We start from the raw sequence: 49,985 nt of genomic DNA, 5'->3' as shown, positions 1-49,985 counted from the left end.
TGAGGCCTGCGGGCCCGGCCCCGGGGCCGGGCCCGCCGACGGCCCGGCCGCGGCCCGGGTGGATGATGTCGTGGTACCGACTTGAAGGAGCCGACCATGACCGAGACCCTGCCCGCGGACGTCCAGCGCGAGATCGCACTGGCCCTCGGGGTGGTGCCCGTCACCGACCCCGCGAAGGAGGCCGAGCGCCGGGTGGCCTTCCTCGCCGACCAGCTGCGGGCCTCCGGCGCGCGCACCCTGGTGCTGGGCATCAGCGGCGGGGTGGACTCCACCACCACCGGGCGGCTCTGCCAGCTCGCCGTCGAGCGGCTGCGCGCCGAGGGATACGGGGCGGCCTTCACGGCGATGCGGCTGCCGTACGGCGTCCAGGCGGACGAGGCGGACGCCCAGCGCGCGCTCGACTTCATCCGCGCCGACGAGGTGCTCACCGTCGACATCAAGCCCGCCACCGACGCCGCCTTCGACGCCCTGCTGACGGCCGGCGTCACCTTCCGCGACCACGCCCACGAGGACTTCGTGCGCGGCAACGTCAAGGCCCGCCAGCGGATGGTCGTCCAGTACGCGGCGGCGGGCGCCGCCGGGGGCCTGGTCGTCGGCACCGACCACGCCGCCGAGGCGGCCGTCGGCTTCTTCACCAAGTTCGGCGACGGCGCGGCCGACGTGATGCCGCTCTCCGGTCTGACGAAGCGTCAGGTCCGTGCGGTGGCCGCGCACCTGGGGGCTCCCGAGGAGCTGGTCGGCAAGGTCCCCACCGCGGACCTGGAGAACCTCGCCCCCGGCAAGCCGGACGAGGACGCGCTCGGCGTCGAGTACGACGCCCTCGACGACTTCCTGGAGGGCCGCGAGGTCGGCGAGCAGGTCTTCGACACCGTCGTCGGTCACTACCGCCGCACCGAGCACAAGCGCGGCCTGCCCATCACCCCGGGCCAGGCGTGACGGACCCGGCCGCCCAGACCGGCCGGGCCGGCCGCGCGGCCGGTGCCGTGCTCGGGGCCGCCGTGGGCGACGCCCTCGGTGCCCCCTACGAGTTCGGCCCGGCCGGCGGCCTCTCGGCCCGCTTCCCCGCGGGGAACGTCGAGTTGGTCGCCGGTGGCGGCTGGGAGATCGGTGAGGCCACCGACGACACCCAGATGGCCGTCCTGGTCGCCGAATCCCTCATCGAGCGGGGGAGCTGGACCTCCCGGACATCTTCGGCCGGTTCCGCCGCTGGGCCGCCGCCGACCCCAAGGACATCGGGATCCAGACCGAGTCCGTCCTCACCAGCGGCCACCCCTGGGATCTCGCCGCGGCCATCCACTTCAACGGCACCCTGCACGCCGCCGGAAACGGCTCGCTGATGCGCGCCGCGACCTCCGCCGTCGCCTTCGCCCACGCTGGACGGCGGGCGACCATGGACGCCGCCCGCCGGATCGCCGCGCTCACCCACGGCGACCGGGCCGCCTGGGAGGGCACGGCGATCTTCCACGAACTCGTCCGCCTCGCGCTCGACGGCGCCGACCCGCTCGCCGAACTCCCTGCTGTCCTGGCCGCCGTACACCCCGACCACCGCGAGCGCTACGCCGTCGTCCTCGCCCCCGACTGGCACCCCGGCCGTGCCACCGAGGCCAACGGTGCCGTCTGGCCCTGCCTCGGCTCGGCCGTCTGGGCCCTGCGCACCACCGACGGCTTCGAGCAGGCCCTGTGCGCCGCCGTCGATCTCGGCGGAGACACCGACACCGTCGCCGCCGTCACCGGCGGCCTGGCCGGCGCCCGGTACGGACTGGCGGCCGTCCCGCGGCGCTGGACGGAGCCGCTGCACGTGCCCCTGCCGGGGTTCGGCGGCCGGGTCCTGCGGGCGGCCGAACTGGGGTGGATCGCTGAGCAGTTGGCGGCCTGAGCGGCGCCACCGCGGGCAGCCTCAGCGGCTCGCAAGCACGAGGAGCAGTCCCAGCGGCAGCAGCAGGTGTGAGCCCAGCGCGCTGAGCATCGCGCAGCGCCAGCGCCGGTGCGGCGTGGACCACTGGCCGGCGATCGCGACGCCGAGCAGGGCGGCGAAGAGGACGGCTCCGATCAGGATGCCGGTCTGCTTCGCCGCCGCCCGGTGCTCGGAGGCGGTCTGCTCGCCCGCCCAGCGCCAGATCCGGGTCAACAGGAGGACGTCTAGCGCGACCGTCAGGACACCGAACACCGCGGCGCCGACCGTGTCGCCGTGCTCCGTGCCCAGGCCCTGGATCTCCCTGTCCGTCACCGCCCCGCCGCCCCCCTTGATCGTCCGCGCGTTCGGATCGCTACCGTACCGAGTGAACGGTTCGACGTCGAAGGGGGAAACGGCATGGGCGAAGTGACGGTGCGTCCGGTGGCCCGGGTGGTCGGGGGGCGCGAGGAGGTGCGCGACGACGGCTGGGGGAGCGTCGCGGCGGTCATCCGGGTGGACGGCACCCGGTTCACCGAGGAGGCGCTGTACGGGCTGGCGGAGTTCTCGCACCTGGAGGTGGTGTACCACTTCGACCGCGTCCCGGAGGGGAAGGTCGAGAGCGGCGCCCGGCATCCGCGCGGCAACACCGACTGGCCGCTGGTGGGCATCTTCGCCCAGCGCGGCAAGAACCGCCCCAACCGGATCGGCGTCTCGCGCTGCGCGCTGGTGCGGGTGGACGGGCTGGACCTGCACGTCACCGGGCTGGACGCGGTGGCGGGCACGCCGGTGCTCGACATCAAGCCGTACCTGGCCGAGTTCGGGCCGCGCGGTGAGGTCCGCCAGCCCGCGTGGTCGACCGAGCTGATGCGCACCTACTACGAGGGCGGGGCCGAGCGGTGACGAGGGAGCGGCTCGCGGTGGTGTCCGGCGGGGGTACCGGGATCGGGCGGGCGATCGCCGCGCGGCTGGCCGGGGACGGGTACCGGGTGGCGGTCCTCGGGCGTCGGGCGGCGGTGTTGGAGGAGGCCCGGGCACGGATCGAGCGGGATGCCGGACCGGGCGCAGTCGTGCCGGTGGCCGGGGACCTGACCGATCCGGCGGTGGTCGAGCAGGTGGCCGCCCGGGTCGGTGAACTCGGGCCGGTGGACGTGCTGGTGAACAATGCGGGTGCCATCATCACCCCGCCCGAGGACGCCGGCCTGGCCGCGCTGGCCGCCTCCTGGCGGCGGGACCTGGACACCAACCTGCTCACCGCCGTGCTGCTGACCACCGCGCTCCAGGGCGCGCTGCGCCGCCCCGGCGGCCGGCTGGTGGTGATCAGCTCGGCGGCCGCCCAACGCGGTGGTGCCGGGCCGCACTCGGCGGGTTCGTACGCGGCCGCGAAGGCGGCCCTGCACGGCTGGGCGTTCGGCCTGGCGCGGCAGTTGGGGCCGGACGGGATCACGGTGAACGTGCTGGCGCCCGGCTACGTGGTGGACACCGAGATCTTCGGGGCCGACTGGAACGAGGAGTTCCATGCCCGGAAGGTCGCCGACACCCTGGTCGGCCGGGCCGGCACCCCCGCTGACGTGGCCGAGGCGGTGGCCTACGTCGCCTCCCCGGCGGCCGGCTACCTCACCGGGCAGGTGATCGGTCTGAACGGCGGTGCGGTACTGGGCAGATGAGCTGTTCATCGGTCGTCCACCGCTTCTGCCTACGGTGAGTTCCAGCAACGAGCAGAACGCACCGGGCCCGAACACAGGAGGTTCCGCTGTCCAGGATCATCACCACCGCCCTGCCCGCGCACGGGCACGCCAGCCCGCTGCTGGCGATCTCCGCCGACCTCGCCGCGCGCGGCCACGAGGTGGTCTTCCTCGGCGGTTCGCGCTTCGCGGCCGCCGCCGAGCGGGCGGGGGTGCGCTTCGCCGCACTGCCCGCCGAGGCGGACTGGGACGACCGCGACCTCGACGCGTCCTTCCCGGGTCGGGCGGACCTGCCGCCCGGTCCGTCGCGGATCGCCTTCGACGTGCAGCACGTCTTCCTCGACCCGATCCCGTACCAGCACCGGGCCCTGCTTGGGCTGTTGGAGGAGTTCGGGGCCGACGTGGTGATTGCCGACGCCTTCGTCCAGGGCGCGCTGCCGCTGGCCCTGAGCCGGCCGCGGGCGGAGCGCCCGGCACTGATCGGGGTCGGGATCAGCCCGTCGATGCTGCCGAGCGTGGACACCGCGCCGTTCGGGCCGGGCGTGCCGCCACTGCCCGGCGAGGAGGGCCGGGCCCGGATGCGGGAGCTGCGCGAGGAGGCGGACCGGCGCGGCGAGCCGTTGCAGCGGTACGCGGAGAAGGTGTTCTCGGAGCTGGGTGTCCGGCTGCCGGAGGGGCCGCGCGGGCGGGTCCAGGTGGCGGTGCCGGACGTGTTCCTGCAGCTGACCGTGCCGGGCTTCGAGTACCCGCGCAGCGACGCGCCCGCCTCGTACCGGCTGATCGGCGCGCTGCCGGGGAACGTCGGCGAGGACCGGCCGCTGCCCGACTGGTGGGACGAGGTCACGGACGGCGGACGGCCGGTCGTGGTGGTGACCCAGGGGACGCTGGCCAATGACGACCTCGGCGAGCTGGTGGCGCCGACGGTCAGCGCCCTGGCCGACCGGGACGTGCTGGTGGTGGCCACCACCGCCCGTCCGGACGGGCCGCGGGCGCTGGCCGAGTTGCTCGGCGGCAGCCTGCCGGGCAACGTCCGCGCCGCCGGGTACGTGCCGTTCGACCGGCTGCTGCCGTACGCCGACGTGCTGGTGAGCAACGGCGGTTACGGCGGGGTGCAGACCGCGCTGCGGTACGGGGTGCCGCTGGTGGTGGCCGGGGCGAGCGAGGACAAGCCGGAGGTGGCGGCCCGGGTGCAGTGGGCCGGCGTGGGGCTGGACCTGCGCACCGGCCGCCCGGCGCCGGAGGCGGTCGGCCGGGCGGTCGAGCAGGTGCTGGCCGAGGGCCGGTTCCGCGAGCGGGCCCGCGCGCTGGGCGCGGAGTTCGCGGAGTACCGGCCGTTCGACACCATTGCCGAGCTGGTCGAAACGCTGGGGCGCAGCGTCGGCTGACCGGACGCGGCCACGGCTGACCGCGCGCAGCGGGGCCTGACCGGGAGCGGCACGAGCTGAAACGATTCGCCGGAGGCCGGCGGGGAGTGTCAGTCCCCGTCGGCGTCCGCCTCCGCGGTGGGCGCGGCGGTGGCGCCCTTGCTGATGCCGAGCTTCACCTCGGCAGTCGTCCAGTCGGTGGCGATCGCCTGCTGGACGGCGGTCAGGGTGACCTGCCCCTTGCAGATCGCGGTGTGCAGGTGGGTCTCCACCGAGTCCTTGGGGTTGTTCGGCCCCTTGCCCGGCACGTGGCCGGGGGAGGGCGGCTGGATCCACAGGTTGCGCGGGTCGTTGGGGTCGCCGCCGAGCTGCAGACTGATCAGGTGGTCGTACTCGGCGTCGCCCATCGGACCCGTGTAGCCGTAGGACTTGGCGTTCTCGGCCTTCTCCTTGCCGGTGATGTTCGCCGGCGGGCGGATGGTCGAGGTGTAGCCGCCCGGCTTGCAGATGGTGTCGTTGATGTTGCCCTGGTTGACGGCCGGGCTGATCGCGCCCGGGGTGCAGTTGGGGTCGGGCAGCGGCTGCTTGTCCGCCGTGTAGTGGTAGTGGCAGCTGCCCGCCGCGGGCTGCGGCTGGGCGTCGTAGGAGCTCTTCGGGCCGGGCCCGGTCACGATCTTGGCCGGTGCGGGCTGGGCGGCGTCGCCGGCGGCCGCCGGAGCGGAGCCGTGGGCGCCGTCCTTGGAGTGCGAGCCGTCCTTGGCGGTGTGGCCGCCGCCGGACGAGCAGCCTGCGGCTGCGGCGAGCAGGACGGCCGCGGCTATGGCGATGGCGCCTCGGGCGGGAGCCGGCACGGAGTTCCTCCAGGTCGTTGCGGTGGTACGGGCGGGCCGCCGGCGAGGGTGCCGGAGGCCGCGTCAGCGGACACTACCGTGTCGACAGGGCCGAACGGGTGACGCGACGTCCGGCGCGGGAGGTCTGTCGCGGGCGCGCGGAATCGTTTCCGCACTGTTGACACCCCGGCTGACGCTCAGGTTGACGCCCCGGCAGGTCCGCCACCGCCCCGCCCGGCGGCGTTCGCCGGCCGGTTCCCGATCTGCCCGAACCGTGAAGGGGTCGTGTTCGGACAGGGTTCGAACAATTCGCCCCCGGCGCTCGCGACCGTGCCGTAGCGTGACCTCGTCGCGGCGAAGTCGCGGTACGAACCCGGGGAGACCGTCACCGACTTCGGTCTGCCGTCCGTCACCGACGCCTTCCTCGGCCAGGACGGGCACACCCTGTACCTGACCTCGGGCATGGGCGTCGACTCGGTGCTGAAGACCGTCCGGTTCTGAGCCCGCCGGTGCCGGTGGGGCCCGGCCCCACCGGCACCGCCGCCCGCCGCCGGGTCTACCGCGCCGCGATCCAGTCCGTGATCAGGTCGTCCAGCACGTCCAGCGGCAGGCTGCCGTGCCCGATCACCTCGTGGTGGAACTCCCGGACGTCGAAGCGCCCGCCGAGCGCGGCCTGCGCCCGCTCGCGGTGCCGGACGATCTCCCGACGGCCGATCAGGTAGGCGGTGGCCTGGCCCGGCCAGGCGATGTAGCGGTCGATCTCGTTGCGGACGTTGGACTCCTGGGTCGCGGTGTTCTCCCGCATGTAGGCCATCGCCCGCTCCCGGGACCATCCGTAGTGGTGCATCCCGGTGTCCACCACCAGGCGCACCGCCCGCAGCGCGTCCATCGAGAGCATGCCGAAGCGGGACAGCTCCGAGCCGTACAGGCCCATCTCGTCCGCCAGCCGCTCGGTGTACAGGCCCCAGCCCTCGACGTGCGCGGTCAGTGCGGCGGTCGCCCGCTGCCGGAACCGCGGCAGGTGGTGCAGGGTCTGGGCGACCGCGAGCTGGAAGTGGTGACCCGGCACGCTCTCGTGGAAGGCGATCGCCTCGTACTCGTAGGTGAACCGGCTCTCCGGGTTCAGCGTGTTGATCCAGTGGGTGCCGGGCAGTCCGCCCGGGCCCGGAGGCTGGTAGTAGGCCAGCGGCGCGGTCTCCGCCTCCAGCGGATCGATCTCCCTGGTCACGCAGTCGGCGATCGGGTACGGGCGGAACCAGTCGGCCGAGGCGCTCCGCGCGCGGTCCAGGGCGCCGTCCACCAGCGCGACGATCTCGGCCGCGCTGCCGAAGCGCAGCGACCGGTCCTCGCGCAGCGCGGTCAGTACGGCGTCGGTGCCGCTGATGCCGAGCACCTTGGCGCCCAGCTCGGCGAAGTCCTCGCGCAGCGCCGCCACCGTCTCCAGGCCGATCCGGTGCACCTCCTCCGGGGCGAGCCCGGGCCGGGTGAAGCGGCCGACGGCGTCCGCGTAGCCCTCGGCGCCGCCCGGCACGTGGCAGACCCCGGCCTCGGCGTCCGGCCGGGCGGTCGGCGCCAGCCGCTGGGCCAGCCCGGCGCGGTAGCGGGCCACCGCCGGCCGGACGCCCTCGCGCACGATCGCCCGGGCCCGCTCGTACTCCGGGCGGCCCCGGAGCGGGCGCAGCAGCTGGTCGGCGGTCGGGTCGGCGGCCAGGTAGCCGTCCAGCTGGGTGACGGCGGCGTCCACTCCGCTGCGCAGCGGCAGCCGGCCCTCGGCGGCGGCGTCCAGGCTGCGCTGCAGGACGGCGTCGAAGTAGCCGGGCAGGCCGGCCAGCCGCTCCAGGTACGCGCCGGCGCCCTCCTGGTCGACGGCGGTCATGGCGAAGGTGGCGAAGACCGTGTTGTGCGGGGCGACGATGGACGCGGAGACGCTGAAGTCATCCAGTCCGTGGGTGATCCAGCCGCTGTTGTTCTCGATCAGCCGGGCGAGCACCCGGTGGGTGAGGCGGTCCTCGCCGGCCAGTCCGTCCAGTGGGATCGCCGCCAGGCGCGCACGGAAGGCCCGGAGCACCTCGCGGTGGCGCAGCGCGGCCGCGCGGGACGGGTCGGGTACCTCGTGGGCGTAGCCCTCGATGCCGCCGAGGGTCGCCCCGAAGGGGTCGTGGGCGTTCTCGGCCGCGAAGAACTCCTCGGCGAGGGCGGCGAGTTCGTCCTGAGCGGTGGGCGCGGTCGGGCTGTCGCCCGGCTGGTCGGTCATTGGGCGATTATTCGGAGTCGGCGGCGGTGCGGTCAATACGCTACGGGGGAGGGAAGTTCCCTCCGCCCGATGTGAACGCACCGCCGCCGAACCGGAATTCGGGATCCCGGGCGCCGAACCGGCTCGGAACAGGCGCCGTACAGGCTCGAAAAAGGCCCGCCCCTTCCTCCGAACGCCGTGGGAGGCTCAGTGGCCCCGGGACTCCTTCGCGGCCTTCTCGGCGGCCTCCTTCTCGTGCTTCGCCTTGATCCGGGCCTCCTCCTTGCGGACGTCGACCTGGTTGGCGCGCTCGTGCTGGAGCCACAGCGGGTTCTCGGCCTTGATCGCGTCGATCTCGGCGGTGGTGAGCGCCTCGGTCACGCCGCCGCGGGCCAGGCCCGAGATGGAGATGCCGAGCTTGGCGGCGACCACCGGGCGCGGGTGCGGGCCGTTCTTGCGCAGCTCCTGGAGCCACTGCGGCGGCTCGGCCTGCAGCGCGTTGAGCTCCTCGCGGGAGACCACGCCCTCCTGGAAGTCGGTCGGCGCAGCGGCGAGGTAGATCCCCAGCTTCTTGGCCGCCGTGGCCGGCTTCATGGTCTGGCTGGTCTTCTGCTTGAGCGATGTCATGGTGACAAGGGTAAGGGAGTGCGCGAGCGCTTCCCGTCACGGTCGGTAGCCTTGCCCTGTGACAGACATGCAGGTGAACCCGTCCTTCCGGCTCGCGTACGTCCCGGGCGTGACCCCCGGCAAATGGGCCCGGGTCTGGATCGAGCGGCTCCCGGACGTCCCGCTCGACCTGGTCGCGGTGCCCTCCACCGAGGGCGAGCGGACGGTTCGCGAGGGCGAGGTGGACGCCGGACTGGTCAGGCTGCCGGTCGACAAGGACGTGCTCAGCGCGATCCCGCTGTACACCGAGACCACCGTGGTGGTCTTCCCCAAGGACCACTGGCTCGCCGCCGCCGAGGAGGTCGCCCTCGGCGACCTCGCCGAGGAGGTGGTCTTCCACCCGCTGGACGACACCCTCGGCTTCACCGCGGAGACCCTCCCCGGGCGCCCGGCGATCGCCCGCCCGGACACCACGGCGGACGCGGTCGAGCTGGTGGCGGCCAACGTCGGCGTGCTGCTGGTCCCGCAGTCGCTGGCCCGGCTGCACCACCGGCGGGACCTCACCTACCGGCCGGTCGCGGAGGGGCCGCAGTCGCAGGTGGCGCTGTCCTGGCCGCAGGAGCGGACCACGGACCTGGTGGAGGAGTTCATCGGGATCGTCCGGGGGCGCACGGTGAACAGCTCGCGCGGCCGCGGGGCCGGGCAGGCGGCCGAGGCTCCGTCGAAGGAGCAGCCCGGGAAGGCGGCGGCGCCGCGCAAGCCCCAGCAGCAGAAGGCCGGCGGGCAGAAGGCGGCCGGGCAGAAGACCGGCGGGCAGAAGGCGGGTGGCCAGAAGCCCGGTCCGCAGAAGGGCCGAGGTGGCGGCCCGGCCGCGGCGGCCCGGCGGGGCAAGCCGAAGCGGCGCTCGTAGCGGCACCGGAGAGTAGCGTCGGCCCCGTTCCGGAAGTCGTGGTGGGAGGAGCGGGGCCGTGTGGCATGACCTGCTGGTCGTCCAGATTCCGATCGTGGAGAAGATCCTCCGGACGGTTGCCGTCTACGCACTGATCCTGGTGCTGTTCCGGCTCGCCGGGAAGCGGGGGCTGGCGGGGCTGAACACCTTCGACATGGTGGTCGTGTTCCTGCTCTCCAACGTGGTGCAGAACGCGATCATCGGCAACGACAACAGCCTGGTCGGAGGCGCGATCGGCGCGGTCACCCTGGTGGTGGTGAACTCCCTCGTGACCCGCTGGCTGGCCCGCGACCCGCGCGCCGCCCGCGTCCTGGAGGGCGAACCCACCACGGTCGTCCGCGACGGCAAGCTGGTGCCCGGCGCGCTGCGCGAGCTGGCGCTGCGCCCGTCCGAGCTGGAGCACGCCGTCCGGCTGCAGAACGGCGACAACCTGAGCGACGTCGCCCGGGCCCGGCTGGAGCCGGACGGCCAGCTCCTGGTCACCCTCAAGGCGGCCGGGCAGAGCGCCACCAAGGGCGACGTCGACGAGCTGCGGGAGCGTCTGGCGGCGATCGAGCACCTGCTGACCACCCTCGCCGCCGACCGCCGCCCGCCGCACTGACGGGCGGCCCCGGCGGCTCTCACCCGCCGCTGCTCGCGGTGGCAAGGGCGGTGGTGCGGCGGTGGTGGGCGGCGGTGGTGGCGGCGAGGGTGAAGCCGAGGGCGGCGGCGAGGAGGTGGCCGACGGTGGTGAACTCGGGGATGGGGCCGGGCCATTCGTGGTCGCCGGCGAGTGGCCAGGCGAGGACGAAGGCGGCCCAGGGCAGGCGGACCCAGCGGGGGAGGGCGAGGACCGCGAAGGCGAGGGAGGCCTGGGCGCCGTAGCTGATGCCGTAGTCGGAGGCCTCCCGCACGTCGGCCGGGTACCAGCCCTGGTGCAGGGCGAGGAGGATCACCAGGGCGGTGATCAGGGTGGCGCCGACGTGCCCGGCGAGGAACACCGCGGCGGCGCGCGGTGTGCCGTAGCGGCGCTCCGCCCAGGCGAGGCCGACGACGATGCCGAGGCCGAGGGTGATCAGGGTGCCGCCGAAGCCGGTGGAGGCGATGTCGGTGAGGGTGCCGTCGTACAGCAGGGCGCTGCCGATCAGGGCGCGGACCGGGTGGTCGTGCAGGTTGTCCAGGTTGGTGCTGATGTAGCCGCGCAGGTCGTCGGCCTGCTGACCGGAGAGTCCGTACTCGACCCAGGCGTGTCCGAGCAGCAGCAGGACGACGTAGACGAGCGTCAGCGGTGAGCGCCGCGGGTACGTGCGGAGGGCGCGCGGCAGCCCGGTGAGGAGCCCCGACGGGCGTCGAACGTTCATGTGCTGATGGTGTCCCGGTCGAGCGGAGGGTCGGGTCGGCCCGGATGCGACCGCCCGTCCCGGGACAGTACCGAACCCCGGCGGACACCGGAGCGGTGCGTCCGTCAGCGGATGCGGCGGTTGAGCGTCGCCGTGAAGGAGCGGGGGGACAGCGAGGAGCTGCGGTGCGGGCGGATGGGGCGGCCGCGGGTGGGGGTGACAGTCCAGCGGGCCGCGATGGTGGCGAGGGCGAGGGCGGCCTCGGTGGTGCCGAAGGCCTCACCGATACAGCGGCGGGCGCCGAGGCCGAAGGGGGTGTAGGTGCCGGGGGCGGGGCGGGCGGTGGTGAGCCAGCGGTCGGGGTCGAAGCGGTCGGGGCAGGGGAAGAGGTCGGCGCGGCGGTGCAGCAGGTAGGGGCTGTAGAGGACGGTGGCGCCGGCCGGGAGGCGGTGGCCGCCGAGTTCGGTGTCGGCGGTGACGGTGCGGCTGAGGATCCAGGCGGGCGGGTAGAGCCGGAGGGTCTCGTTGACGATCCTGGCGGTGAGCGGCAGGGCGGGCAGGTCCTCGTGGCGGGCGGGGCGGCCGTCGAGGACGGTGTCGAGTTCGGTGTGCAGGCGCTCGCGGACGGCGGGGTTGGCGGCGAGCAGGGTCCAGGCCCAGGAGAGGGTGGCGGCGCTGGTCTCCATGCCGGCCAGCAGGAAGGTGACCACCTGGTCGTGGATCTCGCCGTCGGACAGGCCCCGCCCGTGCTCGTCGCGGGCGCTGAGCAGTACGGAGAGCAGGTCCTGGTGGTCGGTGCCGGCCGCGCGGTAGTCGGCGATCAGGAGCCGGGTGATCTCCCGCAGGTTCTGCCGGGCGCGTTCGAAGCGGCGGTTGCCGGGGGTGGGGATCCGGTCGGCGCCGGGCAGCGGCAGCATCATCCGGCGGGCGACGCCGCGGGTGACCACGTCCATGGAGTCGTGGACGGGCAGGGTGCCGGCCCGCTCGTGCGCGGCGAACAGGCAGCGGGCGGTGACGGCGGTGCTGAGGCGGTACATCGCGGCGGGCACGTCGACCACGTCGCCGTCGCGCCAGCGGGCGGTGGCGCCGGCGATCTCCTCGGCCATCATGGCGGCGTAGCCGGGCAGCCGGTCGCGGTGGAACGCGGGCTGGAGCATCCGGCGCTGGCGCCGGTGGGCACGTGCGGGGCAGGTGGCGAGGCCGTTGCCGAAGGCCTCGCGGGCCTTCTCGATGATGATGCCGCCCTTGTCGTAGGTGCGGTCCTCGGTGAGCAGCCGGCGCACCAGGTCGGGGTGGCAGGCGACGTAGGCGTCGAGCGGGCCGAGCCGCAGCCGGACCAGGTCGCCGTGGGCGGCGAGGCCGGCCACGAAGTCCAGCGGGCTGCGGATGAAGGCGGGGGCGTGACCGAGGAGGGGGAGCGCGCCGGGCGCGGTGACCGAGGTGTACTGGGCGGTCGGGTGGTACTGGGTGGTCACGGGCGTCACCTCTGGGAGGGCCGGTTCATCGGGCGATCGTGATCTTTCCCGGCGCCCGGCGGCGAAACGGTCCGTGCCCGGCGGGTGGGGTGAACGCGGGGGCGCGTGCCGAACGCCCGTGCGCCGTCCTCGGTCTGACGGCTCGCCCGGGGCCGCCCGGCGCAGGGGTTTCCGGGGGCGGTGCCGCGCGCCTACACTGCGAAGCTCCGTGCGATTACCGGCCGGTATACCTGCCGGTACGGCTACTTGGTGCTACCGGTTGGGAGTTGGGATGGCCGACGAGCGGGTCCACGCGTTCACCGACGACGCCCTCGGCGCGCACGACGCGGTGGCGCTGGCCGCCCTGGTCCGCTCCGGCGAGGTCAGCCCCCGGGAGCTGGTCGCGGCCGCCGTCGCCCGCGCCGGGCGGATCGACGGAGCGCTGCTGCCCGTCGCCCACGCCTCCTACGACCGGCCCCGGATCAGCCGCGAGGGCATCGGCGGACCGCTCTGGGGCGTGCCGACCTACCTCAAGGACAACGTCGACCTGCGCGGCCTGCCCACCGGCATGGGCAGCGAGGCTTTCCGCGCCCGCCCGGCCCGCCGCAACGCCCGCTTCACCGACCAACTGCTGTCCACCGGCCTGGCGGTGCTCGGCAAGACCCGGCTGCCCGAGTTCGGACTGAACGCCTCCACCGAGTTCGCCACCGCCCAGCCGGTGCGCAACCCCTGGAAGACCTCGCACTCGCCCGGCGCCTCCTCGGGCGGCGCGGCCGCCCTGGTGGCGGCCGGCGTGGTGCCGATCGCCCACGCCAACGACGGCGGCGGGTCGATCCGCATCCCGGCGGCCTGCTGCGGCCTGGTCGGCCTCAAGCCCACCCGCGGCCGGCTGGTGACCAACGCCCAGGGCGGCAAGCTGCCGATCGACCTGGTCACCGACGGGGTGGTGACCCGCTCGGTGCGCGACACCGCCGCCTTCTTCGCCGCCGCCGAACGCCACCACCGAAACCCGAAGCTGCCCCCGCTCGGCCTGGTCGAGGGCCCCGGGGAACGCCGGCTGCGGATCGGACTGGTCGTCGACTCGCCGACCGCCAAGACCGACGAGGCGACCCGCCGGGCCGTCGAGGAGACCGCCGCCCGGCTCGAGGCGATGGGCCACCGGGTCGTGCCCACCACCCTGCCGTTCGGCGAGGAGTTCTCCCGGGACTTCCTCGCGTACTGGGGCTACATCGCCTGGGTGATCGCGCTCACCGGCCGGCTGGTGCTCGACCCCGGCTTCCGGGCCGGCAAGCTGGACGGGCTGACCACCGGGCTGCGCCGCAGCTTCCAGGCCGAGTTCCGGCGCACCCCGGGCGTGCTGCGGCGGCTGCGCCGGACCGAGGCGGTGTACGCGGGGATCTTCCGCGAGCACGACGCGATCCTCTCCCCGGTGCTCGCCCACACCGCCCCGCCGATCGGGCACCTCAGCCCGAACGTCGCCTTCGACGAGCTGGTCGATCGGCTGCTGCGCTACGTCGCCTTCACCCCGGTCAACAATGTGACCGGCGGCCCGGGCATCTCCCTGCCCGCCGGCGCGGCGCCGAGCGGGCTGCCGATCGGGGTGCACCTGTCGGCCGCGCACGGGCAGGAGCGGGTGCTGCTGGAGCTGGCCTACGCGCTGGAGGCGGACCGGCCCTGGCGGCGGATCCAGGACTGACCCCCGGGCACCGCCGTCACGGGTAGGCCACCGACCGGGCCGCGTGCACCTCGTGACGCAGCCGGGCCAGCGCGCAGTCGGGCGCCGGCGCGTCCGGGTCGGCCCCGGGCGGCGGGGCACCGGTCCGCAGCGCCTCGGCCAGGTCGGTCAGCTCCCGGGTGACGGCGCGGACCGCGGCCTCGGTCGGCGCCGGCGCGCCGTGCTCGATCCGCACCCGGGTCGCGGTGGTGGTGTCCACGATCCGCTCCACCGCGATCACCAGCGGCCACCAGGCCTCGGCCCGGGCGCCGACCGGCGGCGGCTCGGTGAGCGCCCGCTGGAACTCGCTGCGCACCGCCGAGAGGTCGCGGTAGAGCCGCCGCCGGTAGCGGGCGCGGGCCGGCTCGTCCCGCCCCGGCCCGGTGGTGAAGGCCAGTGACACGTAGGAGGCGGTGTCCTGGACGGCGTTGGCCAGCCGGTCGCCGATCCGGGTGTGCCAGGACTCCGGCCACAGCAGGTAGCCGGCCAGCAGGGCGATGCCGCAGCCGATCAGCGAGTCGTAGAGCCGGGGCAGCACCAGGTGGAAGCCCTGGTGGTTGAGCAGGTCGGAGAGCATCAGGATGACCGGGGTGATGGCCGCGGTCTGGAAGGCGTACCCCTTGGCGGAGAGCACCGGGATGAGCGTGGCGAGCACCGCCATCACGGGCACGTCCCACCAGCCGTGCGGCACCTCGGCCAGCACCGGCATGGCGATCAGCAGCCCGGCGGCGGTGCCCAGCGCGCGCAGCACCGCCCGGGAGAACACCGAGCCGAAGTCCGGTTTCAGCACGAAGGTGACGGTCAGCGTCACCCAGTAGGAGCGCGGGACGGCGATCGCCGAGACCAGCACCTGGGCCAGCCCGATGCACAGCGCCAGCCGCAGCCCGTACCGCCAGGAGGCGCCGGACAGCAGCAGCGCGCGGGCCGCCCGGCGGGTCCGGACCTCCAGGCCGGCGGGTCGGCCGAGCCGGTCGTCGGCGGTGTACGGGTCGGGCGAGGCCTCGTTCACGACGTCGGCGGCGTGCCCGATCGCCTCGGCCAGCGCGCGGGTGGAGGGGCCGCGCGGCTCGGGCAGCCCGGGCGGCGGGGCCGGGCCGGTGCGGCCCCGCTCGACGGCCTCGGCCAGCTCGCGCACGGCGGCCGGGTAGGCGGGCGACAGCGGACCGTACCCGGGCGGGCGCAGGTGGGCCGCGGCCGCCCCCTCGACCACCGGGATCAACGCGTTGAGCTGGGCGAGCAGGCGCACCAGGGTGGCGGAGCGGCCGTGCCGGCGGGCGCGGCGGGCGAGCAGCAGGTCGTAGGAGTGGTTGAGCGACTGGGTGAGCGCGCGGCGCCGGTCCTCGTAGCCCGGTGATCCGGTGGCCTCCAGTAGCCCGGCGACCGCCCGGTAGGTGTCGGCGACCACGGCGCGCTCGGGGGTGGCGCCGCGCAGCGGCCAGGCGAGCAGGGTGAGGGCGAGGACGAGCAGGCCGCCGAGCAGCAGCAGGGCGGGTGGCAGCCACCAGGGGGAGGGCAGCGGCAGGCCGGCCCCGACCACGGCGTTGAGCAGCAGGAGCAGACCCGAGACGGAGGAGACCGCGCCGATCGAGGAGATCATCCCGGAGACCAGCGCGACCGCGGTCAGCGCGAGGACCGCCGTCCAGCCGGAGCCGTACACCTGGGTGCCGACCAGCACCCCGAGGGCGCCGAGCAGCTGCGGCACGGCGATGTTGAACACCCGCATCCGGTAGGCGTCGGCGGAGTCCCCGATCACCCCGGACAGCGCGCCCATCGACACCAGCGCGCCGTAGCCGGTCCGGCCGGTGGCGGTGCCGACGGCGAGCGGGGCGGCGAGCGCCACCGAGGCGCGGGCCGCCGCGGCCCAGGGGATCGGCGCGTCCCGGGGCCGCAGGCTCTCGGTCAGCCAGCCGGGCGGGGCCAGTCGGGTGCGTGCCACAGTCCCAACGTACGGCGGGCGGGCGGCGGTGGCCCGGTGCGGGCGCGGCCCGCTGCGGCCGCGGGTGTGGTCGTGGCCAGGTGTAACGGACGGGGAGCCGCCGGGGGTTCATCCTCTTCGCATTTGTGTCAATTACCGAAACGTACCCGGCCTTATGTCAGTCTCCGAAACATAAAGCGAGGCTCCGGAGGCGCTGTGAACTGCGCGGATTTCCCAATCGGTAACCCGCGGGAAAGGGTTGACACCATTAGTTGGTCTAGTCCAACGTATGGAGAGCGCGGTCCGGCGAAGACTGATGCGGGGTGAGTGCCCCTGCCGGACGGGCGAGTTGACCCCCTGACGTGGCGCTGTGCGCTGCTCGGGGGCCGAGGCGACAAGGAGCGCATGCGGACGGTCGTCCCGTCCGCGCCCCGGATTCCCCTTCCGGCCGCTGCCAGGCCGTCGGCTCGCCGTGCCCGCGACGGGCGTCCGAGGACGCGCTGCATCGACCACGAACCACGGAGTGACCGCCCATGCCGAGCCCTGACGAACACCCAGAGGAATATCTGTACCGGGCCGCCTCCGAGCGCCCCTACTTCAGCGCCGACACGGAGAGCTACCTCGCCCGGACCGCCCTGCGCGAACTGCGCAAGAAGCTCCCGCTGCGGGTGCTCTCCGAGGAGGACTTCGCGTACTGGCAGACCTACGGCTACGTCGTGGTGGAGCAGGCGATCCCGGCCGACGCCGCGCGGCGACTGCTCGACTTCACCTGGGAGTTCCAGGGCCTGTCGCCCGACCGCCCGCAGGACTGGTACCGCGCGCGCGAGTACCGCGACGAACTCGACCGACACCTGCACATCTACGGCTTCGTCGAGGCCTACCACCACCAGCTCATCTGGGACAGCCGCCAGGCGCAGCGCGTCTACGACGCCTTCGTCGACGTGTGGGACTGCGAGGAGCTGTGGGTCACCCTCGACCGGCTCAACCTCAACCCGCCGAACGTGCGCAACCGCGACCGCGCCCTCATCGAACCCACCGACAAGGGCTTCGACATCGAACTGCACTGGGACGTCGACACCACCCGGGGCATGCTGCCGCAGCGCGTCCAGGGCATCATCGCGCTCAACGACACCGCCCCCGACCACGGCGGCTTCCAGTGCAACCCGGAGCTGTTCCGCCGCTTCAACGAGTGGCAGGCCGCCCAGCCCGCCGACCGCGACCCGATCCGCCCGGCCGTCGACCGCGCCGAGTTCCCGGTGGTCCGACCCGAGTTGAAGGCCGGTGACCTGCTGATCTGGAACGGGCTGCTCGCCCACGGCGTCGCCCCCAACACCTCGGAGGACGGCGTGCGTTCGGTGCAGTACCTGTCCATGATGCCCGCCCTGGAGGAGGCCGAGCCGCTGCGCCGCTCCCGGGTCGAGTCCTGGCGCACCCTCGCCACCCCGGACTGGAACCGCACCCTGGTCGGGGACGCCGACCGGCCCGAGGCGCTGCGCTACGGACGGGCCGAACTGACCGAACTGGGCGAGAAGCTGCTCGGCCTGCGGTCCTGGACCGGGCAGGGCTTCGAGCAGCCTGCGGGGGAGCGGTAGTGCGCGCCGTCTGCCTGGCCCTGCCCACCAACCGCGAGTGCGCGGACACCGTCACCGCGGTCGGCGCCGAAGCCGCCCACGCCGCCCGGCGGTTCGGCGTCCGGGTGCACCTGCTGGTGCTCGACTCCGCCGACCCGGCGGCGCGCGCCCGGCACGCCGCCGCGGCCGCCGCGCTGCCGCCCGTCGAGGGCGTGGTCGTCCACCACCTGGACGAGGACGCCCAACGCGCCTTCCTGCGCGGGGCGATCGAGCGCTCCGGCCTCCCCGGACCGGACAGGCTGCTCGACCTGATGCTGCCCGACGCCGTCTCCTACGGGGCCTGCACCAACCGGGCCTTCCTGCTGGCCGCCGCGCTCGGCTGCACCTCGGTGCACCGCCGCGACTCCGACAGCCGCTACCAGTGGCACGACGGCGCGCCGGTGTTCCCGATCGAGCATGAACTCGCCACCATCGGGCTCAAGGCCGCCGACGCAGCCGCCGCCGTCACCGAGCACACCCTCGACCCGGCGCACGCCGACAAGCCGGTCGCCCTGGTCGGGGCCTCCTTCATCGGCGAACTCTCCGTCGACCTCGGCGAGATCCGCGAACTCGACCCGGAGACCTACCACGACGTGGTGGCGCTCTGGGCGCCCACCGGGGCCACCGAGGAGGAACGCCGGGAACTCGTCGCCGAGTCCTTCACCGGCGCCGGCACCAAGCCCTTCACCGCCGACCGCGCCGTGCTCGACCGCCCCGACATCTGGCGGATCGACATGTGCAACATCGCCCTCGACCACGAGGTGTACGAGCGCGTCCCGCTGCCGCCCGCCACCGACACCATCGGCAGCGACTACTTCCTGCACCACCTGGTGCACGACGCCACCCTGCCCGGCGTCACCCACAACCGGCACATCGTCAACTACTACACGCCGGAACGGCGCACCGGCTCCGGCTTCACCGCCTACCAGGAGCGCTACGCCAAGTTCCTGCTCTCGATGCTCTACCTCCACCCGGTCTACGCCGACATGGAGCGGGCCGGCGACGCCCTGCTCGACGAGCACCACCACGTCCGCCCCGAGGCGATCGCCGACTCCGCCCGCCGCAGCGCCGCGACGGACCGCGCCGAGAACCACCGGCGGCTCGCCGAACTCGACCGCTGTTACCGGCGACTGGGCGGGAAGTACGCCGAGTTCGCCGACCACCTGGCGCCCGCGAGGGCGCGTCTGCTCGACGAGGCGCAGGCGGACATCGAGGACTTCGCCCTGCTGATCGACGCGTGGGGTCCGCTGGTGCGGGCGAGCAGGGCCACCCCCGCCGACCGGCTGCCGCGGTAGGGCGTGTCTTGCGGATCCTTGCCGGGGCCGCGACGCTCCCCCAGCCTTCGGCCGGGGGGTACCCCCACCGCAGTGGCTCCGCCCCCAGCCTCCGGCCGGGAGGTACCCCCACCTCCGCCTTGCGATGCACGCACCCCAACGCCGCGGCCTGATCCGACAAGATCCACAAGACACGCCCTGCCGCACCGGGAGTTCACACGTGATACCCCAGACCACCGAACCGCGCCGTTCCACCGAACCGCGCCACCCCGCCGAGGAGCGCCGGCGGGCCGACCACGGGAGGGCGGGCCACCGCGCCCCGACCGCCCAGGTCGCCGGGCACGCGGACGCCGCGCCCCGCCCCGAACCGCACGACCGCACCGCCCTGCGCGCCGCGCTCGCCGCCGCCACCGAGGACACCGTCATCTACGACCTGGACGGCATCGGCCGCCAGTACGCCGCGCTGCGCGCCGAACTGCCCGACGTGGCCGTCCGGTTCGCGATGAAGGCCTGCCCGGTCGACGAGGTGCTCGACCACCTGGCCGGGCTCGGCTCCGGCTTCGACGCGGCCAGCCCCCAGGAGATCGCCCAGGCGCTGCGCACCGGGGTGGCCCCCGAACTGATCCACTACGGCAACACCGTCAAGTCCGACCGCAACATCGCCGAGGCCTACCGGATGGGCGTGCGTGACTTCGCCACCGACAGCCTGGAGGACGTCGCCGCGATCACCGAACACGCCCCCGGCTCCCGGGTGTTCTGCCGCGTCGCGACCACCGGCGAGGGCGCCCTGTGGGGCCTGAGCCACAAGTTCGGCTGCTCGCCCGAGGACGCGCTGCGGGTGCTCGGCGCGGCCCGCACCGCCGGGCTGGTGCCCTCCGGTCTGTCCGTCCACGTCGGCTCCCAGCAGATGACCGCCGAGGCCTGGACCGCGGCGATCGACTCGCTGGCCGCCGTCCTGGAAACGCTCAACTGGCGCGGCATCACCCCGACCCGGGTCAACCTCGGCGGCGGACTGCCCGCCCTGGGCGTGCTCGACCGGGGCGGACGCCCCCTCGAACCGCCGCTGGACAAGATGTTCACGGTGATCCGCGAAGGCATGGAACGGCTGCGCGCCGTCAACGCCGCCCCGCTGGAGTTCCTGCTCGAACCCGGCCGCCACCTGGTCGCCGACCACGGCGCGATCCGCGCCCACGTCGCCCGGCTCACCTCCCGCCACCAGCTCGACGGCACCCGCGCGGACTGGCTCTACCTGAGCTGCGGCAAGTTCAACGGCCTGTACGAGATGGACCAGCTGCAGTACCGGCTGGAGTTCCCCACCCACCCCGGCGGCCAGTTCGTCAACGCCGTGGTGGCCGGCCCGACCTGCGACAGCGACGACGCCTATGCCCAGGAGGACGGCCCGGTGCGCGTCCCGCACGCGATCGCCTCCGGCGACCCGGTGTGGATCCACTCCTGCGGCGCGTACGCCACCGCCTACGCCACCCGGGGGTTCAACGGCTTCCCGCCGCTGCCGTACACCTGCATCGGCGGCTCCGGCGACCGAGGAGCCGGCGCATGAGCGACACCCGGATCCGGCTGCTCCACGAGGACGACTGGCCGGACGTCATCGCGGCCGAGGAACGCGCCTACGCCCCCAGCGGCCTCTCCGAGGGCGGCGCGGCACTGCGCTCCCGGCACCGCGCCTCGCCGTCGACCTGCTTCGTGCTGGAGGACGCGGACGGCTTCTGCGGCTACCTGCTCGCCCTGCCGTACCCGCTGTTCCGCTGCCCGGACCTCAGCCGGGCCGAGGCCGACGGCGCCGGACGGGGGAGTAGCGGGATCGGCGGGAGTAGCGGGATCGGCGGGAGCAACCTGCACGCCCACGACCTGGTGATCGCCGAGCGGGCCCGCGGCCGCGGCCTCGCCGACCTGCTGCTGCTCCACCTGGAGGAGACCGGTCGGCAGGCCGGATACCGAACCCTCTCGCTGGTCGCCGTCCGCGGCTCGCAGGTGCTGTGGTCCCGGCTGGGCTACCGCGCCCGGCTCGAGATCGGGCTGCCCGCCAGCTACGGCACCGAGGCTGTCTACATGGCCAAGCCCCTGGCAGGCCCCTCGGCCGACACCGTCCCCTCCCCCTCCAGAGCCGAAGTGGGCTGATGCACATGTCCCCCGCACGCGACGAGTTCCGCCGCTCCCAACTGGCCATCGGCGCACTGTTCTTCGTCCTCGGGTTCCAGTACGCGACCTGGGTGTCCCGGGTGCCCGCGCTCAAGGCCCGGCTCGACCTGGGCGAGGCCCAGATCGGTCTGCTGCTGATGACCTGCGGGATCGGCGCGGCCGTGTCCTTCCCGCTGGTCGCGGTGCTGATGTGGCGGCTCGGCTCCCGCCTGCTCTCGGTGCTGTCCGCGCTCGCCCTGGGCGTGATCCTGATGGCACTGTCGGTGGTGCCCGACTACCCCGTCACCCTGCTGGTGCTGTTCTGCGACGGCGTCGCGGTGGGCTGCCTGAACGTCGCGATGAACGCCCAGGGCGCCGCGCTGGAGGCCCGCCACGGGCGCACCACCATGTCCAGGCTGCACGCCACCTTCAGCGCCGGATCGCTGCTGGCCGCCCTGCTGGCCTCCGGCGTCAACGCCTTCACCGGCACCCTCGCCGTCCACTTCGGGCTGGCCGCACTGCTGCTGGCCGTGCTGGTGGCGGCCGCCCGGCCCGGCCTGCTGGCCGACGCGCCGCCGGAAGCCGCCTCTCGGGAGGAGCGGAAGAAGGAACGCCGCGGCTTCGCGCTGCCCGCCGCGGCCACCCTCTGGATGGGCCTGGCGATGGTCTTCGGCACCGTCACCGAGGGCGCGATGAACGACTGGTCGGCGCTCTACCTCAAGGACGTGGTGCACGCCGGCGCCGGACTCGCCCCGATGGGCATCGCCGTGGTCTCGGTGATGATGGTCTGCGCCCGGATCTTCGCCGACGGCTGGCGCACCCGCTTCGGCGACGGCCGGATCGTCCGCACCGGCAGCCTGCTGGCCGGTCTCGGCCTCGCCCTGGCCCTGCTGGCGGGCGGCGTGGTGCCCACGCTGCTCGGCTTCGCCTGCGTCGGACTCGGCGTCGCCGCCGTCACCCCGTGCGTCTACGTCGCCGCCGCCCGCCAGGGCTCCGACGCGCTCTCCCTGGTCGCCGCCATGGGGACCACCGGCCTGCTGGCCGGCCCCGCCCTGATCGGCTTCATCGCCGGCGGCACCAGCCTGGTCTGGGGCATGGCCGCCGTCGCCGCCTCCGCCGCCGTCGTCTCCCTGTGCGCCACCCGCATCAGCTGGCCCCGCCCCCAGGCCGCCCCGGCTGCCCAGCTCACCCCCGAGACGGGCTGACCACCGCCGCTGCGGTGGCGCGCCGCAGGGAGCGGGTTCGAAGGCGGCCCTCGGGTCGGCTGACCACTCCTCAGTCCTCGTCCGGTTCGTCCGTGTCCCCCGTCGCGGCGAGCCGGGCGAGCTTGTTGCGCAGGGAGGTCAGCCGGGTGATCTCGGCGTCGAGGGCGGCGAGGCGGGCGGACACCACGGGGGCGAAGGTCTCGGGCCCGGAGTCCGCGGCGCAGCAGCGACGTGGCGGGTCCTCGTCCAGCAGGTCGAACCGGTGCGCCCGGCTGACCAGGTCGTCCACCGTCAGCCCCGCGGCCAGCAGTTGGCGGATGGCCCGGACCCTGGCGACCTCGCCGGGGCCGTACTCGCGCTGGCCGGAGGGGGTGCGGGTCGGCGGGGGCAGCAGGCCGCGCTGTTCGTAGAAGCGCAGGGCCCTGGGGGTGGTGCCCGCCGCGGCCGCCGCGTCGCCGATCCGCATCCCGCCTCCTCGGTGCTCAGAGCTCCACGACGGTCGCTCCGAAGGTGTCTCCGGTGAACAGCATGGCCAACGCGTGGGGCGCCCGATCGATGCCCGCGACCGAGGTCCAGGGGAAGGTGAGCTCCCCGGCGCGCAGCCAGCCGCCGAGGCGCTCGCGCCATTCGGCCTCCAGGTCGGGGTGGTCGGTGCCGGTGAAGCCGCGCAGGCTCAGCCCCAGCGTGCAGACCCGGAAGCTGTCGATGACGGCGGGCGCGTGGCCGCCCGGAGTCGCCGGGTCCAGCTGGCCGGCGAGGGCGCCGACCACGGCGATCCGGGCACCGCGCCGGGCCGCGTCCACGGCGGCGGTCAGCTGTTCGCCGCCGACCAGGTCCAGCACCACGTCGACGCCCTCCGGTGCGGCTTCGGCCAGCTGCTCGGCGAACGGGCGGCCGCCGGGTACCAGAACGGCGTCGTAGCCGAGTTCGGCGGTGAGCCGCTCGGCCTTGGCGGGCGAGCGGGTGGTGCCGATCACCCGGGCGGCGCCGAGCAGCCGGGCGATCTGCCCGGTCATGCTGCCGACCGCGCCCGCCGCGCCGGTCACCAGCACCACGTCCCCGGGCCGCAGCCCGGCGGTGCGGGTCAGTCCGCCGTACCCGGCCGAGGCGATCGACAGCAGCGCCACCGGATCAGGGAAGTCCGCCGGGACGGGCGTGAACCGGCCTGCGTCGGCGACCAGTTGGTCCCGCCAGCCGGACAGGTGGGTGACCAGGTCCCCGGCCCGCAGCGGCCCTCCGTCCGGGGCGGCCAACACCTCGCCGAGGGCGGGTCCGAACAGTGCGTCTCCGGGGGTGATGTGGGGAACGGGCAGGCCGACGCCACCGCCGCCGATCAGGGTGCGCAGGCCGGGGAAGGCCAGGAAGGCCCGGTTGCGGACCAGCACTTGGCCCGGTCCGGGCGCGGGCAGCGGTTCCTCGGCGACGGTGAAGTCCTCGGGAGTGGGCAAGCCGTCCGGTTGGGCGGCCAGCCGGACGACGCGGGCAGTGGTGGGCAGGGACATGGCGGTGCTCCTCGCGGAGGGGAGGGGGCGCGGCGGTCGGGCCGCCGCGGGACGCCCGGACGGTAACCCCTGACGCGTGCGTCAGGGGCAAGCGCTGCTGCCTCCGACGGTGTCTGACGGTGCGTGGGAGTTGGCGATCTCCTAGAGTCGCCTGCGGCACGACCAGCGCGACCGCGTGTGAGAGGGAAGAGAGCAGCATGACCGAGCAGGCCCCCGAGCCCTTCGAGCCCGTCGTCGAGGACTGGCAGACCGCGGTGGCGATCGTCGCCCACCCCGACGACATGGAGTACGGCGGCGCGGCGGCCGTCGCCCGCTGGACCGGCCAGGGCAAGACGGTGGTCTACGTGATGGTCACCAGCGGCGAGGCCGGTATCGACTCGATGGACCCGGAGGAGTGCCGGCCGCTGCGCGAGGCCGAGCAGATCGCCTCGGCCCGCGTCGTCGGAGTGGAGACCGTCGAGTTCCTCGGCTACCCGGACGGCGTGGTCGAGTACGGGCTGCCGCTGCGCCGCGACATCGCCCGGGTGGTGCGCCGGCACCGCCCGGACATCGTGATCACCAGCAACTTCCGGGAGACCTACGGCGGGGTCTTCCTCAACCAGGCCGACCACATCGCCGTCGGCCGGGCCACCCTGGACGGCGTGCGCGACGCGGGGAACCGCTGGGTGTTCCGCGAGCTGCTGGACGAGGGCCACGAGCCCTGGAACGGCGTCCGGCAGATCTGGGCGGCGTCCTCGCCGGAGGCCCGGCACGCGGTGGACACCACCGGGACCTTCGACCTGGGCGTCGCCTCGCTGGAGGAGCACAAGGCCTACCTGGCCGGGCTGGGCGGCGCGATGGCGGACGCCCGGGAGTTCCTGGAGGGCTTCGGCCGGGGCGCGGGCACCCGGCTGGGGACGCGCTTCGCGGTGCCCTTCGAGGTGTTCCCGCTGCGTTAGGGACCGTCCTCGGACCCGTCGGACCCGTCGGACCCGGCTGAGGCGTCGGAGGCGTCAGTGCCCTCGTGGCGCCGGCGCCTCCGCCGGTAGCGCAGCACCTGCCGCAGCAGCAACGCGGCGACCAGCAGCCCGAGCCCGACCGCGAACCACAGCTGGTAGCGGATCGCCGTCCGGTACACCGTCCCGATGTTGGCGCCGGCGACGTACCCGAAGGTGCCCCAGACGGCCGTCCACAGCACGGCGCCGAGCAGGTTGAAGGGCGCGAAGCGGCGCCAGGGCATCCCGGTGGTCCCGGCGATGATGCCGTTGTACTGCCGCAGCCCGTCCACGAAGCGGGCGACGAGGACCACCTTGCCGCCGTGCCGGGCGAAGAAGCCGTCCGCGCGGTCCATCCGGGCCGGGGTGAGCAGCACGTAGCGGCCCCAGCGGTGGACGAAGGCGCGCCCGCCGGTGCGGCCGATCAGGTAGCCGATGCTGTTGCCGAGGGTGGCGGCCGCGGCCGCGATCAGCAGCACGGCGGTGAAGTCGAGGTGTCCGGTGCCGGCGTACACGGAGGCGAGCACCAGGATGGTCTGCCCGGGCACCGGGATGCCGCAGTTGTCCAGCAGCACGAGCAGCGCCACCGCGAGGTACCCGTAGTGGTCCAGCAGTGGCGCGAGCCCGGCGAGCGCCCCGGGCAGCGGGGGCGGGGGTGCGGTCACCGCGCCTTATCACCTGGCAGTGATCGGCGGGCGCGGAGTGACGGAGGGGTCGGTCAGAGTCCCGCCTGGCGGGGTTCGATGTTGCAGTCGGGGCCGGGGTAGATCAGGCCCTCGTGGCCGTCCTCGAAGCGGACGACGTACGGCGGCTGGCCGTCGGTGCCGCGCACCTCGACGATCTCGCCCTTCTGGTCCACCATGCCCACTGCCCTGCTGTGGATGTGGAGCTGGTCACCTACCGCTGCGTGCATGATCGTGCTCCTCGGATCGCGGCGGCCGCCTCTACGGCCGTTCCGCTATCCACTCTGCTGCCGGGGCGCCGGGCACGCAACGGCTCGGGCGGGCGGGACGCGCCGGGCACCCGGGGCGGTGGCTCAGCCGGTGGGCAGCTGTTGCGCGAGGTAACCGCGCACCAGCCGTTTGCATTCGGTGATCAGCGCCGGATCGCCCTGCGGGTCCCCCCGGAAGGCCAGCTTGAGCACCGCGTCGGCCGCCTCCAGGGCGACCCGCAGGGCGAGGGTGGTGGCCGCCGGGTCGCCCGTCTCGAACAGCTCGCCGCCGAGCGCCTGCAGCCGCAGGGCGACGGCGGTGTTGTTGTCCACGCCCGCGTCGAGCAGGTGCGTCTCGTCCCGCACCCCGGCGGGCACGGCCGTACCGGCGAGGCCGAAGTCCACCTGCCCGAAGCCGGGCACCGCGCGCTTCATCGCGACGAACTCCTCCACCGCGAGGTCCGTGAAGCCGGCCGGGCCGAGCGGGGCGGACCCGGCGAGCCGGGCGTCCAGGCGCTGGAGGTAGTGGTCGAGGTTGCGGGTGGCGAGCGCGGCCAGCAGGTCCTCCTTGCCGGCGAAGAACTGGTACAGGGTGCCGATCGGTACCTGGGCGCGCTGGGCGACCTCCTTGGTGGTGAGCGCGGTCGCCCCGACCTCGTCCAGGAGCCCGGCGCAGGCGTCCAGGATGCGGCCGTACCGCTCCTGGCTGCGCTGTTGGACCGGCCGCCGCCGGGCCGGTCCGGGGCTGTGCTGGTGACTCCGGGCATCGACGCTCATGTCGCAACTCTGCCGCATCGGCTGTTCCGACGGCGAATCACCGGGGCGGGGGAGCGCCGGAGTTTCCGGTGGGCCGGGAATCGAGTGATGGCCGGAGCTGAACGGCACGGTGGCGGGAAGGTGTCCACGGGTTGGCTTTGCTCTTGTCGTGGACGCGATGGCCGGTTCATACTCCTGAGGCGGATCACCTTGCGTGGTTGACGCGTGCCTCTTCGTGGCGATCGTTGCCGATCGCGGACCCGAAACGCGAACCCGAACTCAGCTGTCCGTGGCGACGACGGGCTCCACCGCCGCCACCCGAAGTCTGGACGGACCCGTGTGCCCCCTTTCCCGTACCGCGTCCCTTTGTGCGCCCCGTCGACCGGAAGGAGGGGGTCTCTTCGGTGACCGTGCACTCCGTCGGGCGTGAGGCCCTCGACACCGAGCACCGCCGTCAGTTCCTGGAATCCGGGTACCTGGTCCTGCCCGGACTGCTGCCCGAGGCGCTGCGCGAACGCCTCGTCCCCGAGGTGGACCGCTGGGTGGACGAGGGTCTGCGGGCCCGCTCGATCGCCGCCTGCACCGACCCCGACCGGCACGGGCCGCCCCCGCTGCTGGAACTGGAGCTCCCCGCCCACGGCGAGCTGCTCGCCCACCCGCCGCTGCTGCTGGCGCTGACCGGGCTGATCGGCCCGTCCTTCGTCTTCCACCACCTGCACAGCGACCGCCAGTCCCCGGGCATCCCCGGAAAGCCCTGGCACCACGACTGCGAGCCCCACGACGGCTCCGACCCGTCGCTGCTGATGGTCCACGCCCTGCACTACCTCGGTGGCCTGGACGCGAAGGTCGGCAGCCTGGCCGTCCTGCCCGGCTCGCACCGCCACGCCGCCGGCAAGGACGCCTACGCCCACCACGGCACCGCGGAGCTGCCCGGCGAGGTGGTCCTCGACCGGCTGCCGCCCGGGACCACCGTGCTGCTCAACTCGGCGCTGTTCCACACCCGCAGACCGGCACCCGAAGGGCCGGGGCACCCCCGCTACTTCATCGACGCCTCCTACTGCCAGGTGGGAGCGCGCTGGCGCCCGGTGAAGCCGCACTGGCGGCTGATGCTCGCCCGGGCCCGCGAACTGGACCTGGCCGACGGGCAGTGGCCCGAGCTGTTCGCGGAACACCACTTCACCGAGTACACCGGAACCGTTTGAACCGCCTGAGGAGCACTGCCGTGGAGATCGTCACCGCCGTCGCCTACTCCGAGGTCCACGACGCCTACCTGCGGGACCACCCGGTGGAACGGGGCCATGAGGCGAACACCAACGTGTACGGCGAGGAGAATCTGGAACGCGCCGACCGGATCGCCGACGGCTGGTGGCGGGTCCGGCTCACCCGGGCCGACGTCCTCGGCGTCGTGCTGCCCTGGCACCTCAGCGAGGGCGGCGAGCACGAACTCGTTCCGCGGGGCGGGCTGACCGTCGCCCGCGCGGCCGAACGGGTCCGCGCAGGCGGTGCCGCCTGGACGGCGGCCAACCCGGTCTGCGCGGCCAAGCTCCACCTGCTGCGCCGGGCGCCGTTCACGCCGCTCTACCTCTGCACCGCGCCCGTCGACCATCCCGACTACGCGAGCCTGGCGGTGCGCGCCGGGCTGATCCACATCGACGGCCTGCACCGCATGCTGGCCTGGGAGCTGGCCGGACGACTACCCGAAGGCGCCGGGCTGGACGGGTACCTGGCGGGCGACCCCCGGGTGCTCGCCCAACCGGGCGCGGCGGTACGGACGGGGGACGAGTCGGCGTGACCTCCGCGACGCGGTACGTCCGGTCCACCCCCACCACCGACTCGCTCACCGCCCTGCTGTCGCACCTTGCCCGCGCCCACCCCGACCGACCCGCCGTCACCGACGGCGTCCGCAGCCTCGACCACCGCACCCTGGACGCCGCCGCCGGGCGGATCGCCGCCCGGCTGGCCGCCGGCGGCATCGGACGGGGCGACCGGGTCGCCCTGCTCGGGCCCCGGGACGCCCGGATGCTGGTGCTGCTGCACGGGGTGCTGCGCTCCGGCGCGGCCGCCGTGCTGACCGATCCCGACTGGTCCGCGGCGGATCTGGCCCGGCGGCTGGCGGCCGTCCGGGTCGGGCGGGTGCTGGCCACCGAGGGCGGACCCGGCGCGTCCGGCGGCTCTGGTGGGCCCGGTGGGCCCGGTGTGGAGGTGGTGGACGTCCTGGCGGCCGGCCCCGACTGGAAGGGCGGCGAGCCCGCCGGTGAGGACCCGGCGTACCTCTCCTTCACCTCCGGTTCCAGCGGCGAGCCCAAGGCGGTGGCCGTCACCCACGCCAACGCCGTGCACTACGCGCGCTCGCTGGCCGCCCGGCTCGGACTCACCGAGGCCGACGCCCCCAGGACCGCGCACGTCACCACCCTCGCCGCCGACCTCGGGCACACCGCCTGGCTGCTCGCCCTGGCCACCGGCGGCTCGGTGCACCTCGTGCCCGACCACGAGGTGCGCGACCCCGCGGCCTTCTGGGCCGCGCTGCGCCGCGCCGGCGTCGACACCCTGAAGACCACCCCCTCGCACCTGACCGCCCTGCTGGAGGGCCGCCCGGCCGGCGCCCCGCCGCTGCGCACCCTGCTGCTCGGCGGCGAGGCCCTGCCGCGCCCGCTCGCCGCCGCCCTGCTCGACGACGGCGTCACCGAACGGCTGGTCAACCACTACGGACCGACCGAGACCACCGTCGGCGCGACCTGCTTCCTGGCCACCTCGGCCCGTCAACTGCCGACCGGGGAACCGACCGTGCCGATCGGCAGCGGGATCGGCGAGGTGCTGCTCAGCCTGGTGGACGGCGTTGGGCGGCCGGTGGCCGAGGGCGCGGCGGGGGAACTGCTGATCGGCGGGCGAGGGGTCAGCGCCGGGTACTTCGGGCGGCCCGAGGAGACCGCCAGGGGGTTCGTCCGGCACGACGGCCGACGGACCTACCGGACGGGTGATCTGTGCCGCCGGCGGACGGACGGGAACCTGGTCTTCCTCGGCCGGGTGGACCGCCAGGTGAAGGTCCGCGGGTACCGGGTCGACCTCGCCGAGGTCGAACGGGCCATGGACGGGTACCCGGGCGTGGCCGGCTCCGCGGCCCTGCTGCGGGAGGCGCCCGGTGGCCAACAACTGCTGGGCGTCGTACGGCTGTTGGATCCGACCGCCGAGGTGGGCGGACTCGGGGAGTACCTGCGTGACCGGCTGCCCGGTTACTCGGTGCCGCAGCCGATCCTGGTGCTGCCGGAGCTGCCGGTCGGACCGAACGGCAAGCTGGACCGGGCCCGGCTGGGCGAGCTGGTGACCCGGCTGGTGGAATCCCGCGCGGAGTCGGACGGCCCGCCCGGCGCGGCCGGGGAGGGGCCGGCCGGGGCGGGGTCGGCCGGGGACGGCCTGGCCGGGGAGATCGCCCGGTTCTGGGCCGGGGCGCTCGGACTGCCCGCCATCGGGACGCGGGCGGACGTCATCGACCTCGGCGGGGACTCCATCCTCGCCATGCGCACCATCGCCCTCCTGCGGCGCTCCGGACTGCGGGTCGCCTATGAGGACTTCTACCGGTACCCCACGGCGGCCGCGCTGGCCGGGGTGGCGGTACCGGTGGCCCCGGCCGTCCCGGACCCCCGGGCCGGCGGAACTTTGGAAGGTCGCCAACTCGCCCCGGCGCAACGCTGGCTCTACCGGCAGAAGTCCCTCCAGGACGTGCGGCACTGGAACCAGTCGGTGCTGCTGCGCTGCCGCGCCGCCGTCGCCCCGGCCGCGCTCTCGGCAGCGGTCGCCGCCGTCCTGGAGCGCCATCCGGCGCTGCGCCGGCCCCTCCGTCCGGACGGCTGCGGCGAACCCCGGGCGGTCGCGGACCTCGACCCGCTCTCCCATTCCCGCATCCCGCGCGCGGCCGGAGCGATCGCCGACACCGTCGCCGGAGTCTGCACCGAACTCCACCGCAGCCTCGACCCGCTGGCCGGGCGGCTGCTGCGCGCCCACCTGTTCACCGGCCCGCCCGGCACCGACGACCGGATCGCGCTGATCGCCCACCACCTGGTGGTCGACGGGCTGTCCTGGCGGATCCTGCTGGACGACCTCGCCCACGCGTACCGCGCGGCGCTGGACCGCAAGCGGCCCGACCTGCCGCCGACGGCCGACTTCTACCGCTGGGCGGCCGCCGCTCCACCGGCCCCGCCGGAGGCCCACGCCACCGCGCCCGCCGCTCCCGTCCAACCCGGCGCGCTCAGCTGGGCGCTGGACGCAGCCGCCACCGCCCGGCTGGTCGGCCGGCACGGTGGCGGGGCCGGACTGGAGGCCGCTCTGCTGGACGCCTTCGCCGGAGCCGTCGCCCGGTGGCACGGCGTGCCCCGGCTCGCGGTGGAGGTCGAGACCCACGGCCGGGACACGGCCGGCGACCCGGGCGAATTCCTGGACACCGTCGGCTGGTTCACCGCCGTCAAGCACATCGAGCTGGACCCGTCCGCGGGCCCGGAGGAGACGGCGCGGCAACTGCGCGAGGCCCCCGTCCGGCCGATGGACGCGTCGGAGGGGGCCGACGGGGCCGGCGGGCGACCCGTGGTCGGGTTCAACTTCCTCGGGACCTTCCGGCTGCCCGAGGAGCCCGCGCTCGACTGGACCGTCGCCGACGAGCAGGCCGGGGCGGCCCGCTGCGCCGGGGGCGACCCGCTGTACCAACTGCGGCTCACCGCGAGGGTGGTGGAACAGCGGCTGGTCGCCGACCTGGTGTACGGGTGGCCCGGGGTGGCGCACCACGCCGCCGAGCGGATCCTCCGCCGGTTCGCCGCGGCGCTCGCCGGACCGGCGGCCGCCCGGCCGCAGCGCTCGCCGCTGTCCACCTCCGGGCAACTGCTGCACGCCCGGGTCGCGCCCACCGCCCGGGCGAGCGTCCGCGAGCCGGCCCGGGTGCTGCTCACCGGCGCCACCGGCTATCTGGGACGGCACCTGCTGGAAGCCTTCCGGCAGCGCGGCGCCGTGGTCACCTGCCTGATACGGGCCGCCGACGACGCCGGAGCCGTACGGCGCCTGGCCGACCGGCGGGCCCAGGTCGTCGCCGGGGACCTCGAGCGGGGCGGCCTGGGCCTCTCGCCGGCCGGGCTGGCACGGGCCCGCGAGGCCCGGATCGTGGTGCACGCGGCGGCGGACGTCCGACTGGTCGCCTCACCGGACGAGCTGGAAAGCGCCAACCACACCGCGGTGCGCCGACTGCTCGACTGGGTCGACGAGCACACCCCGCACGCCCGGCTGCACCACGTCTCCACGCTGGCCGTGTCCGGCGGCGTGGACGGGCCGCCGCGCCGCTTCAGCGAGGCCGACCTGTGGATCGGCCAGCACTTCCGCACCCCGTACGAGCGCACCAAGTACCAGGCCGAGCAGGCCGTCCGGGCCTGGGCGGCCACCGGGCACGCCGTGTACCTGTACCGCAGTGGCCACATCGCCGCGCACAGCCGCACCGGCGCCTTCCAGGCCAACATCGGCGACAACCGGATCTACCAGCTCGTCCGCGGCTACCTGCTGGCCGGCGCCGCCCCCAGCCGGCCGGACACCGCCTTCGCCTTCTCGCACGTGGACACGGTGGCCGCCGGGATCGCCGCGATCGCCCTCGACCCGTACGCCGCACCCGGCGCCTACCACGTGGAGACCCCGTACGCCACGCCGCACGACGAACTCATCCGCTGGACGGCGGAGTCGGGCCACCCCGTCCGGCTCGTCGACGACGCGGCCTTCGCCGCCGCCATCGCCCGCGCCGAGCGGCGGCACCCGACCGCCGCCCGGCTGGCCGCCGCCTGGGCCCAGCAGGAGGAGCGCAACGTCCTGGTGGACAGCGGCTACACCACCGGCGTCCTGGACCGGCTGGGCGTGCGCTTCGGCGCGCCGACCCAGCAGTGGTGGGCGGCCGCGCTCGACCGGGCCGCCCGGACCGGCTACCTGCCGCCCGCAGACCGCACCACCTGCCGGCCCTGACCCCGGCAGCCCTCACCCCGACAGCCCCGATCCGACCGGCTCCTGAGAGAAGGCAGACTCCGTTGTCCCAGCTCTCCCCAGTGCTGAAACAGGCCACCCCCGTCGTCGCCATGCGCGGCGAAGGCCTCCACCTCTACGACGCCGACGGCCGCCGCTACCTCGACTTCACCTCCGGCGTGGGGGTGACCAGCACCGGCCACTGCCACCCCAAGGTGGTCGAGGCCGTCCGCGAACAGGCCGGCCGGCTGCTCCACGGCCAGTACACCACCGTCCTGCACGACCAACTCCTCACCCTCACCGAGCGGTTGGGCGACTTCCTGCCGCCCGGCCTGGACTCGCTGTTCTACGCCACCGCCGGAACGGAGGCGGTGGAGGCGGCCCTGCGACTGGCCCGGCACGCCACCGGGCGGCAGAACGTGATCGTCTTCGAGGGTTCCTTCCACGGCCGCACCATGGGCGCGGCCTCGCTCACCACCGCCGGGACCCGCTTCCGCGCGGGCATCGGCCCGCTGGTGCCCGGGGTCGCGGTGGCGCCGTTCCCGGCCGCCTTCCGCCTCGGGCTGTCGCAGGAGGAGGCGGTCGCGCACGCCCTGCACGGGCTGGACGAGGTGCTGGCCACCGTCTCCGCGCCCGCCGAGACGGCCGCCGTGTTCGTCGAACCGGTGCTCGGCGAGGGCGGGTACGTCCCCGCCCCGGCCGGTTTCCTCGCCGGGCTGCGCGAGCGCGCCGACCGGCACGGCATCCTGCTGGTGCTGGACGAGGTGCAGACCGGCTTCGGCCGTACTGGCCGGTTCTGGGCCCACCAGCACGAACCCGAGGTGGTGCCCGACGTGCTGATCACCGCGAAGGGCCTGGCCAGCGGCTTCCCGCTGTCCGCCATCGCCGCGCCGACCGAGCTGATGAAGCGCGCCTGGCCCGGCTCGCAGGGCGGCACCTACGGCGGGAACCCGGTGGCCTGCGCCGCCGCCCTGGCCACCCTGGACGTGCTGCGCGAGGAGCGGCTGGTCGAGAACGCGGCCGAGCAGGGCGCCCGGCTGCTGGACGGCCTGCGGGCGGTCGCCGCCGGGGCGCCGGGCATCGGCGACGTCCGGGGCCTCGGGCTGATGGCGGCCAGCGAGTTCTGCCGCCCGGACGGCTCGCCGGACCAGGACACCGCCCGGCGGGTCCAGCAGGCGGCGGCCGACCTCGGGTTGCTGCTGCTGACCTGCGGGATCCACCTCAACGTGGTCCGGATGATCCCCGCGCTGGTCGTCACGGCCGCGCAGATCGACGAGGCGCTGGCGCTCTGGTCCAAGGCCGTCGCGGCCGGGGCCCGGCCGGAGGAGGCGGCGTGAACGAGCGCGCGGTGGCCGAAATCGGATGGAGCAGCCTCGAGTTGGAGGCCAGGCGGCAGCTGTGGTCGCTGCCGCTGGGCGACGAGGAGCGGCGACTGCTCTGGGCCGACGCCCGGGCCGGACGCTGGGGCGCGGGCGAGCCGGTGCGCGAACGGCTGCGGTCCTTCACGCGGGAGAGCATCGACGCGGTCGGGCTCGCCCACGTCGCCAACCTGGTCGACCCGGCCCAGCCGGAGCAGGAGATCACCGAGGCGCTGGCCTTCCTGCTGCGGGACTACGGCCGGATCGTGCCGCAGAACGGGCGCGGCGACCTCACCTCGGTGCTGCGCGACCAGGACGGCGACGGCAACACCGAACTCGGCTTCCACTGCGACACGTGCGACCTGCTCGTCCTGCTCTGCCTCCAACCCGCCTTCCACGGCGGCGGGCTGACCAAGCTGGCGAGCGCCCGGCACGTCCACGACCTGATCGGGCGGGAGCGCCCGGACGCGCTGGCCACCCTCTGTCAGGACTGGACCTTCGACCGGACCGGCCGGGCGGGCCCGCAGCTGGTCGTCACCCCGATCCTGTACCCGAGGAAGGACGGGACGATCGGCTGCTACTACCAGACCCGGACCGTCCGCTCATCGCCGGACCGGGGCGGGCCGGAACTGACGGACCGCCAGTGGGAGGCGCTGGGCGTGCTGGACGAGGTGCTGTACCGGCCGGAGATCGCCTTCGGCCTGCCGATGGCCGCCGGGGACCTGCTGATCATCCGCAACAGCCGGGTGCTGCACGGGCGTTCGGCCTACGTGGACGAACCCGGCCGGCACGCCCGGCGGATGCTGCGGATCTGGCTGAACGAGGGGGAGACATGGACGCCCTGAACGGGAGGATCGCCCTGGTCACCGGTGGCGGCAGCGGGCTCGGCCGGGCCTCCTCGCTGGCCCTGCTGGAGGCGGGCTGGACGGTGGTGCTCGCCGGGCGGCGCAAGGACGCCCTGGAGGAGACCGCAGCGCTCGCGGACGTCGACCCGGCGCGGGTGCTGACCGTCCCGACCGACATCCGCAGCCCCGAGGAGGTCGCCCGGCTCTTCGACGCCGTCCGCGACCGGTACGGCCGACTCGACCTGCTGTTCAACAACGCGGGCGCCGCCGCCCCGCGCCGGCCGATCACCGAGACGCCGTTCGGCGACTGGAACCGCGTCCTGGACACCATCGCCACCGGCAGCTTCCTGTGCGCCCGGGAGGCCTTCCGGCTGATGAGCACCCAGACCCCGCAAGGTGGCCGGATCATCAACAACGGCGCGCCCTCGGCGCACGTGCCGCGCCCCAACTCCCCGGCGTACACCGCCGCCAAGCACGCCGTCCTCGGCCTCACCAAGGTGCTCGCGCTGGACGGCCGCCCGTACGGCATCTCCTGCGGGCAGATCGACGTCGGCAACATCGCCCCACCGGACGGCAGTCCGCAGCCCGCCGCGATGCAGGCCGACGGGACGATGGCGGTGGAGGCGACCATCCCGGTGGACCGCTTCACCGAGGCCCTGCTGCTGATGGCCTCGCAGCCGCCGGACACCAGCATCCAGTCGCTGGTGGTGCTGCCGACCACCATGCCGTTCGTCGGGCGGGGATGAACCGTGCTGGTCAGCGCCCGCTCCTTCGCCGAGTACCGCGCGATGTTCGCGCTCACGGACCGCGACCTCGGCCGGCGCATCCTGGACTGCCCGGGCGGCGCGGCGAGCTTCGTCGCCGAAGCCGGGCAGCGGGGCGTCGACGCGGTCGCCGTCGACCGCGAGTACGCGGTGCACCGCGAGGAGTTGGGCCTGCTGGTCGAGCGGGAGAGCAGCTTCAAGCGCGAGCTGCTGGCGGAGCAGACGGCGGGCTTCAACCGGTCCTGGTACAGCGACGCGGACGACCAGATCCGGCAGTGGACCGCCAACTCCCGGCTGTTCCGGGCAGACATCGCCGCCCGCCCGGAGCGCTACGTGGCCGGGGCGCTGCCCGAACTCCCCTTCTCCGACCGCTCCTTCGACCTGGTGCTCAGCTCGCACCTGGTCTTCTCCTACGGCAACCGGCTGGGCGAGGAGTTCCAGCAGGCCGCCCTGCTGGAACTCGCCCGGGTGGCCCGCCGGGAGGTCCGGCTCTTCCCGGTGACGGTGTACGACACCGGCGAGCGCCACCCCGGCCTGGAACGGCTGCGCGAGGAGCTGGCGGGCGCCGGGATCGACAGCAGGCTGGAGCGGGTGCGGTACGAGTTCCAGCCGGGGGCCGACGAGATGCTGGTGCTCGGCTGCACCGGCTACCGCCCTCCGGCGCGCACCGCCCCGGGTGCCGGCCGACCCGGCGCGATGCCCGTCGACCCGGTCCGGTGGCGGCACCGCGAGCGGAGCGACTGAGGACCCGCCGCCGGCGCTGCCCGAAGAGCTTGACGGGAGAGCGCGGCCCCCAGCGGCGCGCCCTGCTCGACGCCGTGGGGGAGTGACGGGCCGGTGGCGCCGGTGGAGGGCGGCGCCACCGCCAACTCCCGGCCCGATCACGGGACTTCCCCCGTTCACCTGGTGTCCGCGGGCCCGGCCCGGGCGTCTGCACAGGTCGCACCGTATGTCCGCGACTCCCGGACGGCCCCGTGGTGATCATTTGGTGCGGCCTGCTTCAAATATCGTGCACGTGTTTCACATATCCCCCTCGTCGGTGCCCCCCGATGCTCTAGATTGATTTTCACTTCGCACGGTAGGACGCGAGGCGCGACGAGTCATGAACTACGGGTCCGGTGCTGCGGACGGTCCGTGGTCGCGTCCCCGGCGGCTTGTGTTCGATGAGCGGTGCTCGGTGCCCGGAACGGGCCCTGGGCCTGTCCGGATGTTCAAGTAGCGCGGCAGCGGCCGGTTTTGGCATGCGCGGGAGGCGGGGCCTCCCTGAACCAGGAACAGCGCGGCACGGGAGGCGGAGCAGCCTTCCGGGGGGAGGAACGCACAGGTGCGGGAGGCGCGGGCCTCCCGGGGGGAGGAATCGTGTGGAGCGAGCACGTCGAACCCACTGGCGACCTGGACGGGACTGTTGAGCAGGAGGAGGGGGAGTTAGCCGGCCCGTTTCCACCGGCGCCCGGGCGCCCGAGGAACGGGAGATTCAGCAAGCCCGAGCTCGACTGGGAGCAGCAGTACCGCCGTACCGTGATCATCAGCGACACCGTGGCCACCGCCTTCGTGGTGGCGGCGATCGGCGGTTTCTTCGGGGTCCGGGACGCGGCCAACTGGCACGAGAAGTGGGGAATCCTCGCCTTCGGCACCGAACTGCTGGTGCTGGGCGCGCTGGCGACGACCCGCGGGTGGGCCCCGGCCGTACTCGGCCAGGGCGCCGAGGAGTTCCGCCGGCTCGGGCGCTCGCTGTTCACGGCGGCAGTCGTGCTGGCGCTCGGCGGGATCGCCCTCACCTCGCACAACATCAAGCTCTGGATCTTCGTCGCGATCCCGGCGATCACGCTCGTCACCATGACCGAGCGGTACGTGCTGCGGCTGGGGCTGCACAAGCAGCGCAACCGGGGACGGTGCCTGCGCCCGGTGCTCGCCGCCGGGAGCCCGGCCACCGTGCGCGACCTGATCACCCGGACCCGCAAGTTCCCGCACCTCGGCTGGCGGGTGGAGGCGGTGTGCACGCCGTACGCGCTCGGCCCGGGCGGTGACCGGCTGGACGGGGTGCCGGTCGTCGGCCGGCTGACGGACGTCGCCGACCACGTCCGCCGCGACGGCTACCGGGTCGTCGCGATCACCCCGGACCCGTACTGGTCGCCGGACCGGCTGCAGCGGCTGGCCTGGAACCTGGAGGGCGGCGACGCCGAGATGGTGGTGGCGCCCGTGCTGATGGAGGTGGCCGGCCCTCGGCTGCACGTCGACGCGGTGCTCGGCATCCCGATGCTGCGGGTCAGCATGCCCGCCTTCACCGGGGGCCCGCGGGCGGTCAAGGCGGTCGTCGACCGGCTCGGCGCCGCGCTGCTGCTGGTGCTGTTCGCGCCGCTGATGGTGGCCGTCGGGCTGCTCGTGCTGGTGGACAGCCCGGGCGGGGTGTTCTACCGGCAGCACCGGGTCGGCAAGGACGGCCGCCAGTTCACCCTGGTCAAGTTCCGCACCATGGTGGCCGGGGCGGACCGGGCCCGGGCCGGGCTGGCCGACCGCAACGAGGGCGCCGGCCTGCTGTTCAAGCTCCGCCGGGACCCGCGGGTGACCCGGGTCGGCGGAGTGCTGCGACGGTACTCGCTCGACGAGCTGCCGCAGCTGCTCAACGTGCTCACCGGCTCGATGTCGCTCGTCGGGCCGCGGCCCCCGCTGCCGGAGGAGTCCGCCGCGTACGGCCCGGACATCCGGCGCCGGCTGCTCGTCAAACCCGGGCTCACCGGCCTGTGGCAGATCAGCGGACGCAGTGACCTGCCCTGGGAGGAGGCGGTCCGGCTGGACCTGCGGTACGTGGAGGACTGGTCGCTCGCACTGGACGCGGTGATCTTGTGGAAGACGCTGCGTGCGGTGCTCCAGGGCCAGGGGGCCTACTGATGGCCGGGGGGCGTCGTCGTCCGGTCGGCGCGCGGATGGCCGGCCCGCAGGGCCTGCCCGAGGGGAGGAACGGCTCATGAGGATCAGTGTCCTGGGGCTCGGCTACGTGGGCTGCGTGTCGGCCGCGTGCCTGGCCGGCCTGGGCCACGAGGTCATCGGGGTGGACGTCAACCAGGTGAAGGTCGACCTGGTCAACGACGGCAGGGCCCCGGTGGTCGAGGAGCGGATCGGCGAACTGATCGCCGAGGTCGTGCGGACCGGAGCGCTGCGCGCCACCGGCGACGTCCGCGAGGCGGTGATGGGCAGCGAGGTGTCGCTGGTCTGCGTGGGCACGCCGTCGGAGCCCAACGGCAGCCTGTGCACCACCTACCTGGAACGGGTCGCCGAGCAGATCGGCGCCGCGGTGGCCGGGCGGGGCGGGCGGCACACCGTCGTGTTCCGCAGCACCATGCTCCCCGGCACCTGCCTGAACCTGCTGGTGCCGATCCTGGAGAAGCACGCCGGCGGCACCGCCGGGACGGACTTCGGGGTCGCGGTCAACCCGGAGTTCCTGCGCGAGGGCACCAGCGTGCGGGACTTCTTCGACCCGCCCAAGACCGTCATCGGCGAACTCGATCCGGCCAGCGGCGACGTGGTCGCGGCACTGTACGAGGGACTGCCCGGCGAGGTGTTCCGGGTGCCGGTGCCGACGGCCGAGGCGATCAAGTACGCGGACAACGCGTTCCACGGCCTCAAGATCGGCTTCGCGAACGAGCTGGGCGCGGTCTGCCAGGCGCTCGGGGTCGACTCGCACCAGGTGATGGACGTCTTCCTGGCCGACCGCAAGCTGAACATCAGCCCCGCCTACCTGCGGCCCGGCTTCGCCTTCGGCGGCTCCTGCCTGCCCAAGGACCTGCGCAGCCTGGTCCACGCGGCGCAGCGGGCCGACGTCTCGGTGCCGATCCTGTCCCACGTGCTGCCCTCCAACTCCGACCATCTGCAGCGCGCGGTGGAGCTGGTCGAGCGCACCGGCAAACGCCGGGTGGGCCTGTTCGGCCTGTCCTTCAAGCCCGGCACCGACGACCTCCGGGAGAGCCCGCTCGTCGAACTGGCCGAGCGGCTCTTCGGCAAGGGCTACGAGCTGCGGATCTACGACCCCAACGTCAACCTCTCCCGGCTGCTCGGCGCCAACCGCGAGTACATCGAGACCCGGCTGCCGCACCTCGCGCAGCTGCTCGCGCAGTCCGTCGGCGAGGTGCTCGACCACGCCGAGGTGTGCGTGGTCGGGACCAGGGACCCGGCCGTGCTGTCGGCGCTGCCGCACGGCGACGACCCGGTGATCGTCGATCTCGTCCACCTCCCCGACGCCGACGCGCGCCGGGCCGAACCGGGGTACGCGGGCCTTGCTTGGTGACGAAGAGTTCAGTGACACATCGTTCGGTGACGCATCGTTCGGTGACGCGGTCGGCGGCGGCGGGCGGACCCGTCGCGCGCTGGTCCTGGTGGAGAACCTGTCCGTGCCGTTCGACCGCCGGGTGTGGCAGGAGTGCACGACGCTGCGCGACGCCGGCTGGACGGTCGACGTCATCTGCCCGCGCGGGAGCAAGCGGGACACCGAGCCGGAGGCGGTGGTCGACGGGGTACGGATCCACCGCTACCCGCTGCGCGCGGCCACCGGCGGCCCGGCCGGCTACCTCCAGGAGTACGGATCGGCGCTGTGGCACACCGCCCGGCTGGCCCGCAGGGTCGGGCCGGTCGACGTGGTCCACGCCTGCAACCCGCCCGACCTGCTGTTCCTGCCCGCCCTGTGGCTGAAGCGGCGCGGTGCGCGGTTCGTGTTCGACCAGCACGACCTGGTGCCCGAGCTGTACCTCTCCCGCTTCGACCGCGGCGAGGACCTGCTCTTCCGCGCCGTGCGCGCGCTGGAACGGTGGACCTACCGGGCCGCGGACGTGGTGCTGGCCACCAACGAGAGCTACCGGGACGTCGCCCTCAGCCGCGGCGGCCGGCGGCCCGGGGACGTCTTCGTGGTGCGCAGCGCGCCCGACACCGAGCGGTTCAGGCCGGTGCCGCCGGAGCCGGAGCTGAAGCGCGGCAAGCCGCACCTGCTGTGCTACCTCGGCGTCATGGGCCCGCAGGACGGCGTCGACTACGCCCTGCGGTCCCTGGCGAAGCTGCGCGACGAGTACGGGCGCAGCGACTGGCACGCGGTGTTCGTCGGCGGCGGCGACACCTTCGACGCGATGGTGGAGCTGTCCCGGCGGCTGGGGCTCTCCGAGCTGGTGCAGTTCACCGGCCGCGTCCCGGACGCCGACCTGGTGCGCTACCTGTCCACCGCGGACGTGTGCCTGTCCCCGGACCCGCGCAACCCGCTCAACGACGTGTCGACCATGAACAAGGTCCTGGAGTACATGGTGATGGGCCGGCCCATCGTCTCCTTCGACCTCAGGGAGGCGCGGGTCTCCGCCGGGGACGCCGCCGTCTACGCCCCCGCGAACGACGAGAGCGAGTTCGCCCGGCTGATCGCGGAGCTGATGGACGATCCGGAACGGCGGGCGTGGATGGGCAAGCTGGGCCAGGAGCGGATCAACGGGCCGCTCGCCTGGCGCAACTCGCAGCGCTCGCTGCTCGCCGCCTACGCCGCCGCCTGCCGTCCCAGGGCGCGCCGTTGAGCGACGACACGATCCGCCTGGTCACGATCGGCCGGATCCTGCGCCGGCGCCGGCGGCTGCTCGCCGTCCTCGCCGTCCTGGGCGCGCTCGTCGGCTACGGCAGCTCGCTGCTGTTCCCGCCGAGCTACACGGCGTCGGCCTCGGTCCTGCTGCCCGGGGTGTGGCAGGACCGGGAGCTGCTGACCCAGGCGGAGATCGCGACCAGTTCGGTGGTGGTCGACCGGGCCGCCGCCACGCTCGGCTGGGCAGGGGTCAGTGGCAGCTCACTGCGGGACAAGGTGAGCGCCACGGCCGCGGACGGGAACATCATCAGGATCTCGGGCACCGCCGAGACTCCCGAGCGCGCCCAGCAGCTCTCCGACCAGGTGGCCCAGCAGTTCGTCACCTTCGCCGGGCGCATCGCGGGCGACAGCGCCGACCCCGAGGCGGCCCAGCCCGAGGCGCTGCGGCAGCTGGTGGTGCAGGCCAGCCGCCGCATCACCGACCTGGCCGCCGCCGCCGACCCGGGGCAGACCGTGGAGAGCGTGCAGACCCGCACCGAACTGGAGAAGCTGCGCACCACGCTCCAGGACGCCATCAAGAAGCTGGACCAGGCCGACCCGGCCGCCAACAAGGCCAACATGGTCGTCATGGGCTCGGCGCCCCGGCCGTCCGGCGAGGCACCGCCGACGAGGACCCAACTCGTCGCCGCGGGCGCGCTGTTGTTCTTCCTGCTCGCCGTCGTCGGCCATCTCACCGCGGCCCGGACGAGCCGGCGGCTGCGCACCGGGCCGGAGATCGCCGCGGCGCTGGGCTCGGTGCTGCTCGGCACCGTCGACGTCCCCGCGGAACGCGGCGCCCACCGGCCGCGGGGGCGTGGCCCGCGGGCCCTGACCGGCCGGTTGCTGGGCCTCGACGTCCGGTGGGACCTGCCGGCCCCGCAGACCTCCGGCGGCGAGGCGAGCCGGCAGCTCCGCCGCCGGCGGGTGTGCGCCCGCCTCCGGGAGCAGCTCCCGGACGCCGGGCGACTGCTGGTGCTCGTCCCGGACGGCGACGAGACGGCCCGCCGGGCCGCCGGGCAGCTCGCCGACGAGGCGGGGAGCGATCCGCTGCTGCGGGTGGTCGGGGTCCCGGTCGCCCGGCCGCTGCTGCCGGAGCGCGAGGACGAGTCCGGTGCGCTGGTCGTGCTCAGCGCGGGCAACTGGACGGCGGAGGAGCTCGCCGGAATCGCCGGGGCGTGTGAGGACGCCGGGCAGGAACTCGCCGGAGTCGCGTCGCCGGCCCGGTCCGGGAGCGTCCGGCGCGGTCCCGGGGCCGGCGCCCGGACGGCGACGAGCCGGCGCCCACGGTCGCCGAGCCCGTGCTCGCGCTCGGCGACGACCCGGGGAGAGGTTCGGGGTGACGACGAGTACGACCGCCGGGTCGTCGCCCGCACCGCTGCTGGACCTCCAGGCGCTGGTGGTCGCCGTGCGCAGGCGCCGCCGCCTCTGGTGCTCCCTGGCGCTGCTCGGGCTGCTGCTCGGCGCGGCCGTGGCCTTCCTGCGGCCGCCGCCGCCGACCGCGGCGACCAAGGTGCTGGTCGCCCACCAGGCGGACCAGCCGAACGACCCCGGAACGCTGATCCGCACCGACGTCGCCCTGCTCCAGACCACGGAGATCGCCGACCAGGCCCTCAAGTCCCTCGGCTCCCCGGACAGAACGGAGGACTTCATGCGGACCTACGGGGGGACCGGCCTGACCAACAACCTGCTGCAGATCACCGTGACCGGCCGCAGCGAAGCGGAAGCGGTGGCCCGGGCCGAGGCGCTGGCCGACGCCTTCGTCGCCGACCACGTGAAGCGGATCAAGGATGCCGCGGACGCCGAGGCCAAGGCCCTGCTCGACCAGCGCGACCGGCTGCGGGACCAGCTCGCCCAGGTCAACCAGTCGATCGGCGACGCCGCGAAGCAGACCGGGCCGAACGCGTCCGCGAACCTGGAGTCGCTCTACGCCAACCGGGCCGAACTCGCCTCCCGCATCACCGACTTCGGCCAGCGCGCGGCGGAGGCGCAGGTCGGCACGCCCCGGCTGGTCGCCGGCACCCGGATCGTGGACGCCCCGCGCGCGGTGCGGCAGTCCCTGCCCACCACCGCCGCGACCGACGCCGCGATCGGGCTCGTCCTCGGGCTCGTCCTCGGAATCGCGGTGGCCGCCGTCGGCGCGGTGGTGGCGGACCGCCCCGTACTGCGCCGGGAGATCGCGGCGAACCTCGGCGCCTCCGTCATCGCCGAGCTGCGCCGGGTGCCCCGCCACCCGGCCGGCCGTTGGCGGCTCCGGCGGACCAGGGCGGCCCGGGCCAGGCTCACCACCACCCTGGCCCGCACCGTGCGCGGCTGCGCCGAGGCGGTGTCGCTGCTGGAACTGGGCTGCGCGCACAGCACCGGCGCGATCGCCCTGGACCTCGCCGGGGCGCTGGCCGAGGAGGGGCCGGTGGTCGTCGTCGACGGCCTGCCCGGCTCCCGGCTCTCCCGGCGCCGCCCCGGACCGGATGGCCCGACCGTGGTGGTCGACGGCGAACGGGCCGGGGCCCTGCCGCCCGGTCAACGCCGGCTCGGCGTCGGCTCCGTGGCGCCCGGCACGGCCTGGACCGACCTGGGCCACCTCGGCACCCGGACCGTCCTCGTGGTGCGCGCCGGGCACGGCAGCGCCGCCTGGCTCCACACCGTGGCGCGTCAGCTCGCCGACCAGCGCATCCCGGTGCTCGGAGTGGTGCTGATCGACCCCGATCCGCGGGACCGGACCGACGGCACCCTGTGGGACGGCCCGCACACCGCGCCGCGCGGCCGGAACGGACCGCAGGCCCGGCAGAACCGGACGGGCCGGCGGCGGACGGAACGACTACCGATGTGGACCGCACGGGTCCCCGACAACGACCAGGAGGCGAGGTAGGACATGTGCGGCATCGCGGGCACGTACCGATGGCCGGACGGGAAGGCCGTGACCGACCTCCTCACCGACACCCTCGCCCACCGGGGCCCGGACGGGTCGGGCCGGTACAGCCACCCCCTCGGTGACGGCGAGGTGCACCTCGGGCACCGCCGACTGGCCGTCATCGACCTGTCCGGGACCGGCGCCCAGCCGATGGTCTCGGACGGCCTGGTCCTGACGTACAACGGCGAGCTGTACAACGCTCCCGAGCTGCGCGCCGAACTGGCGGCCGCCGGGGTGCGCTTCCGCGGCACCTCCGACACCGAGGTGCTGCTGGAGGCCTGGCGGCGCTGGGGCACGGACTGCCTGCCCCGACTGCGCGGCATGTTCGCGTTCGGGATCTTCGACGAGCGCACCGGCGAGCTGGTCCTCGCCCGCGACCAGCTGGGCATCAAGCCGCTCTTCCTGGTCCGGCGCGGCGGGGGCCTGGTGTTCGCCTCGGAGCTCAAGGCGCTGGCCGCCGCCACCGGCGGATCCCTGGAGGTGGACCCGGCGGCGCTGGTGGCCTCCCTGCTGTACTACTGGGTGCCGGACTCGCGCTGCGCGTTCCGCGAGGCGGAGAAGCTGCCGCCGGGCAGCTGGCTGCGCTGCCGGCCAGACGGCCGGGTGGAACGCGGCCGGTACTGGCACCTGCGGGAAGTCGCCGCGGAGGGCCGGGAACGGGCCAGGGCCGGCGAGCTGCCGGACCTCGCCGCCGTCGTCGAGGAGTCGACGAGGCGTCACCTGCTCGCCGACGTCCCGGTGGCGACCTTCCTCTCCGGCGGGCTGGACTCCAGCTACCTGACCGCGCTGGCCGCCCGCGACCACCCCGGGATCTCCGCCTACACCATCGGCTTCCGCGCCGAGGACGCCAGGTTCGAGGCGATGCCGGACGACCTGCGCTACGCCCGGCGGGTGGCCGAGCGGTTCGGCGTCGACCTGCACGAGATCGAGATCGCCCCGGACGTGCTCGACCTGCTGCCGCGGATGACGTACCACCTGGACGAGCCGATCGGCGACCCGGCCGCGATCAACACCTTCCTGATCTGCTCGGCCGCCCGGGAGGCCGGGGTCAAGGTGCTGCTCTCCGGCATGGGGGCCGACGAGCTGTTCGCCGGCTACCGCAAGCACCTGGCCAACCGGCTCGCGCTGCGCTACCAGCGCATCCCGCGCCCGCTGCGGCGCGGCCTGGCCGCCGCCGTGGACCGGCTGCCGGTCGCCACCGCCAACCGGGGGTTCCGCTCGGTGCGGTTCGCCAAGCGCTTCCTCTCCTTCGCCGACCTGCCGGAGGAGACCGCGTTCCGGCGCAGCTACACCATGTACGACCGGGAGGAACTGCTCGCCCTGGTGAATCCGGACCTGGCCGGGGCGGTCGAGGACGTGCTGACCGAGCACGCGGACGTCTACCGGGACAACGAGCTCGACGACTTCGTCAACCGCATGTGCCTGGGCGACGCCCGGATGTTCCTGCCGGGCCTGAACCTCGCCTACACGGACCGCTCCAGCATGGCCGCCTCCACCGAGGTGCGGGTGCCGTACGTGGACGTCGAGGTGGTCAGGGCGGCGTTCACCGTCCCCGGCGACCGCAAGATCGTCGGACGGCAGGGCAAGGCCGTGCTCAAGGAGGCGGCCAGCTCGGTCCTGCCCCGGGAGATCGTGTACCGGCCCAAGGGCCTGTTCAGCGCCCCGCTGCGGGCCTGGATGAGCCGGGACCTGGCACCGCTGGTGCGCGAGGTGATCCACGACGGCGAGCTGGTGCGGTCCGGGTTGCTGCGCCGCGACGCGCTGGCGCGGCTGGCCGCCGAGGACGCCGCCGGGCAGCGGGACTTCTCCAAGCACCTGTGGCACGTGCTGACGCTCGAGTACTGGTACCGCGGCGCGACCTCCGGCTCCGGCCGGGGCGCCGGGCCGACGGCTTAGGAACAAGGGGACTTCCGGTGAAACAGGTTGTGCAGAACTACAAGAGCGGCGAACTGTCGGTGCTCGACGTGCCGGTGCCGGGGTGCAAGCCGGGCGGGGTGCTGGTGCGCAGCGCCTTCTCGCTGATCTCCACCGGGACCGAGCTGATGAAGGTGTCCGAGGCCGGCATGTCGATGCTGGGCAAGGCCCGCTCCCGGCCGGACCAGGTGGCCAAGGTCGTGCAGAGCGTGGCCGTCAACGGGCTGCCCGCCACGTACCGCAAGGTGATGGGCAAGCTGGACTCCTACACGCCGCTGGGCTACTCGCTGTGCGGGGTGGTCGAACAGGTCGGCGCCGGGATCGACGACGTGAAGGTCGGCGACCTGGTGGCCTGCGCGGGCAACGAGCACGCGCTGCACGCCGAGGTGAACTGGGTGCCGAGGAACCTCTACGTCCCGGTGCCGGACGGCCTCGCGCCGCGGCACGCGGCCTTCGGCACCGTCGGGTCGATCGCGCTGCAGGGCGTGCGCCAGGGCGAGCCGCAGCTGGGCGAGGTGGCGCTGGTCATCGGCCTCGGCCTGATCGGGCAGCTGGTGGTGCAGCTCCTCGCCGCCGCGGGGGTGCGGGTCGTCGGGGCCGACCCCGACCCGGTGCGCTGCGAACTCGCCGAGCGGCTGGGCGCCGTGGCCTGCGGCGACCCGGGCTCCGCGGCCGTGGAGAACGCCGTCGCCGAGCTGACCGGCGGCCACGGCGTGGACCAGGTGTACCTGGCGGCCGGCGGCGGCAGCAACCAGCCCGTCGAGCTGGCCGCCCGGCTCGCCCGGGACCGCGGCCGGGTCGTCGACATCGGCAAGTGCCGACTGGACCTGCCGTGGAACGCGTACTACGAGAAGGAGCTCGACGTCCGCTTCTCCCGCTCCTACGGCCCCGGGCGCTACGACCCGGAGTACGAGCTCGACGGGCGGGACTACCCGATCGGCTACGTGCGCTGGACCGAGCGCCGCAACCTGGCCTGCTTCCTCGACCTCGCCGCCCGCGGCCGGGTCGACGTGGAACCGCTGATCTCCCGCATCGCCGACTTCGAGGACGCCGTCGAGACCTACCGGCAGCTGAAGGACGGCGAGTTGAAGGCCGTCGCCGTGCTGTTCCGTTACCCCGGGGAGGCGGGGGCGGGGGAGGCACAGGCTCCGGCGGTTGCGGTGCCGGCGGTGCGCCGCGGCACGGCGGCCGCCCCGGCCCGGCCCTCCAGGTCGCCCGTGCGGCTGGCCTTCGTCGGCGCGGGGAACTACGCGACCTCGATGCTGCTGCCGCACCTGGCCCGGCGCGAGGGCGTCGAACTGTCCGCCGTCGTCACCACGACGGCGCTGTCCGCCGCCAACGCCCAGCGGAAGTTCGGCTTCGCCCGGGCGACCACCGACCTCGACGCCGTGCTCGGGGACGCGTCCGTCGACGCGGTGTTCGTGGTCACCCGGCACAGCTCGCACGCCGAACTGACCCGCAGGGCGCTGCTGGCCGGCAAGACGGTGTTCGTGGAGAAGCCGCTGGCCCTCACCGAGGACGAACTGGCCGGTGTGCTGGCGGCGGTGGAGGAGTCCGGCAACGACCGGTTGCAGGTCGGCTTCAACCGCCGGTTCGCGCCGCTGCTGCGGGAGGCCAAGGCCCGCTTCGGCGCCCGCACCGGCCCGGCGAGCCTGCGCTACCTGGTCAACGCGGGCCGGCTGCAGCCTGGCAGCTGGTACCTCCAACAGGGCACCGAGGGTTCGCGGTTCGCCGGTGAGGGCGGGCACTTCGTCGACACCGCGAGCTGGCTGCTGGGGGCCGACCCGGTCTCGGTGTACGCGGTCGCCCCGTCCGGCAACGAGGACCTCCAGATCGTTCTGCGCTACCCGGACGGCTCCACCGCCACCCTCAGCTACGTCACGGCCGGCGCGCCCGGCTTCCCCAAGGAGACGCTGGACCTGGTCGCGGACGGCAAGGTGCTGAAGCTCGACGACTTCGTCCGCGCGTCCGTCTACGGGAGCAAGCGGTGGGTCAGCTCGCGGCTGCCCAAGGCCAGGGACAAGGGACAGTCCGCCGAACTGGCCTCCTTCGTCAGGGCCGTGCGGACCGGTGGGCCGATGCCGGTGCCGCTGGAGTCGCTGGTCGCCACCACCGCGGCCACCCTCGCCGTCCAGGCCGCCCTGGCCGGCGGCGCGCCGGTGACCCTGGAGAGGTCGCTGTGACCATGAGCGCGGGCTGGTACCTGCGGCGGCTGTCGCGGATGGGGCCGCAGGAGGTCGGCGGCCGGGTCGGCGACGCGGTGCGCCGGCGGCGGTGGCGGTCCTCGGTGCCGCCGCACGGCCCGGGCGCGCCCGGTGCCCGGTTCACCGCCGTGCTGCCCGCCGGGGCGCTCGCCGCGGTGCCGCCGGAGGCCGCCAAGCGCCTGCTCGCCGAGGCGGACCGGCTGATGGACGGGCACGCCGAGTTCTTCGGGGTGGACCGCGACGACCTGGTCGCCCCGGACTGGTGGCGCGACCCGAGGACCGGGCGCCGCGCCCCGGCCGGCTACGCCTTCGACGTGCCGTACCGCGACGAGGACGCGGTCGGGGACGTCAAGCAGATCTGGGAGCCCTCCCGGCACCAGTACCTGACCGTGCTCGCCGCCGCCCACGCGCTCACCGGCGACGATCGCTACGCCGAGCGGGTGGCCGAGCACCTGCGGTCCTGGTGGGCGGCCAACCCGCCGCTGCGCGGCGTGCACTGGATCAGCGGCATCGAGCTGGGCATCCGGCTGCTGTCCTGGGTGTGGATCCGCCGGCTGCTCGACGGCTGGCCGGGCGCCGCCGCCCTGTTCGAGCGCAACCCGGTGGCGCTGGACCAGATCTGGCACCACCAGCGCTGGCTGGCCGCCTTCCCCAGCCGGGGGTCCTCGGCGAACAACCACGTCATCGCCGAGGCCGCCGGGCAGTTCGCCGCGGCCTGCGCCTTCGGGTGGTTCCCCTCCTCGGCGCGCTGGCGCTCCGGCGCGCTGCGCTCCCTGGAGCGGCACCTGCGCGCCAACACCTTCCTGTCCGGCCTCAACCGCGAGCTGGCCACCGAGTACCACGGACTCGTCCTGGAACTCGGCCTGGCCGCGCTGGCCGAGGCGGACGCCGCCGCCGTGCCCGTCCCCGCGACCGTCCGGGTGGTGCTGCTGCGGATGACCGACGCCCTCGCGGCCGTCGTGGACGACCGGCTGCGGCCGCCGCGCCAGGGGGACGCCGACGACGGGCACGGACTGGTCCTGGACGGCGCGGGCACCGACCGCTGGGCCTCGCTGCTGGCCACCGGGGACGCCGTGTTCGGCCGCCTCGCCTGGTGGCCGGAGACGGCGGGCGCCGATGCGCGCACCCCGCTGCTGGCCGCGCTGATCCGCCCGTACGGGCGGGACACGGCCGTGTCCCGCCCGGCGGGCCGCCCGGTCCACTTCCCCGACGCGGGGATGACGATCCTGCGCGGGCCGGGGGAGATCTGGTGCCGCTGCGACGGCGGTCCGCACGGCTTCCTGTCCATCGCCGCGCACGCCCACGCCGACGCGCTGTCCCTGGAGGTCCGGCACGACGGCGTCGACGTGCTCGCGGACCCGGGGACGTACTGCTACCACGGGCAGCCCGAATGGCGGCGCTACTTCCGCTCGACCCGGGGCCACAACACCCTGGAGGTGGACGGCGAGGACCAGTCCCTCTCCGGCGGGCCGTTCCTGTGGACCCGGCACGCCCGCACCCGCGTCCTGGTCGCGGACACCTCCGACCCGGGGGTGGCCCGCTGGTGCGCCGAACACGACGGCTACCGGCCCTCGGTGCACCGCCGCCGGGTGGAACTGACCGCCGCGAGCCGGGAGCTGCGGGTGGTCGACGAACTGCGCGGCCCGCGCCGGGCCGTGCGCCTGGCGTTCCACCTGGGCCCGGAGGTCACCGCGGACCTGACGGGCCACCGGGCCGTACTGACCTGGACCCGGGACGGCGAGGACCGCTCCGCCGTGCTCGACCTGCCCGGGCAGCTCTCCTGGCAGGCGCACCGCGGCGAGACGGACCCGCCACTGGGCTGGTACTCCGCCGGCTTCGGACGCAGGGAACCCGCCACCACGCTGGTCGGCACCGGCTTCGCCGACGGCACGCAGGGGTTCACCACCGTCCTCGGGTTCCGGGGCTAGGGGGCGGCGAGCGTGGGGATCACGAGGCGGCACGGTGGGGCGTGGGCGGCGGCGCCGCTGACGCTCGCCCTGCTGACGGCCACGGGCTGCACGAGCGGCTCGGACGCCCCGCCGGAGCCGACCGCCGCGCCGACCGGGTCGGCGGCCGTCGCCCGG

At 74.5% G+C, this 49,985-nt stretch carries 39 protein-coding genes and 2 pseudogenes; 29 read left to right on the top strand and 12 right to left on the bottom strand.

Annotation, left to right across the window (positions count from 1 at the left end; translation table 11 throughout):
• Positions 1-96: 96 nt before the first annotated feature.
• Both nadE and HS99_RS29115 read left to right on the top strand, forming a co-directional pair.
• Positions 97-936, top strand: a complete 840-nt coding sequence (gene nadE / locus HS99_RS29120) for an NAD(+) synthase (RefSeq protein ID WP_030283295.1) — start codon at positions 97-99, stop codon at positions 934-936.
• A pseudogene (locus HS99_RS29115) lies at positions 933-1,876 on the top strand (ADP-ribosylglycohydrolase family protein). Before nadE ends, HS99_RS29115 begins: the two are co-directional and overlap by 4 nt.
• A gap of 21 nt (positions 1,877-1,897) precedes the next feature.
• Here the strand turns inward: HS99_RS29115 and HS99_RS29110 are convergent.
• Positions 1,898-2,227: a hypothetical protein gene (locus HS99_RS29110; protein ID WP_030553559.1), complete on the bottom strand. Its 330-nt coding sequence runs from the start codon at positions 2,225-2,227 to the stop codon at positions 1,898-1,900.
• 84 nt (positions 2,228-2,311) lie between these two features.
• Between HS99_RS29110 and HS99_RS29105 the strand changes: the two genes are divergently transcribed.
• From HS99_RS29105 to HS99_RS29095, 3 genes are all read left to right on the top strand, one after another.
• Positions 2,312-2,794: an SAM-dependent methyltransferase gene (locus HS99_RS29105; protein ID WP_030283300.1), complete on the top strand. Its 483-nt coding sequence runs from the start codon at positions 2,312-2,314 to the stop codon at positions 2,792-2,794.
• A complete protein-coding gene (locus tag HS99_RS29100; RefSeq protein WP_030283302.1) occupies positions 2,791-3,558 on the top strand; it encodes an SDR family NAD(P)-dependent oxidoreductase in 768 nt (255 codons plus the stop codon). The genes HS99_RS29105 and HS99_RS29100 overlap by 4 nt, the downstream gene beginning before the upstream one ends.
• A gap of 179 nt (positions 3,559-3,737) precedes the next feature.
• The gene (locus HS99_RS29095) at positions 3,738-4,961 is read left to right on the top strand and encodes a glycosyltransferase (RefSeq protein WP_078938718.1); all 1,224 of its coding nucleotides are present in this window, start codon (positions 3,738-3,740) and stop codon (positions 4,959-4,961) included.
• A gap of 89 nt (positions 4,962-5,050) precedes the next feature.
• Here the strand turns inward: HS99_RS29095 and HS99_RS29090 are convergent, their stop codons facing one another.
• From HS99_RS29090 to HS99_RS29080, 3 genes are all read right to left on the bottom strand, one after another.
• A complete protein-coding gene (locus tag HS99_RS29090) occupies positions 5,051-5,791 on the bottom strand; it encodes a hypothetical protein (protein WP_030553553.1) in 741 nt (246 codons plus the stop codon).
• Positions 5,792-6,326: 535 nt separating this feature from the next.
• On the bottom strand, positions 6,327-8,024 hold the full coding sequence (locus tag HS99_RS29085; RefSeq protein WP_046386084.1) for a DUF885 domain-containing protein: 1,698 nt from the start codon (positions 8,022-8,024) through the stop codon (positions 6,327-6,329).
• Positions 8,025-8,210: 186 nt separating this feature from the next.
• Entirely contained in the window at positions 8,211-8,630 is a 420-nt protein-coding gene (locus HS99_RS29080; RefSeq protein ID WP_030283316.1) for a DUF5997 family protein, read from the bottom strand.
• 58 nt (positions 8,631-8,688) lie between these two features.
• Between HS99_RS29080 and HS99_RS29075 the strand changes: the two genes are divergently transcribed.
• Positions 8,689-9,519: a LysR family substrate-binding domain-containing protein gene (locus HS99_RS29075; RefSeq protein WP_030283318.1), complete on the top strand. Its 831-nt coding sequence runs from the start codon at positions 8,689-8,691 to the stop codon at positions 9,517-9,519.
• A 58-nt stretch (positions 9,520-9,577) separates the two neighbouring features.
• Positions 9,578-10,159: a DUF421 domain-containing protein gene (locus tag HS99_RS29070; RefSeq protein ID WP_030283320.1), complete on the top strand. Its 582-nt coding sequence runs from the start codon at positions 9,578-9,580 to the stop codon at positions 10,157-10,159.
• A gap of 19 nt (positions 10,160-10,178) precedes the next feature.
• Here the strand turns inward: HS99_RS29070 and HS99_RS29065 are convergent, their stop codons facing one another.
• Together HS99_RS29065 and HS99_RS29060 are read right to left on the bottom strand one after the other, a co-directional pair.
• The gene (locus HS99_RS29065) at positions 10,179-10,898 is read right to left on the bottom strand and encodes a rhomboid-like protein (protein WP_050366390.1); all 720 of its coding nucleotides are present in this window, start codon (positions 10,896-10,898) and stop codon (positions 10,179-10,181) included.
• A 104-nt stretch (positions 10,899-11,002) separates the two neighbouring features.
• Positions 11,003-12,352, bottom strand: a complete 1,350-nt coding sequence (locus HS99_RS29060; protein ID WP_050366389.1) for a cytochrome P450 — start codon at positions 12,350-12,352, stop codon at positions 11,003-11,005.
• Positions 12,353-12,623: 271 nt separating this feature from the next.
• On the opposite strand from HS99_RS29060, the gene HS99_RS29055 reads away from it, so the two are divergent.
• Positions 12,624-14,027: an amidase gene (locus tag HS99_RS29055; RefSeq protein ID WP_030553539.1), complete on the top strand. Its 1,404-nt coding sequence runs from the start codon at positions 12,624-12,626 to the stop codon at positions 14,025-14,027.
• 16 nt (positions 14,028-14,043) lie between these two features.
• Here the strand turns inward: HS99_RS29055 and HS99_RS29050 are convergent, their stop codons facing one another.
• Positions 14,044-15,981 (bottom strand): FUSC family protein, encoded by a 1,938-nt coding sequence (locus HS99_RS29050; RefSeq protein WP_030553538.1) that lies wholly within the window; start codon positions 15,979-15,981, stop codon positions 14,044-14,046.
• A gap of 512 nt (positions 15,982-16,493) precedes the next feature.
• On the opposite strand from HS99_RS29050, the gene HS99_RS29045 reads away from it, so the two are divergent.
• The 5 genes from HS99_RS29045 to HS99_RS29025 all read left to right on the top strand — a co-directional run bounded on the left by HS99_RS29045 (position 16,494) and on the right by HS99_RS29025 (position 22,185).
• Entirely contained in the window at positions 16,494-17,552 is a 1,059-nt protein-coding gene (locus HS99_RS29045) for a phytanoyl-CoA dioxygenase family protein (protein ID WP_030553536.1), read from the top strand.
• The gene (locus HS99_RS29040; RefSeq protein WP_030598034.1) at positions 17,552-18,865 is read left to right on the top strand and encodes a DUF6271 family protein; all 1,314 of its coding nucleotides are present in this window, start codon (positions 17,552-17,554) and stop codon (positions 18,863-18,865) included. Before HS99_RS29045 ends, HS99_RS29040 begins: the two co-directional genes overlap by 1 nt.
• A gap of 364 nt (positions 18,866-19,229) precedes the next feature.
• Positions 19,230-20,402: a type III PLP-dependent enzyme gene (locus HS99_RS29035; RefSeq protein ID WP_030283333.1), complete on the top strand. Its 1,173-nt coding sequence runs from the start codon at positions 19,230-19,232 to the stop codon at positions 20,400-20,402.
• The gene (locus HS99_RS29030; protein WP_046387057.1) at positions 20,399-20,980 is read left to right on the top strand and encodes a GNAT family N-acetyltransferase; all 582 of its coding nucleotides are present in this window, start codon (positions 20,399-20,401) and stop codon (positions 20,978-20,980) included. Before HS99_RS29035 ends, HS99_RS29030 begins: the two co-directional genes overlap by 4 nt.
• Before the next feature lie 5 nt (positions 20,981-20,985).
• The gene (locus HS99_RS29025; RefSeq protein ID WP_030553530.1) at positions 20,986-22,185 is read left to right on the top strand and encodes an MFS transporter; all 1,200 of its coding nucleotides are present in this window, start codon (positions 20,986-20,988) and stop codon (positions 22,183-22,185) included.
• A 70-nt stretch (positions 22,186-22,255) separates the two neighbouring features.
• Here HS99_RS29025 and HS99_RS29020 read toward each other — a convergent pair whose 3' ends face one another.
• Both HS99_RS29020 and HS99_RS29015 read right to left on the bottom strand, forming a co-directional pair.
• The gene (locus tag HS99_RS29020) at positions 22,256-22,651 is read right to left on the bottom strand and encodes a MerR family transcriptional regulator (RefSeq protein WP_030283339.1); all 396 of its coding nucleotides are present in this window, start codon (positions 22,649-22,651) and stop codon (positions 22,256-22,258) included.
• Between the two features lie 16 nt (positions 22,652-22,667).
• The gene (locus HS99_RS29015) at positions 22,668-23,687 is read right to left on the bottom strand and encodes an MDR family NADP-dependent oxidoreductase (protein ID WP_030283342.1); all 1,020 of its coding nucleotides are present in this window, start codon (positions 23,685-23,687) and stop codon (positions 22,668-22,670) included.
• 197 nt (positions 23,688-23,884) lie between these two features.
• Between HS99_RS29015 and HS99_RS29010 the strand changes: the two genes are divergently transcribed.
• Positions 23,885-24,625, top strand: coding sequence for a PIG-L deacetylase family protein (locus HS99_RS29010; protein WP_030283344.1), 741 nt, complete (start codon positions 23,885-23,887; stop codon positions 24,623-24,625).
• Here the strand turns inward: HS99_RS29010 and HS99_RS29005 are convergent.
• The 3 genes from HS99_RS29005 to HS99_RS28995 all read right to left on the bottom strand — a co-directional run bounded on the left by HS99_RS29005 (position 24,622) and on the right by HS99_RS28995 (position 26,369).
• The gene (locus HS99_RS29005; RefSeq protein WP_037829366.1) at positions 24,622-25,326 is read right to left on the bottom strand and encodes a DedA family protein; all 705 of its coding nucleotides are present in this window, start codon (positions 25,324-25,326) and stop codon (positions 24,622-24,624) included. The two genes, HS99_RS29010 and HS99_RS29005, sit on opposite strands and share 4 nt — an antisense overlap.
• Positions 25,327-25,379: 53 nt before the next feature.
• Positions 25,380-25,574: a DUF1918 domain-containing protein gene (locus HS99_RS29000; RefSeq protein ID WP_030283350.1), complete on the bottom strand. Its 195-nt coding sequence runs from the start codon at positions 25,572-25,574 to the stop codon at positions 25,380-25,382.
• A gap of 123 nt (positions 25,575-25,697) precedes the next feature.
• Positions 25,698-26,369, bottom strand: coding sequence for a TetR/AcrR family transcriptional regulator (locus HS99_RS28995; RefSeq protein WP_030553527.1), 672 nt, complete (start codon positions 26,367-26,369; stop codon positions 25,698-25,700).
• Between the two features lie 383 nt (positions 26,370-26,752).
• On the opposite strand from HS99_RS28995, the gene HS99_RS28990 reads away from it, so the two are divergent.
• The 15 genes and pseudogenes from HS99_RS28990 (at position 26,753) to HS99_RS28920 (ending at position 49,829) form a co-directional block, all read left to right on the top strand.
• Positions 26,753-27,550 (top strand): phytanoyl-CoA dioxygenase family protein, encoded by a 798-nt coding sequence (locus HS99_RS28990; protein WP_223885889.1) that lies wholly within the window; start codon positions 26,753-26,755, stop codon positions 27,548-27,550.
• Between the two features lie 20 nt (positions 27,551-27,570).
• A complete protein-coding gene (locus HS99_RS28985; protein WP_030283355.1) occupies positions 27,571-28,140 on the top strand; it encodes a DUF6309 family protein in 570 nt (189 codons plus the stop codon).
• Entirely contained in the window at positions 28,137-32,330 is a 4,194-nt protein-coding gene (locus HS99_RS28980; RefSeq protein ID WP_030553525.1) for an SDR family oxidoreductase, read from the top strand. Before HS99_RS28985 ends, HS99_RS28980 begins: the two co-directional genes overlap by 4 nt.
• A 62-nt stretch (positions 32,331-32,392) precedes the next feature.
• Positions 32,393-33,664, top strand: coding sequence for an aspartate aminotransferase family protein (locus tag HS99_RS28975; protein WP_030553523.1), 1,272 nt, complete (start codon positions 32,393-32,395; stop codon positions 33,662-33,664).
• Positions 33,661-34,530 carry a TauD/TfdA family dioxygenase gene (locus HS99_RS28970; RefSeq protein WP_030283362.1) on the top strand — a complete coding sequence of 290 codons (870 nt, stop codon included), beginning with the start codon at positions 33,661-33,663 and terminating at the stop codon, positions 34,528-34,530. The genes HS99_RS28975 and HS99_RS28970 overlap by 4 nt, the downstream gene beginning before the upstream one ends.
• Positions 34,518-35,276, top strand: coding sequence for an SDR family oxidoreductase (locus HS99_RS28965; protein ID WP_030283364.1), 759 nt, complete (start codon positions 34,518-34,520; stop codon positions 35,274-35,276). Before HS99_RS28970 ends, HS99_RS28965 begins: the two co-directional genes overlap by 13 nt.
• A 3-nt stretch (positions 35,277-35,279) precedes the next feature.
• On the top strand, positions 35,280-36,038 hold the full coding sequence (locus HS99_RS28960; protein ID WP_030553521.1) for a class I SAM-dependent methyltransferase: 759 nt from the start codon (positions 35,280-35,282) through the stop codon (positions 36,036-36,038).
• Between the two features lie 648 nt (positions 36,039-36,686).
• Positions 36,687-38,183, top strand: a complete 1,497-nt coding sequence (locus HS99_RS28955) for a sugar transferase (protein ID WP_030553518.1) — start codon at positions 36,687-36,689, stop codon at positions 38,181-38,183.
• A gap of 76 nt (positions 38,184-38,259) precedes the next feature.
• The gene (locus HS99_RS28950) at positions 38,260-39,576 is read left to right on the top strand and encodes a nucleotide sugar dehydrogenase (RefSeq protein ID WP_030283370.1); all 1,317 of its coding nucleotides are present in this window, start codon (positions 38,260-38,262) and stop codon (positions 39,574-39,576) included.
• Positions 39,566-40,834 (top strand): glycosyltransferase family 4 protein, encoded by a 1,269-nt coding sequence (locus HS99_RS28945; protein WP_046385705.1) that lies wholly within the window; start codon positions 39,566-39,568, stop codon positions 40,832-40,834. The genes HS99_RS28950 and HS99_RS28945 overlap by 11 nt, the downstream gene beginning before the upstream one ends.
• Positions 40,831-42,215 (top strand): annotated as a pseudogene (locus HS99_RS41750) (Wzz/FepE/Etk N-terminal domain-containing protein). Before HS99_RS28945 ends, HS99_RS41750 begins: the two are co-directional and overlap by 4 nt.
• On the top strand, positions 42,212-43,741 hold the full coding sequence (locus HS99_RS28935) for a Wzz/FepE/Etk N-terminal domain-containing protein (RefSeq protein WP_030553514.1): 1,530 nt from the start codon (positions 42,212-42,214) through the stop codon (positions 43,739-43,741). Before HS99_RS41750 ends, HS99_RS28935 begins: the two are co-directional and overlap by 4 nt.
• A gap of 3 nt (positions 43,742-43,744) precedes the next feature.
• The gene (asnB, locus tag HS99_RS28930) at positions 43,745-45,679 is read left to right on the top strand and encodes an asparagine synthase (glutamine-hydrolyzing) (RefSeq protein WP_030283378.1); all 1,935 of its coding nucleotides are present in this window, start codon (positions 43,745-43,747) and stop codon (positions 45,677-45,679) included.
• A gap of 17 nt (positions 45,680-45,696) precedes the next feature.
• Positions 45,697-47,880, top strand: coding sequence for a bi-domain-containing oxidoreductase (locus HS99_RS28925; RefSeq protein ID WP_030553512.1), 2,184 nt, complete (start codon positions 45,697-45,699; stop codon positions 47,878-47,880).
• 2 nt (positions 47,881-47,882) lie between these two features.
• Positions 47,883-49,829 (top strand): alginate lyase family protein, encoded by a 1,947-nt coding sequence (locus tag HS99_RS28920; protein WP_030283384.1) that lies wholly within the window; start codon positions 47,883-47,885, stop codon positions 49,827-49,829.
• Positions 49,830-49,985: the final 156 nt, after the last annotated feature.

Origin of the sequence: Kitasatospora aureofaciens, from assembly GCF_001188955.3 — a bacterium.
Taxonomy (GTDB): Bacteria; Actinomycetota; Actinomycetes; order Streptomycetales; family Streptomycetaceae; genus Kitasatospora; species Kitasatospora aureofaciens.
The sequence above is the reverse complement of the archived record's forward strand: the minus strand, read 5'-3'. Positions and strand labels throughout refer to the sequence as shown.

Coding starts and splice junctions, on each gene's coding strand:
- nadE (WP_030283295.1), top strand. CDS start 97: ATGACCGAGACCCTGCCCGCGGACGTCCAGCGCGAGATCGCACTGGCC.
- HS99_RS29105 (WP_030283300.1), top strand. CDS start 2,312: ATGGGCGAAGTGACGGTGCGTCCGGTGGCCCGGGTGGTCGGGGGGCGC.
- HS99_RS29085 (WP_046386084.1), bottom strand. CDS start 8,024: ATGACCGACCAGCCGGGCGACAGCCCGACCGCGCCCACCGCTCAGGAC.
- HS99_RS29080 (WP_030283316.1), bottom strand. CDS start 8,630: ATGACATCGCTCAAGCAGAAGACCAGCCAGACCATGAAGCCGGCCACG.
- HS99_RS29065 (WP_050366390.1), bottom strand. CDS start 10,898: ATGAACGTTCGACGCCCGTCGGGGCTCCTCACCGGGCTGCCGCGCGCC.
- HS99_RS29055 (WP_030553539.1), top strand. CDS start 12,624: ATGGCCGACGAGCGGGTCCACGCGTTCACCGACGACGCCCTCGGCGCG.
- HS99_RS29045 (WP_030553536.1), top strand. CDS start 16,494: ATGCCGAGCCCTGACGAACACCCAGAGGAATATCTGTACCGGGCCGCC.
- HS99_RS29030 (WP_046387057.1), top strand. CDS start 20,399: ATGAGCGACACCCGGATCCGGCTGCTCCACGAGGACGACTGGCCGGAC.
- HS99_RS29025 (WP_030553530.1), top strand. CDS start 20,986: ATGTCCCCCGCACGCGACGAGTTCCGCCGCTCCCAACTGGCCATCGGC.
- HS99_RS29020 (WP_030283339.1), bottom strand. CDS start 22,651: ATGCGGATCGGCGACGCGGCGGCCGCGGCGGGCACCACCCCCAGGGCC.
- HS99_RS29015 (WP_030283342.1), bottom strand. CDS start 23,687: ATGTCCCTGCCCACCACTGCCCGCGTCGTCCGGCTGGCCGCCCAACCG.
- HS99_RS29010 (WP_030283344.1), top strand. CDS start 23,885: ATGACCGAGCAGGCCCCCGAGCCCTTCGAGCCCGTCGTCGAGGACTGG.
- HS99_RS29000 (WP_030283350.1), bottom strand. CDS start 25,574: ATGCACGCAGCGGTAGGTGACCAGCTCCACATCCACAGCAGGGCAGTG.
- HS99_RS28995 (WP_030553527.1), bottom strand. CDS start 26,369: ATGAGCGTCGATGCCCGGAGTCACCAGCACAGCCCCGGACCGGCCCGG.
- HS99_RS28965 (WP_030283364.1), top strand. CDS start 34,518: ATGGACGCCCTGAACGGGAGGATCGCCCTGGTCACCGGTGGCGGCAGC.
- HS99_RS28950 (WP_030283370.1), top strand. CDS start 38,260: ATGAGGATCAGTGTCCTGGGGCTCGGCTACGTGGGCTGCGTGTCGGCC.
- asnB (WP_030283378.1), top strand. CDS start 43,745: ATGTGCGGCATCGCGGGCACGTACCGATGGCCGGACGGGAAGGCCGTG.
- HS99_RS28920 (WP_030283384.1), top strand. CDS start 47,883: ATGAGCGCGGGCTGGTACCTGCGGCGGCTGTCGCGGATGGGGCCGCAG.